The sequence below is a fragment of the Croceitalea marina genome (genome assembly GCF_042684265.1).
GTDB lineage: Bacteria > Bacteroidota > Bacteroidia > Flavobacteriales > Flavobacteriaceae > Croceitalea > Croceitalea marina.
On sequence record NZ_JBHULB010000008.1, the window covers coordinates 1 to 57,671 of the forward strand.

Sequence of the window (57,671 nt, forward strand, 5' to 3'; positions counted from 1 at the left end):
AATAAAAAAGCAGCAAAAGCATGAAGCCCTTGCTGCGCGGGATAACAAATTGATTACTCAACTTGTTTCCTAATATTTTAAAGAAAAAACTTGTTTTTTGACACAGTACCTATGAGTAGTTGCGTGGATTAGCACTTAACTTTGCAAGTACACACTAAGCTGAAAATCCGAGTGGATTTTCAGAAGTAAGCGAGAACAAGCAATTACTTACAGCCATTGTTGTGGTTTCGTTATTTTTTACTGCTAACGCTTTCTATGAGACTTCGCATTGCTACTTGCATTTTTGTAAGTTCTTCCAATGTTGCTTCTCTATTGTCAATATTTATTTTTAACATAACCAAAAATTCACTATCGGAAGAAAGTTTCTCATAACTTTTTGGAACTGCATATTTTCGGTAATCAAAGTCCTTGAAATTTTTTCGTACGTATGGCAACCACACATTTAATAAATCAACATTATCATCACTTACTTCTCTTATCATATCTTTATTTAAAATGTCGTAATATTTTATTAGAAGATTTTCCAAGTTCTTATTTTTAATATTTTCCAATCCTAAAGCTTGCAAATTCTTATAACCATTATCTGTAACTTGAATTAAATTCATAGTCATACATTTACTTAAACTTTTGTTATAGGAACTATCTAATATTTGTCCATTTTCTATGGCATTAATTATTTCCTGCTGAATTTTTAATTCGCTATTGAGTCTCGCCATAACTCTGGTCATTTGTAAACTATCATTCACTAAATTATTTTGCACTTCCAAAAAGGCTTGTTGAATAAATGAATTCTGCTTATTCTTTTCATTCCAATTATTAATCTGTAACGCAATCAAAATTCCAATAACAACAAGAATTATTTCTCCAATGGCATACTTCATATATTTTCCTGTTTTACCTTTTGAAAGTAAATCTTGTCTAATTTTTCTAAAGAATTTTATCATTGGTTAGCGGTTGGTTATAATGAAGCACAACGTAGGGCTAAACAAACTAGTTTGTTTATTTTTATTTTATAATACTTCTAATTTAGCAAAGCGCAACAACAACTTTTTAATGTCACCTCTATCAAATTGAATTTCAGCTTTCTTGTCGTTACCCACACCTTCAATCTTTAAAACCTTGCCTTTACCAAAACGGGTATGGTTTACCAAAGCACCTTCTACCAAATTGGCATCAATTACATTGGTATTGGCAGAGGGTCTTGAAATTTCTGGCTTAAGCTTTCTAAGCTTGCGCAACTGACTTTCATTAGGGCCTTTTACACTTGGTGGTGTACCATTTTGAGGTTTAACTTGTCTTAATCTACTTTTATCAACTTCACCAAAGATATCGGCATCTATCAAAGATTTGTAGCGGTAACCATCGTTTACCGGAGTTAAATTCTCTACATATTGCTCTTCAATCTCCTCTAAAAATCGGCTGGGCTCAGCATCTATAAGTTTCCCCCAACGGTAACGGTTTTGAGTATAGGTCAAGTAGGCTTGTTTCTCTGCACGGGTCAGTGCCACATAAAACAATCTTCGCTCCTCTTCTAGTTCGCTTCTAGTGTTCATGCTCATGGCAGAAGGAAACAAATCTTCTTCCATCCCAACAATATATACATAAGGGAACTCCAACCCCTTTGCCAAGTGAATCGTCATTAAGGCCACCCTATCATCATCACCAGTGTCCTTATCTAAATCAGAAGCTAAGGCTACATCTTCTAAAAATTCGGTTAAACTGCCAGTAGTGTCAGCCAATTCTTTTTGCCCTTCCACAAAGTCTTGAATACCATTGAGTAATTCCTCGATATTCTCCATTTTACCAATCCCTTCGGGAGTGCCATCTTTCTTGAATTCCAATAATAGTCCGGTCTTTTTGGCCACATGTTCTGCCAAGGTAAAGGCATCGGCACCTTCATTCATTATTTGAAAGCTCTTGATCATAGTGACAAAATCTTCTAATCTTCGGGTAGTACCACTATTGATTTTAAGATTTAGCTTTGGTAAATTCTCTATCACTTCAAATATCGAACGTCCATAGTGATTTGCGGCAACTACCAATTTATCGACCGTTGTCTGCCCTATGCCACGGGCAGGAAAATTAATAATACGCTTTAGGGCCTCTTCGTCTTTGGGGTTAATTACCAAACGTAGGTAGGCCAAAACGTCTTTTATCTCTTTGCGCTGATAGAAAGAAAGTCCACCATAGATACGATAGGGAATATCACTCTTGCGCAAAGCATCTTCAATAGCTCTAGATTGTGAGTTGGTGCGATACAGCACGGCAAATTCACCATTGCCCATTTGGTGCTGCATCTTATTCTCAAAAATCGAAGCAGCCACATAGCGGCCTTCCTCAGCATCGGTAATACTGCGATGTATTTTTATTTTATTTCCCTCATCATTTGAGGTCCAAACTACCTTTTCTAGCTGATTCTTATTATTGGAAATTATCGAATTGGCAGCATTTACGATATTCTTGGTAGAACGATAGTTTTGTTCTAAACGATACATGCCCACATCGTCGTAGTCTTTCTGAAAATTTAGAATATTACTGATGTTGGCGCCTCTGAAAGAATAGATACTTTGTGCATCATCACCTACTACACAAATGTTTTGGTAACGGTCAGAAAGTGCCTTAACGATAAGGTATTGCGAATGGTTGGTATCTTGGTACTCGTCTACCAAAATATAGCGGAACCTATCTTGATACTTCATTAAAACCTCAGGAAACCGTGTTAGCAACTCATTGGTGCGCAATAACAAATCATCAAAATCCATTGCGCCCGCTTTAAAACAACGATCCACATAGTTTTGGTAAATCTCACCAAGCCTTGGTCGTTTTGCCATCGCATCGGCTTCTACTAATTCAGGATTCTGAAAATAGGCTTTAACGGTAATCAGGCTGTTTTTATAAGAAGAGATTCTATTCTGTATCTGTTTGTATTTATAAATATCCTTATCGAGCCCCATCTCTTTAATAATCGAGGCTATTAAGCGTTGAGAATCTTGGGTATCATAAATAGTGAAATTGCTGGGATACCCCAATTTATCACCATCAAAGCGCAATAGTTTGGCAAATACGGAATGGAAGGTACCCATCCACAGATTTTTAGCTTCTGAACTACCAACGATGTCCGCTATACGCTTTTTCATCTCACGGGCCGCTTTGTTGGTAAAAGTTAAGGCCAGAATATTAAAAGAATCTACCCCTTGCGCCATTAAATGGGCAATACGGTAGGTCAGAACCCTTGTCTTACCAGAGCCGGCCCCGGCAATAACCATCAAAGGACCATCTTTATGCAAAACAGGAGCCAACTGGGCTTCGTTCAATCCTTTTAAATAAGCAATCTTTTCTTCCACAGATAAATTAAAGTCAAAAGGTGAAATTAGCCAATCTACTTGGTTTGTTGAAATGAAGCTTTAAATACTTTTGAACAGCAAATGGTATTTCTTCTATTTTTAGATATATTTAGACTTTATGAACAGAAAATACTTCCTTTTAAGTCTACTGATACTTTTCACAATTAGTATCGCAGCCCAAGAAAAAAAAGCAGGCCCAGTAATCGCGAACTACGGTAAAGTTTGGCAAATTGAAGGTCAAGATTATAAGATAGAAAGTGATACCGAATTAAAAGTGGTCTTTGATATCATGAATAGCCCCGAAGACACTTCAGCTTTAAATAGAAGCATTGAAACGGCTGCCCGATTTTTGAATATGCATGCACAAAATGGGGTGTCGAAAGAAAACATGAAAGTGGCCTTGGTAGTTCATAACAAGGCGTCAAAAGATATCATCACCAATGAAGCCTATATTGAACGGTATGGAATAAAAAACCCGAATGCAGAAATGGTGCAGCAATTGATGGACGCTGGAGTAGATTTTATATTCTGCGGACAATCATCCTTATCTAGAGATTTTCCGATAGAAGAAACAATTTCCGGCGTGCAGTTATCATTGTCGGCAATGACAGCTTTGATACAATTACAAAATGATGGCTACCGCCTTATTAAATTTTAAAACTCAAATTATGACTAAACTTAAAGTATTCGCTTTTGCATTCTTAATGGTTACTTGCGGATTGATGGCTCAAGGGCCAAACCTCTCCGAAGATTATAAAAGTATTGAGAAAAAAGTAATCGATTGGCGACATGATATTCATCAAAACCCAGAATTGGGCAATAGAGAGTTTAAAACAGCCGAAAAAATAGCAAAGCATCTAAAATCGTTAGGTATTGAAGTGCAAACTGGCGTAGCATATACCGGTGTGGTGGGGCTTTTAAAAGGTGATAAACCTGGCAAAGTTGTAGCATTAAGGGCTGATATAGACGCACTACCCGTCACCGAGCGTAACGATTTGCCATTTAAGTCTACTGTGACCTCTGAGTTTTTAGGAGAAAAAGTCGGTGTCATGCACGCTTGCGGACATGATACCCACACAGCCATTTTAATGGGTGTTGCAGAAGTACTATCAAAAAATAAAGACAAAATTAAAGGAACCGTAAAGTTTATTTTTCAGCCGGCAGAAGAAGGTCCACCACCAGGTGAAGAAGGCGGTGCATTATTAATGGTGAAAGAAGGTGTTATGGAAAACCCTAAAGTGGATGCCATTTTCGGATTGCACATAAACTCTCAGACTCCAGTAGGCATGATTCGTTACAAATCTGGCGGAACTATGGCCGCTGCACAGAGTTTTACAATTAAGGTTAAAGGAAAGCAAAGTCATGGTTCACAACCTTGGTCCGGTGTGGACCCAATCTTGATAAGTGCTAAAATTATAGACGGGTTACAGACTATTATTAGCCGTGAAACCAAACTTACCGAAGAGGCAGCTGTAATTACCGTTGGTAAAATTAAGAGTGGTGTTCGTTTTAATATTATTCCAGAAAGTGCTGAAATGATCGGTACTATCAGAACGCTTGATTATGATATGAAAGATAAATTAAACAAGCGAATGGTAGAAATGGTTGAAACCATTGCAAAAGCCTATGGCGGAACCGCCACATGTGAGATAAAAGATGCTACGGACATAACGTACAACGACCCTGCTTTAGTTACCGAAATGCTACCCACTTTACAGCGTGTTGCCGGTGGGGATAATGTAGTAATTCAAAAAGCAATCACGGGTGCCGAAGATTTCTCATACTTTCAACGTGAGGCGCCTGGTTTTTTCTTCTTTTTAGGGGGAATGACCCCTGGAAATAAAGAATCTTTTCCACATCATACTCCAGATTTCTTGATTGATGATGCCGGAATGCAATTGGGTGTAAAAGCGATGACAGAGTTAACATTAGACTACCTTAATAAGTAGTTAGGAGTTTACAAAAACGTGCTATTTGTCACCCTGAGCCTGTCGAAGGGTTGAACTTGAACTTGACTTATGTATTTGAACTTAAATAATGGATAAAAAGAATAAAGGGCTCATCTACACCATTTTCGGGATGGTATTCACGTCGCTGGGAATGTTACTTTTAACGATGAAAAAACCAGCTTGGATGTATCTAACGAGCTCTATTATTGGGGTGCTTTTGGCATTATTTGGGGTTATTAAAATAGTATTGGATAATAGGAACAAAACGTAATCGAATTTTAATTTATGGCCGGAGTTTTAACTTTTTTAGGTAACGTTCCATGGTGGTTATGGATAGTTGCGGTGATTGTGCTTGTCGCCATCCGTGATATCTTTTTTCAAAAAGCACATACTATTAGCCATAACTATCCAGTTGTAGGCCACTTACGTTATTGGTTAGAAAGTATTGGCCCTGAAATGAGACAATATTTTGTTGCAAATAATAGAGAGGAGCTCCCTTTTAACCGTATTGAACGAAGTTGGATATATGCTTCGGCGAAGCGTGAAAATAATTATGAAGGCTTCGGTACGGATAGGGATGTTTATGCGCATCAGCATATTTTTATAAAAAATGCTATGATCGGGTATAAAATCCCTGAAAATCACCCAAACATAGAAAATCCATATTTTTTACCCTGTGCAAAAGTCATTGGCGCCTTTAACAAACGGAAGAAACCTTATCGTCCTGCTTCAATAATCAATGTATCCGCAATGAGCTTTGGTTCTTTATCCGCTGCTGCGGTAGAAGCCATGAACAAAGGTGTTCTCAAGGCCGAAGCTTATCATAATACTGGTGAGGGTGGCCTTTCTCCCTATCATAAAAAGGGTGGTGATGTAGTCTTCCATTTTGGAACAGGTTATTTCGGGGTACGCTCAAAAGATGGAAATCTATCCTTGGACAAAATGAAGGTCTTGGTTGATGAAAACCCATGTATAAAGGCCATTGAAGTTAAGCTCTCGCAAGGAGCAAAACCAGGTAAGGGCGGCGTATTGCCCGGAGCCAAGATAACCAAAGAAATTGCTGAAATACGGGGGGTCGAGGTCGGTAAAGATGTATTATCGCCATCCACCCACAAAGCTTTTTCCACTATTCCTGAATTACATGCTCTTGTCGAAAAAATAGCTACTGAGACAGGACTTCCCGTTGGTATAAAGGGAGCGATAGGAAAATTGGACCAATGGATAGAACTAGCCGATTTAATGAAAAAAACCGGTAAAGGCCCTGATTTTATTACCGTCGATGGCGGTGAGGGAGGAACCGGAGCAGCACCGCCAAGTTTTGCCGATCACGTCTCTTTACCATGGGTTTATGGCTTTGCAAGCCTCTATAAAATTTTTCAAGATAGAGGACTTACCGATAGAATCGTATTTATTGGCAGTGGTAAACTCGGTTTTCCGGCCAAAGCAGCTATGGCCTTCGCAATGGGGGTAGATTGTATTAATGTCGCTAGAGAAGCTATGCTGAGTATTGGCTGTATTCAAGCCCAGGTTTGTCATACCAATAAATGCCCTGCAGGCATTGCCACACAAAGTAAATGGCGCCAGAGCGGAATAGATGTCACCCTAAAATCTGAACGTTTGGCCCAGTACTTCAAAACATTTAGAAAAGAATTTTTAGAGGTGACTCACGCTGCAGGTTATGAGCATCCTGCACAATTTACAATGACAGATATTCAAGTTAATGTTGATGATGATTATCTTAGCAGTGATTTAAAATCGGTTTATGGTTATGAAAAGACCAAGGTTGGTTTTAATAGTATGAAAGAACTTTATGAATGTACCTATCTAGGAGGAAAATCCAATTCTTAATTATGAAAAAACTAGTACCCTTAATCTTATTTTTGATTTCTACAACATTGATTCAAGCTCAAAAAAAGAAAGACTTGCTAAATAAAATTACCGAGCTTGAACAAACTATTTTGGCCCTAAACGATTCTGTATCGGTCGCAAAAAGACAAATTAATGTAAGTAATGCCAACGCTGAATTAGCGAACAGAGAAGCTGCGGAACTCAGAGATGCGAATGCAACCTTACTTCAAAATCTTACGAATTTCTCTAAAATTTCAAAACAAAATACAGAGACCGTCAATAGTGCATTGAGCAGTCTTAATGAAAAAGAACAACAACTAAGATTGATATCTGATTCTTTTGCCAAAAATGATTCAACGGCCATCGCCATATTATCACAGAGCAAACAAATTTTGGGAGCTAATGCCAAAATAGGTGCAGCCAACGGCAGTATTTCGGTTTCTAATAGTCTTTTGTCATTATTCGAGAATGATCAATCTGAGGTTTTAAGCGAAGAAGGAAAAGCAACTATTGCAAGAATAGCTCAATTAATTACAAAAAACCCAGAAAGGGAAATTACTATAGAGGCACTGAACATTACAGGCGATTTCGATGTGTCGTATACGCAGGCAGCAGCTGTAGCCAATGAGTTATGGAAAGCTAACGGCATTCCGGCAGAAAGGTTGAAAATTGCTACTAAAGACGGAAACTTCAAAGAAGGCATAACCATTAAACTATCTCCTGATTTAAAGGCATTTTACAGTTTGGCCAAAGAAAAAATGTAAGACATCTAGATATACTTTTTAGGGATTTACTCCGTTTTAAATCCAAATAAATATCAATTCAAATGACCGGAGACCAAGTTTTTCAACTCTTTGCTTATCTATTGCCCTCGTTGGTTACAGGCCTTATCGCCTTTTATTTTTTTAGACTACACACCCGTAACGAAGATGGTAGAAGACGTTTTTTACTGCATAAAGATTCACAGAAAGATACACTCCCGGTTAGATTGCAAGCTTATGAGCGCATGGCCTTGTATTTAGAGCGAATTGCTGTAAATAGCCTAGTAGTGCGAGTAGCTCCCCAAAGTCAAAACAAAAACGACTACGAAAATCTACTCATAAAGAATGTTGAAGATGAGTTTGATCATAACCTGTCACAACAAATCTACATGACTGATGAGTGCTGGAATATTATCAAAGCGGCCAAAAGTGCTACCATTCAAATAATTAGGTCTGCTGCCATGAGCGAATCGGACTCTGCCGATAAACTTCGTGAAGATATTTTAACGCAAATGTTAGAAAAACAATCTCCTTCAGCAACGGCATTGGCTTTTGTGAAAAAGGAAATTGGCGATCTGTGGTAAACTATTCCTGAACTTCAGGTTTTATAGGCATACTCTCCGCATTTTTGTTCTTAGCGTATAAGTAGCCCCGTTTCCACCAGCGAGTCATTTTCTCTTTATTAAAAATTAAAGAATTTGTGGTCAAAATAGTTGGGGTATAATACAGGTTAATAATCGCTCCTTTTTGATTGGCCACGAGTTTGCCCACTCTAATATTTTGATTTTCTATTCGATCTAAAACAAACCCTAACATATTGGTAATAAGCTCAAAAGGGTTTCTTGAGGGCATTCTGTTATAGTAATTTACCTCGGTATGTAAAACAACAACATCAACCTCGGTAGCACCTCGTAAAATTGCCTCTTCAATCGGAACAAGACTTCCTAGTCCTCCATCAGCATATTCGCAACCATTTTTGCGAACCAAACTCATAAATGGTGTGTAATTGGCAGAAATCCAAATCCAATCACAAAATTCATCATAGGTACAATCATTTATAGATTTATACTCTACCTGGTTTAGAGATAGATTGGAAACCGTAACAACAACATTTTTACTCGAAGCTTTTAATTCATCAAACTCAGCAACAGTAATACTATTCCGAATTAGCTGCCTTAAATTTTCGCTTTCTCCAAAGGTTTTTTTTCCTTTTATAAAATTCTTAAAAATATTCCAATGGTTCATGCTGATAATATCGGCACCATATTTTCGCTTGACCACAAACGGACAGTTATTGAAAATAGTTTTCTGATTTACATTGGAGTAAATCTCCTTGATTTTATTAAGCTTTCCTAGGGCGAGGTGTGAAATTAAAAGACTTCCAGTAGAGGTGCCAACAAAAATATCGTAGTCATTTTTTGCCTCTTCAATAAGAAATTGGGCCACCCCACCAGCAAAAGCACCTTTGCTGCCACCTCCAGAAATTACAAGTGCTTTCATTCCTTTAACAATTTGTTCAGTGTGCTTTGTTCCTCCGTGGATAAGGAATTTGATATACTCAAAAGTCGTTCTTTTAGTTCAATACTTTCACTTAATTCTTTAAGTAAATTTCTTGAAGACTTTTTAAATTGCCAAACGTGATGGTCAGAAGCTTTTATCAGGTTAATAAGTGTTTCGTCGCTCATCGCCTGAATTTGACTTAAGTATTGAAAGGCCAACTGCCTTACCTCAAAATGATTATCTGCAAAAGTATATCCATTCAGCTCATTATAATATACTTGCTGTTGGCCCTGATTATACTCAGGGGTTAACAATGCCAACGTAAGCCATAACAACCGTACATTTTTATTTGGCAAACCAGCAATATTTTGCGTTTTTGAAAAGTAAAGCGTTCTTTCTTCAGGAAAAGTTGCCCAAAGTTTTAGGAGTGCATTTTCTATGGTTATATAACTTTTGTCATCTAATAGCGTCTCGAACAGGTCTGCAATTTCGGTTGTTGATTGTTTCACCCCAGAGATACCGTATAAAGAACTAGCTAATGCCTGCCTTATTTTAATATCATCGCTTAAAAAGGCTCTTTTAATGATAGCGTTTGGTAAAACGCGATGATATTGTCGTATGAAATGGGCTTTAAAATTAGTGGACTCTGTCCTGTTCCAATAACTCTCATAATCCAAATCATCACTTTTAATACGTTGAAATTCGTTTTCCATCTCAAAAACCAAAGCGATACTTTCAGATTCCCTTTTAAGCTTTTCTTTCACTTCTTCCCACGGAAATACTTCATTTTCTAACCATTTAGATTTAAAATCGGACAAGTCTGTATTAGCTGCAAGTTCCATTTCAACCAAAAAATCAGATATGGTAACATTTTTAAATTGATGTTTATTTAAATAGCTAATTATTCCTTTTTGAAATGTATTTTTCCCAATCTTTTCTTTTAACATTACAAGTGCCCAAGCCCCCTTTTCATAAAAGGTCAAACTATTGGCATTTGGGTTGTTAAGGGCCTCGCCGCCTCCACTCTCGGACAAATTGTGCAGGGTTTTAGCGGTCTCGTATAGTTTCCAGTAAAAATGGTCTTCACCAAATAAATGCTGTTCGGCCAAATAGGCATAATATGTTGCAAAACCCTCGTGTAACCAATGGTGCTTGCTACTTTCTTCGGTTACTAAATTTCCAAACCATTGATGTGCCAGTTCGTGGGCATTGACATTAACATAATTCTTATCAATAAAGGCCGTTGAATCAATCATATAGGAATTAGAAAATACAGTCGCGCTCGTATTTTCCATACCAGCATAAAGAAAATCTTTAACTGGTACTTGCTTGTAGTTCTGCCAAGGATAAGCAAGGCCAATTTCATCTTCTAAAAAATCAAAAATTTCTTTGGTATAACGATAGGTAGACTCAACCCTTAAACTGTCTTTAGGTTCGTAATACAACTCTATAGGAACTCCGGATGATGATTTCAATTCTTTTTTGTCAAATTTCCCGATGGCAAAGGCAGCTAAATAGCTGCTCATGGGGTCTTGCATATCAAAATGCCAGTCTATAATACCTTCTGCCGTATTCTTTTTGGTTAGCTTTCCATTTGCGATTACAGTAAACCCTTCAGCGGTATTCAAGGTAAGGTCAAGTTCTACTTTCTCTGACATATCATCAAAACTAGGCAGCCAATGACTTGTGTATTTACCCTGGCCTTGGGTCCAGAGTTGTTCATTTCCCTCAACTCCATCATTTAGTCCGATATAATACACAGTTTGTTTGGGCTTGGCGAGGTACCGTATAAATAATTCATGATTACCTATTTTCTCTGGTGCTTTGAAGCTAAGCTGTTTGCCAGAGTTCTTGAAATCGATTTGCCTTCTATTCAATGAAACATGCAAAAATTCCATATTGATTGCGTCTATGAATATCGAATCCGTTTCTGACTTTAATTCAAAATAATAAGTGCCGCTGCCCCAAACCTCTTTAGAGTCAAAAAGAGGTGTGATTTCCATGTCAATTTTGATAAAATCAACTGGTTTCTGATTATTCTGACAGAATAAAAAAGTTGAATAAACGAAGGATAGTATAAACAATGAATACCTCATAAAAGCAAAGTAGCAAAAGTCAATCCAAATTACATATTTTAGTTCTATGAATTCCAATTTTCTACAAACACCGATAGTTTACCTTAAAGGTGTAGGGCCAAATAGGGCCGAACTCTTGCGTTCGGAATTGGGAATCGAATCTTTTCAAGACCTTTTACAGTTATATCCGAATAGATATTTAGACAAAACGCAGTACTATAAAATTGCGCAGTTGAAAGATAGCGGTGCCGATGTTCAAATACTAGGTAAAATTGTTCATTTAAAAACTATAGAACAAAAGCGCGGTAAAAGATTGGTGGCCAGTTTTGTAGATGATACTGGGCAAATGGAACTCGTTTGGTTCAGAGGGCAAAAATGGATTAAAGAAAATATTAAACTTAATGAGCCCTATGTGATTTTCGGAAGGATAAATAGATATGGTGGTACCTTTTCAATGCCACACCCAGAAATGGAACTATTAAAGGCACATCAAGCAGGGCTTAAAATAAGTATGCAACCTATTTATCCTTCTACCGAAAAACTTAGTAACTCTGGCATCACCAATCGTGTGGTGTCAAAACTGATTGAGCAGCTTTTTCTAGAAACTAAAGCAAACTTTGAAGAAACGCTCCCACAAGAATTGATAAGCGAACTTCAACTTATTTCAAAGGCCGATGCCCTGCTAAATATTCATTTTCCTAAAAGTCAAGGGTTATTGGCGAAAGCACAATTTCGTTTAAAATTTGAAGAGCTCTTTTACGTTCAATTGCAGTTATTGAATAAAAAAGCCGTTCGCAAACAAAAAATAAAAGGACTGGCTTTTGACCAAGTAGGAAACACCTTTAATGATTTTTTTCAAAACCACTTACCCTTTCAACTCACCAATGCCCAAAAGCGGGTAATTAAAGAGATAAGAAACGATTTAGGCAGTAGCGCACAAATGAACCGCTTATTGCAGGGTGATGTAGGGTCAGGCAAAACCATAGTGGCCCTAATGTGCATGCTTTTGGCAATTGACAATGGCTATCAGGCTTGTTTAATGGCTCCCACAGAAATTCTTGCCAATCAACATTTCAATGGTCTAAAAGAATTGTTAGGCGAAATGGATATTACTATTGAAATTCTAACAGGTTCCGTTAAGAAGGCCGTACGAAAAGGAATTCATGAGCGCCTAGAAAATGGAGGCTTAAATATTTTGGTAGGAACACATGCTTTGTTAGAGGATAAAGTTCAATTCAAAAATCTTGGATTGGCCGTCATTGATGAACAACATCGTTTTGGAGTAGCCCAACGTTCAAAACTGTGGAGAAAAAATCAAGTTCCTCCCCACATTCTTGTAATGACAGCCACACCGATACCAAGAACATTAGCTATGAGTTTATATGGTGATTTAGACATTTCGGTTATTGATGAGTTACCACCAGGGAGAAAGCCAATTAAAACAGTACACAGATATGATGCGAATAGATTAAAAGTTTTTCAATTTATAAAAGATGAAATTAAAAAAGGGCGTCAGGTTTACATCGTATACCCATTAATACAAGAGTCTGAAGCTTTGGACTATAAAGACTTAATGGATGGTTATGAAAGCATTGCAAGGGACTTTCCACTACCCGATTATCAGATATCCATCGTACATGGCAAAATGAAAGCTGAGGATAAAGACTATGAAATGGAACGTTTCGTAAAAGGTAAAACCCAAATTATGGTAGCTACAACTGTAATTGAGGTTGGGGTAAATGTGCCCAATGCTTCTGTTATGATTATTGAAAGTGCCGAGCGCTTTGGGCTATCGCAACTGCATCAATTACGTGGAAGGGTCGGTCGTGGAGCGGAACAAAGTTTTTGCATACTCATGACAAGCCATAAGCTCTCTAGTGATGCCAAAACCCGTTTAGAAACCATGGTACGGACCAATGATGGTTTTGAAATTGCCGAAGTTGATTTAAAACTGCGCGGTCCTGGAGATTTAATGGGAACGCAACAAAGCGGATTGTTAAACCTCAAAATTGCAGATATCGTAAAGGATAATCAAATTTTAAAATCTGCTCGTTACTATGCAATTACTCTTTTAAAAGAAGACCCTAAAATGGCTAAGCAAGAGAATTCTAGTATAAGACAAGCCTATATTAATTTAACTAAAGACAAAGCTATTTGGGGGTATATAAGCTAAAAAGCTCCACACTTCTGTAGAGCTTTTCGTTTTTTAAAAGACCGTAATCTTTATTTATTGATATCCTCACCCTTCTTAAGCCTATCCAAGGCCTGTTCTAATCTTGATTTAAAATTGGCCGGAGCAACTGTCAAAGATTTATTTATAGCTTTGATAGCATTTTTGCTGTCTCCGACAGCCGAATACGCCCTTGCAAGGCCATAATTACTTGGCCACGCACCTTTATTAGTTTTTACGTTCGCCTTTAATATGCTAAGTGCCTTAGTATTATTAATACCTATCAATTGGGTGCCAGCACCATATACTTCTCTAACATTACCCATAGCAACCGCTTTATCCAAGAAATTAGTGGCTTCTGCTGCTTTACCTTGTTTTGCCAAAATCTGAGATTTTAAGGCCAAATTAGAAAAGGTTTCTTTACTGAAAAACTTTCCGCTTATAGAAGTGTTTACCCATTCTAAGGCCTGGTCTAAGTCACCAACGTTAAATGCATAATTCGCCGCTTGATCCCAAGTAGATTGTTGAAAGCCTTTTGGATTACGTAAATCATTGGCAATACCTTTCATAACAATATCGGTTACTGGAACTTCTATTTTAAACGGTATTTCCTTTTTCACCCATTTTAAACTGGCCGTTGTACTTGTAGCATCAGCAGTGTCAAAACTAAAAGTTAGCATTTCCACAGAACTGTCTAAATCTTTTGTTTTTGTGCTAAAACGTAGCACGTCTTCCGCTTCATCATAAAAATAACTTCCCCAAGAAGTAGTATTGCTTGATAGGATTCCGGTAACATCTCCGTTTTCTTCAATGGCAAAAAACAAGGCATATTTACCGGCTTTCACATCTTTACCTTCAATTTTCGAATCATGGGTAAATTCAATTGTAGTATTGTAGTCGGCACCTGCCCGCCATGGTGCCGATTTCGATGTTCCGAAACCAAGGTCATTAAATCCATAAGGGACCAATTTGCCCCAGATTTCTCTTCCTTTTACATAGGGCCTATTATAGTGAATTGTAATGTCCGTGATCCCAACACGTTGTGATACTTCTGCTTCCGGACTACCTGCCGGTAAGGTTAACTGCGCTTTGAGGTTCGTTGAAAAGCTTAATGCTGTTAATACTACAAACACTAAGGCTTTTGAGTAGCTTTTTTTCATTAGATTTTAGTTGTTTAAATTAATAATTAGGTCTGTCGCTAAAAGTATCTATACCTAAATTCAACCAAAGTTAGAAATGTGTTAAAAAGGCCTCTTTCTCTGTTAAATTCAACAAGTTTTCACATAAAAAAGTAAGCCCTGATGCGGGCTTACCAAGGAAAATTTCAAAATTCATAAAGAACAATTCTTGTTCTTATAGTATATAGTCAGTGCTTAAAAAATTACTGACTTTAGCATCCAAAAGTTGTTCAATAGTTTCATTGTTCAACTCATTATCCTTAAAAGCCACAAATGTTCTAATAGAGAAAGAACGTAGTGCGTCGTGAACGCTTAAAGTGGCCTGCGCCGAATCTTTTCTTCCTGTAAATGGATACACATCCGGACCTCGTTGGCATGAGCTATTTAAATTCACCCTACAGACCAAATTGGCAAGCGTATCGATTAGTGGTGAAAGTGTATATACATCTTTGCCGAACAAACTTACTTGTTGCCCGTAATTTGATTCGGCCATATCGTCTAAGGGCTCTTCAATATCTTTAAAAGACAACACAGGAATTACAGGGCCAAACTGTTCCTCTTCATAAACGCGCATATCTTTGGATACGGGATATAACACGGCAGGCCAAATATAGTTATCAAAGTGCTCACCACCTTTTTTGTTCTGAATAACGGCACCTTTCGATAACGCATCATCTATTAACTCTTGAATGTAACCAGGTTTTCCCGGTTCCGGTAAAGGCGTCAATTTCACTCCTTCATCCCAAGGGTTTCCAAATTTCAATTGATCTACACGTTCTGAAAAACGTTTTAAAAATTCCTCTTTAATCTCTTCATGTACATAAACCACCTTTAAAGCAGTGCATCGTTGTCCATTGAAAGATGTAGTTCCTGCTATCACTTCATTGATGGTCAAATCTAAATCTGCATCTGGTAAAATTATTGCGGGATTCTTAGCTTCAAGACCTAGAACTAAACGTAAACGATTACTCTTTGGGTGTTGTTCTTGTAACGCATTGGCAGATTTACTATTTCCGATCAAGGCCAATACATCTACCTTGCCCGTTTTCATTATTGGTGCGGCAACCGCCCTACCCCTACCGAATAAAATATTTACCACTCCCTTTGGAAAGCAAGTCTGAAAAGCCTCCAAGAGCGGTGTAATTAACAAGACACCATGTTTTGCTGGTTTAAAGATTGTAGTATTTCCCATGATGATTGCCGGAATCAACAAGGCAAAAGTTTCATTCAACGGATAATTATAAGGGCCCAAACATAATACAATACCTAAAGGCCCTCTACGAATGTGGGCATACACATCGCCCGACTTATGGAATTTTGCGGAATCCCTATCCAATTGTTTGTAATCTTCAATAGTGTCGTAAATATACTCTACCGTTCTGTCGAACTCTTTTTCTGAGTCAGGCAAAGACTTGCCTATTTCCCACATTAAGAGTTTAACAATTTCCTCCCGCTTGGTTTCCATCTTTCGAACGAAAGATTCCATACATTCTATTCGGTCTTTGACCTTCATTGTTGGCCAGACACCCTTCCCTTGATTGTAGGTGCCCAAAGCGGCATCCAAAGCCTCAATAGCCTCTGTTTCGCCCATATCAGGGATACTGCCTAAAACAGTTGGTATGTACGTATCAGTAGAGGAGATGGTGGAAGCTACTTTAGTTGTATTTCCTCTCCATCTTTTTAATTCACCATTAATCAAATACGTATCATGATGTATTTCTGAGGTGATCTTAAATTTTTCAGGTATTTTAGCCATAAGTGTTCCCTATTAAAATGCTTCAAATTAGGTATTGAAACAAGTCAGGTTTATCATTTAAATAGTCGCCAAAAAAGCCATTTGCTTTCATTCTTGTAATAAGGGGCGAAAGGTCTTCCGGTGATTTTAATTCTATTCCGACAACTGCCGGGGCATTCTCCCTACTAGACTTTTTAGAATATTCGAAATGCGTAATATCATCGTTAGGCCCTAGAATATCGGCAACAAATTCTTTTAAGGCCCCAGGACGTTGCGGAAAACGAATAATGAAATAGTGTTTTAACTTGCTGTAAAGTAATGCCCGCTCCTTAATTTCTGCAGTTCTGGTAATATCATTGTTACTTCCACTTACAATACAGACTACATTTTTACCCCTTATTTCTTCTTTAAACGAATCAAGAGCAGCTATTGTTAATGCACCAGCTGGTTCTACAACTATTGCATCTCTATTGTATAATTCTAAGATAGTTTGACAAACCTTACCTTCATCAATAGTTTCCATATTGTAAAGATGTTCTTTACAAATGGAAAAAGTATAGGCGCCCACTTTTTGAACCGCGGCGCCATCTATAAACTTATCAATTTCATTTAGCTCAATTAATTCACCTTTTGCGATTGAAGTCTTCATTGAGGGCGCCCCAGTGGGTTCAATTCCGATAATTTTTGTCTTTGGCGACAAAGCATGAAATGTACCACATAGGCCAGAAGCCAATCCACCTCCACCCACGGCTACAAAAACATAATCAATATGGACCTCTGACTGCTCTAAGAGTTCAAGACCGACTGTTGCCTGACCTTCAATAGTTTTAGGGTCATCAAAAGGATGCACAAACGTTTTTTCTTCTGATTTGCATGCCGCTATGGCCGCCTTATAAGAATCATCAAAAGTATCTCCTTCTAAGACTATAGTTACCCAATCACCACCGAACATCTCGGTTTGATCCACCTTTTGCCTAGGGGTGACGACTGGCATATAAATTGTTCCTTTTACACCTAAATGGTTACAAGCGAAGGCAACGCCCTGGGCATGATTTCCAGCACTTGCACAAACAACGCCATTCTCTAATTCTTCTTTTGAAAGCGAACTTATCTTATTAAATGCTCCTCTAATCTTATAGCTGCGAACCCGATGTAAATCCTCCCTTTTTAGAAAAATATTGGCATCAAACTCCTTGGAATAACGAATACTATGCTGCAAAGGGGTCTGGTTCGCAACCTGACGAATTGTTTTAGCTGCCTCATAGATATCGGCAATTTTAGGAAAATATGTAGTTACAGTGTCTTTCATTAAAAACGAACAAAAAGATGTTTTGATCTGACCTTCTAAACAATAGGTTTCATCGCGGTCATAGACGCTCTTAGTCTTGCACCTACAATTTCTACGGGGTGCTCTCTCAAGGCCTTATTTATAGCAATTAGTCTAGCATTGTCAACGCCTGTATTCTTTGCATTACCAAATGGTTTACCGATAACCGCTGTATCAATTCCTTTCATAAAATCAGCCAATAATGGTTTGCATGCGTGGTCAAATAAGTAACAACCATATTCAGCTGTGTCCGATATAACACGATTCATTTCAAATAATTTTTTCCTTGCAATCGTATTGGCAATTAGCGGTGTTTCATGCAGCGATTCATAGTATGCCGATTCTGCAATGATACCAGACTCGGTCATAGCTTCAAAAGCCAACTCAACTCCTGCCCTTACCATAGCCACCATTAAAACGCCGTTATCATAAAACTCTTGCTCACTAATTTCATCATTACCAGCAGGGGTCTTTTCAAAAGCGGTTTCTCCAGTAGCAGCACGCCAGGTCAGTAGATTTTTGTCGTCATTGGCCCAATCTTCCATCATGGTTTTAGAAAAGTGCCCGGTCATGATATCATCCATGTGTTTTTGAAAAAGAGGACGCATGATATCCTTCAGTTCCTCCGATAATTCAAAGGCTTTTATTTTAGCAGGATTTGACAAACGATCCATCATGTTTGTAATTCCGCCATACTTCATCCCTTCGGTAATCGTTTCCCATCCATATTGAATTAGTTTAGACGCATACCCTGGATCAATACCTTTTTCAATCATTTTATCAAAACATAAAATAGAACCTGTCTGTAATAAACCACAAAGAATCGTTTGTTCTCCCATTAGGTCAGATTTTACTTCAGCAACAAAGGAGGACATCAAAACCCCTGCTCTATCGCCACCTGTACCTACAGCATAAGCCTTGGCCTGGGCCAAACCTTTACCCTCTGGGTCATTGTTTGGATGTACCGCAATTAAGGTAGGCACACCAAAACCTCTTTTATATTCTTCTCTCACCTCAGAACCTGGGCATTTGGGTGCAACCATAATTACCGTTAAGTCTTCGCGGATATTCATCCCCTCTTCCACAATATTAAATCCATGTGAATAGGATAACGTAGCTCCTTTTTTCATTAATGGCATTACAGCACTTACAACGGCCGTATGTTGCTTGTCTGGTGTAAGGTTGATTACAACGTCTGCATTAGGAATTAAATCTTCATAAGTGCCAACTGCGAAACCGTTTTCTGTAGCATTAACGTACGATTGCCTCTTTTCTGCAATAGCCGATTCACGAAGGGTATATGAAATATCTAAACCGGAATCTCTCATATTTAGTCCCTGATTTAAACCTTGTGCCCCACAACCCACAATTACTATTTTCTTTCCTTTTAAGGCCGAAACACCATCTGAGAACTCCCAAGAATCCATAAATCTGCATTGTCCTAGTTGTTTTAATTTATCCCGTAACGATAGCGTGTTAAAGTAATTTGCCATTTTGTATTCTCTTTTATTTAAATTATTGTTTGGTTTAATGATGTTGAAACTCTTGAAGCAATGCCGAAATTTGCATTTCATCTTTTGATACCGATATACGGCCCGAACGCACAAACTGCATAATGCCGTAAGGAGCTAGTTGTTCGTACATTTCATCTATTTCGAACCTACGGCCAGTTTTTGCCAGTACAAAAAAGTCTCGCGCCACGGTAACAATTTGTGAATTATTGTCTTTAATTATGTTTTGAATTTGACGTTCATCAAAAAGCAGATCAGAAGCAATTTTGAATAGTGCCGACTCTTGATAAATAGTCTCATCATCTGTATGATAAAATGCTCTAATAACTTCTATTTGTTTTTCGATTTGGCCAACGATTTTCCGTGTCCAATTCTCCGTGGTGTGAACCACTATGGTAAATTTAGAAACATTATTAATTTCTGATTTTGAGACATTTAGACTCTCTATATTAATGTGTCTTTTTAAAAATATTCCTGATATTCTATTTAAAAGGCCTACGTTATTTTCAGAGTATACGGATATCGTAAACCACTGATTTTCTATATTATTATCCATATTAGTTTACTTTAAACGGATTTCAGAGACGGCAGCTCCCGAAGGAATCATTGGAAAAACATTATCCTCTTTTTCTACTTTTACCTCTAAAAAATACGGTTTGTCAGAAGCAATCATTTCTTGAACCGCTGATTTTAAATCTTTACGCTCACTTACACGTTTTGCCTCGATATGATATCCTTCGGCAATTTTGACAAAATCAGGATTAACCATTACGGTCGAGGCATATCTCTTCTCAAAAAATAGCTCTTGCCATTGCCGAACCATGCCTAAATGGTCGTTATTCAATACCACTATTTTTACAGGAATATTATGTTGAAAAATGACCCCTAATTCTTGTATAGTCATTTGATATCCGCCATCACCAATTATAGCCACAACTTCGCGGTCCATTGCACCTTGTTTTGCACCAATTGCAGCCGGTAAGGCAAAACCCATTGTACCCAAACCACCTGAAGTAATGTTGCTTTTACTTTCTCTAAACTTTGCATACCTACAACCAATCATTTGATGCTGACCCACATCTGTGACAATTACTGCCTTCTGTTGAGAAGCGATATTAATTTCTTCGATGACCTCGCCCATAGTCAACCCTTCCTTAGTGGGGTGTATATCGTTTTTAATTACCGTATCGAACTCAATTTTATATTTTTCCTTAAAGCGATTGTGCCAAGATTCGTGCTTATTGACATTAATTAATGGAAGTAAGAGCGCTAAAGTTTCTTTTGAATCTCCTAAGACCGCAACATCAGCATGCACATTTTTGCTGATCTCGGCAGGGTCAATTTCAAAGTGAATTACTTTGGCCTGAGTTGCGTAATCATCAAGTCTTCCCGTGACTCTATCATCAAAGCGCATACCTATTGCAATTAAAACGTCACACTCGTTGGTAAGAATATTGGGTCCATAATTTCCATGCATACCGACCATACCAACATTTAAAGGATGATCCGTATCTAGCGCAGAGGCACCCATAATGGTCCACGCGGCAGGTATGCCTGCTTTTTCAACGAATGCTTTCAATTCTTCTTCTGCCTTACCTAAAATCACACCTTGTCCCCAAACAATAAATGGCTTTTGAGCAGAATTTATAAGTGTAGCTGCAGCTTCCAGGGCTTTTTTATCAGGTTTAGGAACGGCATTGTAACTTCGTACCCCCGTACATTTTTTATACGAGAACATCAGTTCTTCAAACTGGGCATTCTTTGTAATATCAATTAAGACTGGACCCGGTCGACCTGATTTTGCAATATAAAAAGCTTTGGCTATTATTTCAGGGATTTCTGACGCCTTGGTTATCTGATAATTCCATTTTGTGACTGGAGTAGAAATCCCAATAATGTCGGTTTCTTGAAATGCATCAGAGCCTAGTAAGTGTCTTGGCACTTGGCCAGTAATACAAACCATTGGCGTAGAATCTATCTGCGCATCTGCCAGACCGGTCACTAAATTTGTTGCGCCTGGGCCAGAGGTGGCCATGGCAACACCTACCCTGCCTGAAACCCTTGCGTAACCCTGTGCAGCATGTGTAGCCCCCTGTTCATGTCGTGTTAGAATATGGGTGAGTTTATCTTGAAACTTATATAACTCATCATATACAGGCATAATAGCACCTCCTGGGTAACCATATAACAAATCAACACCTTCGGCCAAAAGGCAATGTATAATCGCTTCTGCACCCGATATCTTCAAGGTCTTGCCTTTACGAGTTTCGGTTTTCATTTCTTTAAGTGTCTCCATGCTTTTTAACTATAATGAGTAAATCTTTAAAATTCATCCGTCACGCAACCTTCAGAAGCTGAGGATACTGTTCGCGCATATTTATAGAGGCTTCCACGTTTTACCTTCAATGGAGGTTTTTTCCAGTTTGCCTTACGTTCTGCAATTTCCTCCAGACTTAAGTCTACATGTATTTGATTTTTTTCTGCATCTATTGTTATAATATCTCCATCTTTTAACAAACCAATCAAACCACCATCTTGGGCTTCTGGACAAACATGACCGACAACAAAACCGTGTGTTCCACCGGAAAACCTTCCATCTGTTATTAGCGCGACATCTTTCCCCAAACCGGCCCCCATAATTGCAGAAGTAGGCTTAAGCATTTCTGGCATTCCTGGTCCTCCCATCGGTCCTTCGTATCTAATAACTACGACATTTCCTTTTTTAACTTCCCCTTTTCCAATGCCGGCATTAGCTAAAAATTCATCATCATATACTTTGGCAGGCCCTGAAAAATATAGCCCTTCCTTTCCCGTAATCTTCGCAACAGCCCCTTTTTCGGCAAGGTTCCCATATAAAATTCTTAAATGCCCAGTTTCTTTAATTGGGGCATCTAAAGGTTTAATTACTTTTTGCCCTTCCAATAAACTAGGAACCTCTGCTAAATTCTCTGCCACAGTTTTACCAGTAACTGTAAGACAATCACCATGCAACATCCCATTTTCAAGCATAAACTTCATTACAGCCGGCACCCCACCTATACGATGCACATCTTCCATTAAAAATTTACCGCTAGGCTTTAAATCAGCCAAAAATGGCGTTGTATCACTAATCTTCTGAAAATCATCTAAAGTGAAAACTATATCAGCAGCCTTTGCAATGGCCAAAAAATGAAGTACCGCGTTCGTCGAACCTCCTAGGAGCGTTAGTAATCTTACGGCATTTTCTAGCGACTTTCGGCTAATAATATCACTTGGCTTAATATCCTTTTCCAAAAGATGCCTGACTGCTTTTCCTGAATTTATAGCGTCATTTTGTTTTGGCTTTCCAATAGCTGGATTGGAAGAGTTAAATGGCATAGCCATACCTAAAGCTTCTATTGCAGAAGCCATTGTATTTGCGGTATACATGCCGCCACAGGCACCAGCCCCAGGGCAGGCATTTTGAATCACTCCTTTGTAATCAGTTTCATTCATCGTTCCTGCAACCTTTTCACCCCAGGCTTCAAAAGCAGAAACCACATCTAGTTTTTTATCTTTAAAACATCCGGAAGCTATGGTTCCCCCATATACAAGAACCGACGGTCTATTCAATCGAATCATCGCCATCAATGCGCCGGGCATATTCTTATCACACCCTACAACAGTGACCAAACCATCATAATTCATGGCTTGTACTACCGTTTCCATAGAATCGGCAATAATATCCCTTGAAGGCAGTGAGTAACGCATTCCATAAGTGCCCATAGATATTCCATCACTCACCCCAATGGTATTAAAAACCAATCCCACAGAACCACTTTCGTTAACACCCTTCTTTACCTCTTGCGCCAAATCATTTAAGTGCATATTACAGGGGTTACCCTCGTAACCTGTACTTCCGATGCCAATTAAAGGTTTCTTAAGGTCCTCTTCCGATAATCCTATGGCATACAACATTGCCTGAGCAGCCGGTTGTGTCGGGTCTTGCGTTACGTTTTTACTGTGTTTGTTTAATTCCATTAAAAGTTTCTTTCAAAATGTTCAAAAGTGTTGAAAATACTTTAGTATTCAAAAATAATTGTTTCAAATACCTCAACATTTTAACAGTAAGATATCGTCTAAAGTCATTTAAAAAATAATTTGCTTAATAACTTGTTTTTCAGTCATTTAAATCTATTTAAAATACCACATTCATTTATTTTATTAAGCGCATAAAAAAAGCCTGTATCGGTTAGATACAGGCTTTTTACATATAACAAAGTCCGTATCACCCCATCTCTGGGATAATAATGACCACATTTAAAAGTGTGTTTTTTGTTATCATACTTCAAGGGTACGTAAAAAATTGCTAAAACACAATCACTTGTAATTAATATATTTATGCTCTATGGAAAAAACAGTTTCTGAAGCCATCAATTACAGACGTTCGATTCGCATTTTTAAAGAAGATATCGAATTGGATACTGAAAAAGTAAGGACTTGTATACATAATGCAACTTTAGCTCCAACCAGTAGTAACCTCCAATTATGGGAGTTTTACCATATCGTTGACAATATAATACTTAAAAAAATGGTGCCTGCCTGTTTGGGTCAAAACGCCGCAAAGTATTCTAAACAGATGGTTGTGGTCGTTACCAGAAAAGATTTATGGCGAAAAAGGGCAAAAGCAAATGCAACCTTTATAAAGAGTTCATTAAACAACAAGCCTAAGATAGAATATACCAAACGGGAAAAATTTGCCTTGGCCTATTATACGAAACTAATTCCTGCGGTTTATACCGACTTTTTGGGAATACTGGGATGGGTAAAATATACTGTCTTTCAAGTGGCAGGACTCTTAAAACCCACATACCGGCAAGTAAGAAATTCAGACATGCGGATTGTAGCTCATAAAAGTGCTGGATTAGCAGCTCAAAATTTTATGATAAGTATGGCTTCAATTGGCTATGATACTTGCCCTATGGAGGGCAGTGACACCTTGCGAGTTAAAAAACTATTAGGATTGCCAATAGGTGCAGAAATCAATATGGTCATCGGATGCGGCATACGAGATGAAAAAGGAATTTATGGTGAACGCTTTCGCATACCTTTTGAAGAGGTCTATTTTAAAGTCTAAACCATTTTAAAAATTAGCTTGTCAGTCGATTTTTTCTGGGCAAGTACACATATCGCCTCTTCACTTAATTGTAATATTCGTGGATATCCCCCTGTTGTTTGACCATCTTTCATTAAAATAATAAGCTTACCTGCCGGGGTTAATTGTATTGTCCCTGGCTGCGTAGCAGAAGTCAAGATTGTTGTAGAATGTCCTTCGATTGTCTCATTTAATTGATAGGCCATTCGATTATTCTCTTTTGAAATTGAAAATTCTTTTGAAAATATAGCGGTTAATTGACCATCATTTAATAAATCATACTCTGGAGCCTTAAAAACTTCTAAATAGTTAAAATCCAAATAAGTATCCATTTTCAATTCAGAAATTTTTGGTTCAAAAGAAATACATTCTTCAAAATTTATTTCTTGAAATTCAGAAATACATTTGGTATCCGTTAATGGGTAATATTGTGACATACTGCCTAGTATAGAAGGTGCTTTAAACCCATCTTTTACAGCCAAATAACTTCTGAATCCTTTCTCTAACCTTCCATAGGACAAAATATCACCTTTAACGACCTTGTATACCTTGTAGTTATCTATTGGTTCATTATTCAGTGTAGGAGAAAGCAAGGCACCTGCCAATGCAATATAGGTATCGTTTTCAAACAAAAGTGTTGGGCCTGTCATGGTAATTTCAAGAACCGAGGCACAAGCTTTATTCTCTAATAAAGCGTTAAGCCTAGAGGCCGAAATCATATCCATAGCACCCGAAACCGGCACTCCTTTATCACGATATCCAAACCTACCACAGTCTTGCACAGTAGTGAAAAAACCAGGTTTTAATACTTTAAGCATCCAACAAAATTTTCTCTGGTTTATAAATACCCACTTCGCCTTCAATTTTATGCAGTTCATATTCGGCACGGGTGATTGATTCAAATTTTATCTTGTCTCCAACACTTACAAAACATGGTTTTTCTGCATTTGCATTAAAAATTGGGATTGGGCAATTACCAATAATATTCCACCCCCCTGGGGATTCTTGTGGATAAATGCCCGTTTGTTTACCTGCCAAACCTACAGCACCTTTAGCTACCTTTAATCTTGGGGTTTCTTTTCTTTTGGTCTCTATATGCTTCGGAAGTCCTCCCAAATACATAAACCCCGGTAAAAAGCCTATGCCAAATACCCTATACTCGTTTGAAGAATGTATTTCTATTAGTTCAGAACTTGTCATTTTTAAGTTGAAAGCCACTTCCTCTAGGTCAATCCCAAATTCAGCGTCATAACAAACCGGTAGTTTCCAGAGCGTTCTTTGTGTTATTAAAGTAGCCTTATTTGTTTTGTAAAGTTGAAGTAGTTCTTTTTTTAGCTTCTCAAACTCAAAATCACCATTGTTTGAGATTATAGCAATAGAGTTATACGCAGGAACAAGTTCTATATTATCATTTAACTCTTCTTCTAAAATTGACTTAAAACGAATGATATCATCAAGAATAGCTTCTTCCACTTCATTTGGCCATTCTATGAGAATACCTTTTCTGCCAAACTCTTTTAATGTAATCGGATAACTCTTCACTTGCCTATTTCAATACTTTTCTTCGGTAATTCATTGGAAAGATACGTTAATATTTCAATAGCTTCCGGAGTATCTCCATGAACACAAAATGTATCCGCTTTTATTCTTTTGAAACTCCCGGATATCGTTTTAACGCTCTTATCCTCAATTAATCTCAAAATATGATTCAAAACGCTCTTAGGACTTGTTATTAAGGCATTTTTTTCTTTTCGTGAGACCAGTGTTAAGTCATCATTGTAGTTTCTATCACAAAACGCTTCATACTTTATTTTGAAACCTTGACTTAGAGCTTCTTTTGCAACAACAGAGTTATAGGGCACATATAAAAATGTGTTGTTTTTAAAACCTTTTATAGCCTCTAAAAAAGTAAGCGCCAATGGCAAATCTGTCATTAACTCATTATATAAAGCTCCGTGCGGCTTTATATGATTCATTTTTGCCTGCTCTGATTCGGCCACTTTAAGAAATGTATAAATCTGTTTTCGGATACTTATTTTAAGGCCTTCATCAGCTATATCAATGACTTTTCTACCAAAATTTTCTTTGTCAGGATAACTTGGGTGCGCACCCACCTTAACCCTATACTTTTTTGCTAACTTAACAATTTCACTTATCGTCTTTTCGTTACCTGCATGCCCACCACAGGCTATATTACATGAAGATATTAATGGCAATAAAATCGGTTCATTGCCTATCCCCTCGCCAACATCGCAATTGATATCTATAATTTTATGATTCATTTAAAACAGGTCGAATACTTTAAAAATGCTTTTTGCCCCAAGAAAAATTGAAAGAACAATTATTGTAAACCCAATGATATTATGGATAAAGCTATTGCGATACTTTCCCATCACTTCATTTTTATTTACTATCCATACCAACAAAATAGCTATCACAGGAAGTAAAGCGCCATTAGCAATTTGTGCAAACTGTATGATTTCTATTGGCCTTATTTTTAAGGAAAGACTCAATACCCCCACTCCTAAAATTAAAATCCAGACCAAACGAAATTTCCAATCTTTTAAGTCCGCATTCCATCCAAAACAATTGTTGGCTACATAGGCTGCTGCAAGTGGCGCTGTTATTGCGGAGGTAATACCAGCAGCAAAAAGCCCAACACCCATAAAATACCTTGCAGCATTACCAAATAAAGGCTCTAAACCTTTTGCTAGGTCCAAAGCACCAACTATTTCTTTAGATGGTATAGCCGCAGCGGCAATAATTATTGTCATCGAGATAAACCCTCCTGTGGCAATCGATACTATGGTATCCCATCTTACACTTCTTAAATCGTCTTTAGATTTCCATTTTTCGTTCACCAAAGAGGCATGTAAAAATAAATTATAGGGAACCACCGTAGTTCCGACTAGCGCAATAATTGTTAAAAGGCCTTCCTCAGGAAAGGTAGGAAGAAATAAACCCTTTAAAATCAGGGAAACATCTGGCTGGGTGATTATCGCAGTAACGATAAAAGAAAGGCTCATTAAAAAAATTAATCCCACAAAAACTTTTTCTAGAACCTTATAACTACCCATCCACAGCAGGGCAAAGGCCAAAAAACCAACAATAAAAGGATAGTATACCGAGTACTTATTACCGAATAAGGCGGTCATACCCAATGTTGCACCACCAATGTTACCGGCCTCATAGGCTGTATTACCAATTAGAATAGCCCCTATAATAATCATTAAAACTGCTATTCTGATCCATTTTGACTTTAGTTGCTCCCTTATTACTAGTGCAAGTCCTTTTTGGCTTACAACTCCTAGGCGAGCGGCCATTTCTTGCAAAGCCATCGTTGCCAAAATAGATAGAAACATTGCCCAGAGTAGCGCATAGCCAAAACCAACACCAGCAATCGAGCATGCCGTAATTGTGCCCGGACCAATAAAAGCTGCAGCGATTAAAACTCCTGGACCGATTTTCTTAAACATTATAAAGGTTGGTATTGAAATTAAATTCAAGATAGCAGAAAAAGAATCATATTCAACTAGAGTTTCACCACAATTTTAACATTTCTGTTTACCGTTTATCTAAAAAATAACCGTTCGTCTAAAAGTTGTGTGTCATACATCGATTTAAAATAATAAAGTGAAAAAGATAAGGTTATACTAATCCCAAATCTTAATATTAATACCAAACGACCTACTTAACATGACCTGTAAAGATTGTGACAAAAACATCGGCTATGACGAGCACAAAAACTCCATGGATTCTCTAGGAGTAGAATTATGTTCAAGACATACAAAGCTCATTAAAAGAGTTATTTTAGACAACGGAACCCCAATTGAGGCAATTCAATTGTTCTATGCCTTAAAAGAGGCCGGAGTAAATCCGATGTTAGAATGGTGGGATGGCAAAAAATCTGTTGATATCGCCATTTCAAGGGTAAAATTAAATATTGAAATAGATACTGATTATGAAATGATTACCCATGATCAGGCTATTAACGATTTAGAACAGGCAATGCACTCTTTTAAAAACGGATTTACAACTATTCGTATACCACATGTTGTGATTAAATACTATTTGTTAGATACCGTGAAAAACATTCAAGGAATCATTGAAGGATTGCGAGCCAACATCAAGATGGTGGGTTAAAGAAAGACTTCCAGAGTTAATAAAATCCCAAGATTTCGAACTTATTTTATCATAAGTTATATGTTATCTGCAAATTGAATTAGTTTTTCTAAATCATTTACCTTCTTGAATTTCAATTTTTCTTGTTTTATGAAGTTTTTTACTTTATCTATGTTTTTTTCAGCAAATAAATTTAAGATACTTTTTTTATTGATCTCAATTTTACTAATTGAATTCGCATCTTTCCCATGGAGGTAATATATGGTATTAGTAATACTTCCTTTTTTATCCATTTCCAAAGTGGTTTTGGCTTTTTCAGGCATTCTTAAGTTTCTTCCGTATTTCACGTAAATGTTATTTGATTCTATTTGTCCAATTAAATGAAGATAGCCTGTTTGGCGTTTATCGAAATCATCATTATATCTAGTATAGACAAAATGCTTATTATCATATACCACGTCTATCCCTAATTCTTTTTTCAAAAAAGTGACATTTGCAGAATTTATTGATTCTTTCATTTCAAAAAAATCATTTAAAGCATCATAGCGTAAGTATTTTTTCTCTTCTTTCTCAGTCAACTTATCCTGAATAGTTGACAACTTAAAGGTATCATGATAGTATTTGGAACCACTAAACTCCTCTATTTTTGCTTCAATACCTTGGTGCTTATAATATTCCCTGTTTGTCGGCAGACCTTGACCCTGCACTTTTAAAAACAAAAACATTATCATTATTAAATTGTAAAAAAATATTTTTCTCATGATTATTTCTATATCATACTAAAGTTAAACATTTCATCTATCATTATCCCAACCACCCTTCTCTATCCAGACTACGATATTGAATAGCTTCACTGATATGATTTCCATTCAGATTTTCATCACCAGCTAAATCAGCTATCGTACGCGCCACTTTTAAAATACGATCATAAGCCCTAGCAGAAAGATTTAGGCGTTCCATAGCATTTTTTAAAAGATCTTTTGAGGTTTCATCCAACTTACAATGCTCGCGGATCTGTTTCGTATTCATTTGTGCATTGTAATGCACATTTTCAAGTTTAGCAAACCGTACAGTTTGAACTTCCCGAGCTGCGGTAACCCGTTTTCTTATTTCAACACTACCCTCCCCTTTTCGCTCTTCGGATAATTTATCGAACGGAACCGGAGTTACTTCAATATGAATATCTATTCTATCCAATAAAGGCCCAGATATTTTGCTAAGGTAGCGCTGCATTTCAGCTGGCGAAGATGTAACCGGTGCGTCTGGGTCATTAAAATACCCCCCTGGACTTGGGTTCATACTAGCTACCAACATAAAACTGCTGGGGTAGGTTACAGTAAATCGAGCCCTTGAAATGGTCACTTCCCTATCCTCCAAAGGCTGGCGCATTACTTCTAATACACCCCTTTTAAATTCAGGTAATTCGTCTAAGAACAAAACGCCATTGTGTGAAAGCGATATTTCGCCAGGTTGCGGATAAGCCCCACCACCCACAAGCGCAACATCTGAAATCGTATGGTGCGGGGAACGAAATGGGCGCTGACTCATTAAGCCCATATTCTTGATCTTACCAACGACACTATGAATTTTGGTGGTTTCCAAAGCTTCATGTAAAGTCATCGGGGGAAGAATTGATGGAAGCCTTTTAGCCAGCATCGTTTTTCCGGCTCCAGGAGGTCCAATTAAAATAATATTATGACCTCCAGCGGCCGCAATCTCCATACAGCGTTTTATACTTTCTTGACCTTTTACATCAGAAAAGTCAAAATCAGGAAAATCTAAGCTTTTATAGAACTCTGCCCTAGTATCAATAATGGTCTGCTCTAATGGTTTTTGTGTATCAAAAAAGTCAATTACTTCTTTTATATTCTCAACTCCATACACCTCTAAATCACTTACTATAGCTGCCTCTTTTGCATTTTGTAAAGGAAGGATAAAACCCTTGTAACCTTCTTCTTGCGCCTTAATCGCGATAGGTAATGCCCCTTTTATAGGTTGTAAGCTTCCATCTAATGAAAGTTCTCCCATGATAAGGTACTTTTCTATATCTTCTGATTGAATCTGATTTGAAGCAGCTAAAATTCCTAAAGCAAGCGTTAAATCGTAAGCTGATCCCTCCTTTCTCAAATCGGCAGGAGCCATGTTAATGGTGATTTTTTTACCAGGAATCTTATAGCCATTATTCTGCAAAGCAGCAGCTATTCTATAATTACTTTCTTTAATCGCATTATCCGGTAGACCAACAAGATGATAGCCTATTCCTTTATCCACATTAACTTCAACTGTAATTGTAGTCGCTTCAACGCCGAATACGGCGCTTCCAAAAACTTTAATGAGCATAGCTTATTTTTGACTAGGTCTAAAAATAAGCAATGAAGTTGAAGTTTTCGAAATCTCTTCCTTATTCATCATCATTTTTCTAAACTCGCCCTTAACAAACATTTCTGCCTGGTCTTTATAATGTTTACTGAAGGGGTTACCTGACTGCCCTGTGGGTAAAATACTTATACTATTCTCTATATCCGAGAAATCTATGATGCGCCTTGTCGATGGTCCAGAACTAACTTTATAAAAACCAGTACTATCATAGGGAAAAGCCATATTATTAATTACTTCCCTTGTTCCATGAATTGGAAATGGACCTACATTAAAATATTTGCGTAAAGCGGCTACCTGCCCTATCGGATGACCATGCTCAATGGTATGTACCCTATCCCATGTCCATTTAGAGGGGTCTGGTCCAAAATCATTTTCTAGTGATTGCCAAGCTTCTGCAAATGATTTCAGCGCAATATCACCTCGAGTTTCAATTCTATCTTTTGTGTTAATATTATCCCACCAAATACCTTCTTTGTTGCGTGTACCATTAGCTATATGCCGCTTTAATATATGGGTTCCTAAAAATTGTTTAAATTTTTCTTCACCCAACTCATCTTCAAAAGTGTTTTTAAGCGCATAATACAAGCACCTGTGGTATATGGTAGCACTAACACTTTCCAATGGATAATTCCCCTTCCAATTTTTAAGTGCGTCAAGTTGTATCAATTGTTCTTCTGAAAAACTTGAGACATCAACAAATTTTCCAAATTCCGTTACAATTTCTGGATTAACTGAAGAAGTAACGTCTAATATCATTTTACTTACTGCTTCTTTGTCCCAATCATCCTTTTCATCTAAAAGTGTAACTATACGTTTCGCTCTATTTTCTGGCAAGTAGTATCCTGGATAGAGCATTCCTGCAATTGAATCGGGCTGGTTGTTAGCAGAGTATACATAGTTCCAAGGTGGATTTATCGCCTGTGGGTTTTCTGAAAAATCTAAAAAACGTAGCGGTTCTTGTTTGCCTGAAGTACCATCAAGAATAAATTTTGTCGAAACGCTATCTGGCATCTGATATAACTTCGCGGTAGCCCACCAAGCTACATTACCCTTAGCGTCGCCATACATTACATTTAGTCCTGGTGCATGGATCTTTGGTAAGGCTTTAGAAAATTCATCGATATTTTTGGCATGGCTTATTCCATAAAGCGCATCCATAACCTCATTCTCTATCTTAGTATAAACCCATGACATGGCAACAGGCCGTTCCCCATTTATTTGATTTGCAATATTATTCAATACAGGCCCGTGTCTTGTATTCTTATATTCGAAAACAACATCTGACTCATCTTTTACTTTTATTGTTTTTGAAACGTACTCGTATGAATTCCAGCCAGATTCGGTTTTATATTGCGTACTGTCCTCCGGATTGGTTTCTTCATAATAAAAATCAATATCATCATTTTCAAACATGGTGAGTCCATAAGCTAAATTTCTATCATGTCCTAAAAGTGGAAAGGGAATACCCGCCATATGATACCCATATTTTTCATAAGTAGGAGTACTTAGATGTGCCTCGTACCAAACCGAAGGTTGAGCAAAACCAATATGGGGGTCGTTTGCTAGAATCACTTTGCCGTTTTTCGTTTTATCCGGCGCTAAAACCCAGCTATTACTGCCTACAAACTGCGGAATAGGTAGTTTTTCCAATGCTTCTGTAACGCTTGCTGTTATGGTACTAGGGATGCTATCAGCTATTTTTTTATTGTAGTTTTTAATCCAAACAAAATCTTTGTTAGAGTTAGTTATCAAATCATTACTATACTCCTCGCCTAATTGATTTCGAATATCGGTCAACAAAGGGTCTGTCTTATGTGCCATAGCAAAACTAAAAGCCATATAACCCACTGCATTGTAAATATCTTCTAACGAAAAAGGAGTTTTATCTATACCTGTTAGGTAAAACTCAATGGGTGTCGGCCCGTCAGTTATAAATGCATTTATACCGTCTAAATAAGCTTCGGACAATATGACCATTTCACTATTCTTATCCAAAGCGGCCACTGTCTTGTTGGTATGTTCATCAATGCCAAGGGAGAGAAAGAATTGGTCAGTAGTGACCAGGTCTTTCCCAAACACTTCTGACAACCCCCCTTTACCTACTCTGCGAAGGAGTTCCATTTGCCACAGTCGATCTTGGGCATGCACATAGCCTAATGACCTAAAGGCGTCTTCTTCGGTCTCGGCAAATATATGAGGTATGCCGTACGTGTCGTAATGCACATTTACCTGAGCCGATAGCATATTTAATTCTTTTATGCCCTCATAATCAGGCTTTAAAGAATTTATAAAGAAGAGGGATCCAATACCAAATAGTACCAACAAAGTCAGTAGTACCAACAGTACTTTCTTTATTATTCTCATGGAAAAGTTAAGTTAGTTGTGCCATAAAGTTAAGTGATTTATTATTATGAATTAACTATTAGAGTTAAGTGATTTATTATTATGAATTAACTATTAGAGTTAAGGTGTTTTTTAACGTTTTAAAGCAAAGTGCCCCTTAAAGACTTTCTCAGTTTCATTTTCTATGTAGTTTACTTTAAACCAATAATCATCTGACGGGAGTGATGACCCCTGATAATATCCATCCCAGCCTCTACCTTCTAAATTTACTTCGGTTAATAATTGACCATAACGATTGTAAATAGTTAGTTTTACTATTGTCCCACATTGAGACCCTAAAATCTTCCAAGTATCATTTACCCCATCTCCATTGGGAGTGAAAAATCTTTGATAATCTAATAAACATAATTCTACAACTTCTTCTGAACAGCCATAAATATCGCGAATCGTTACAAAATGATATCCTGAAATATTCGTTGTAAAGTCACCATTATTTTGAAAAAGACCACCATCCAAACTAAATTCATATTCACTAATGCCTACCGCAAAAGCCTTAATACTAAAAACATCAGCAAATGATCCCGGTTCAACATTAACCAAAAAAGAAGAAGGGCCTGCAGAGCTTTTGACGTCCTTAGAAGTACGAGTCACACATCCATTAGTCAAACTTTCAACGATGACACTGTAGGTACCAGGTTTGTCTATAAAAATATATGGTTCGGTAACCTCTAAAGCTAAGCCGTTTAAAGTCCATTTAAAACTATATAAGTTGGGGTCTAGTAGAGTGTATAGGGTATTGTCTTGATTTGGTAGTAGCGTTCCGTTTTTGTCCAAGCAAAGTACCTCTAGGCCCTCAATTGATAGTGGAACTGACAACTTTACTATGTCAAAGTCAGTAACTGTATAACAACTTCCATTGAGTACTCTTACGTAAATCTTTTCTCTTTCTTCATTAGTACTATAGTCTGTTGGGTTCTCAATAACATTAGTATTGTTTTCAGCATCAATCATAGTATTATAATAGCCTGCTACATTGAAAGAAGGGTCAATTGAATTTATGAACTCTTCAACACTACTGAAATCAAAGGATGTTGAATTATTTTCTTCGTCAAAACATTCTCTTAGGTCTAACAAATTATTAATTACTGGAGGACTGTATATTGTAATCAGAAAACTATTTTCTGAACTACATCCTGGTACCAGATTGTTAACCCCATATACATAGAGTCTAGTAGAAGTTGTAATTACATCACCTTCATTTAAACTATTTCCACTTCCGTCAGGGGCATCAAAATAACTACCTCTTAGAAGCGGGGGCAAAATGTAACTCTCACATGCTTTTACATCTAAAGGTGCATCTACGGAAGAATCTCCAATATTGATTGTAGCAAAACTTGTGCTAACATCGCATACTGTATACCTAAATACGCTTGTGGTGGCATTTAACGTTGGAATAAAGGTACCCAGTGCTGCATTAAATAAACCACCAGTGCCTGATTCCCTAATCCAAAAACCACCTAAAGTCTCACCAACAAGTACATCATAAAGATTTATTGCTGAGCTATCGTTGTTACAAATAAAAAGAGTGTTACTAATTGCAGGGTCTTCAGGTATCATAGTTGCCACTCTAATATTATCTATTGCCATATACTCATAAAAATGAGTCGTCATACCATCATTATCAAAAGTGAACATTAGTATTTCTTCTGTATTATTAGCTGTAAAAGTCATGCTAACATAGCTCCAAACTTGATTCCCTATTCCTAAATAGGGCAGCCTAGGAGATAGTTGAAATTCAGTTCCAAATTGTACTTGCCATCTTGCAGTATCACCGAAAGCTGTTTCTGTATTTCTAAAAGATACTCCTGCATTGGCCTGTTCAAAAGAAATAGTATACTCTTGGCCGATTACCAAATCGCTTAATTCAGTAAAAAAGGATTCAGGGCCTCTTTCAAAAGTCCCGGCTCCTGCGAATATTCCACCTTGATTTGACTCCGGAATACCAGCGGCTCCAAAAGAATTCACTGGTCTTGGAAAGTTCCAGGAATCTACGGTTCCATTTCCATTGTTCCATCCGCCTCCAGTTACATTGCCATTAAATAACGTATCAATAACAGCAATATTAGAAAGAGACTCAAACGTACCGTCAGCACCTCCTAAGGACACGTCACATTGTCCAAAAAGCCCCTGGAAAGTCATGTGTAAAACAAACGAAACACTTAATTTGCTGTATCTATAAAAACCTAGCATAGAGGAATATACGAAAAAGCATGGTTTTTTATCTAAAACAAGTTTTTATCGCTTGAAACCTGCTGAAATACCAATAAAAGTTATATTATTCATTAAAATTGTAAATGCCTATTTTCAACCAAGACTCATAAGTTTCAATATCAGTGTATTGGATTGCAGAATTTAAAACTTCTAAATCTGGAGAAAGTAAAACGTAATATGGTTGTGATGCGGCGTTGAAATTAATCGTCTGAAAAGTGCCCCACTTCTGCCCTACAGTTTCTATAGCTTTTATTCGGCCCGGTGTATATTGAAAATCAAACTGTTGTTCTTTTGCAAGCTCCTTCCTATCATCTACGTATAAAGAAATCAATACAAAATCTTCTTTCAATAAAGTATATATTCTAGAATCACTCCAAACATTTTCTTCCATCTTGCGACAGTTAACGCAGGCCCAGCCTGTAAAATCTAGGAGTATTGGCTTTTCGTTAGCTTTTGCGTAAGCCAGGCCCTCCTCAAAATCCTTAAAACAGTCCAATCCTAAAGGACAGTCGGATTCCGTTTCATTTATACTATAAAAATCTGGGGGAGGAAAACCACTCAATAGTTTTAAACTGGCCATATTGAAAAGACCCAGTATTAAAAATAGCGCAAATGCAGCACTTAACAATCCTGTCAGCTTTCTTCCTATTTTTAATTTTTGTTTTGGTCCATCATGAGGGAAACGAAAAACCCCAAAAAGGTATAGTGTTAGTAAAACAAATAGTACAATCCATATTCCCAAGAAAATCTCTCTCTTGAAAATTCCCCAATTACCTACTAAATCGGCGTTCGATAAGAACTTAAAGGCCAGTGCCAATTCTAAAAAGCCAAGAACCACTTTTACAGTTGTCATCCATCCACCAGATTTGGGCAGCGAATTCAACCATGCCGGAAATAAAGCAAAAAGGGCAAATGGCAATGCCAAAGCCAAACCGAAGCCAGTCATACCAAAAGAAAGATTTGTAGCAACGCTTCCTTGTGCAAGAGCTGTGCTTCCTAAAAGACCTCCTAGAATAGGCCCTGTGCACGAAAATGAAACTATGGCCAAGGTCAAGGCCATAAAAAAGATTCCGAAAATACCACCAACCTTAGTAGAAGCGGCGTCCATTTTATTTGCCCAAGAACTGGGTAAAGTAAGTTCATAATACCCGAAAAACGAAAAGGCAAAAAACACAAAAATTATAAAGAAAAATATGTTAAGCCAAATGTTGGTTGCTATAGTGTTTAGTATTTGAGAATCTACGGAATCAAATAAATGAAAGGGTAAGCTCAGCAGAAAATAAATCAATACAATGAAGAAACCGTACAATACGGCATTTGTTATTCCTTTTGACTTGTTTTTAGACTGTTTGGTAAAATAAGAAACCGTTAAGGGTATAAGTGGGAAAACACATGGTGTCAACAGTGCTATTAATCCGCCTAAAAAGCCGAGTCCAAAAACCATCCAAACCCCAGACTCGGATGAGGAACCATTTTCATTGCCGGAATTTAAAATCTCCTTATTCTTTAAATCAAGTTTTAGAGCATTCGTCATTGCTAAGCTACGTGCATCAAGCTTCTGTTCGCTGGCAATAAATGTATTTCCATCTAAAGAAATTTCAAATACCTCTTGTTGTAACAGACACACGGTTTTGCAAATCTGATAATTAAGAGTTATCGAAATTTGCTTTAAATCGGGTTTAAGGAGTCGTATTCTTTGCTTAAAAAGCGCTTTCTCTTTAAAAAATGTTTCTTCGACATCAAATACCTCAGTATATTTTTTATAGGTCTTGCCTTCTACCGTTGTTCCAATAAGTTCATAATCAACACCAGCACCTATAAAATCAAACTCACTTGGCATTGAACCTCCTTCGGCAGTATAAAGCGAGTAGATATACCATTCTTTATAAATATCCGCTGAAAATATGAGCTCATATTCCGTGTCTGATATTTTCTTTACCTCATGGTTCCAAATCGAAGGAGTATCATCCGATTGTGCAAAAGCTAAACCAGAAATAAACAGTACTATAAAAACACTTAATCTTTTTAACTGTGCCATGTAATTTTTACTATTCGTTTTGTTTTGGGCGTGACTTTGAATCTTTCATCGGCTCTTCTGCCAATCACCCAAACGATGTTTTCATTAGAACTTAATAGCCATTGCTCATTTTTGGCCAAGAGATTTACTTTTTCGTCTTTAAAGTACTTCGACAACTTCTTTTTGCCATTCATACCTAAAGGATAAAAATAGTCGCCATTTTTCCACTTCCTTAACAATAACGGTAATTTTAACTTTTCCATATCGGCATACAGAATATTCTTGCCCGTTTCGGAAAGACTTGAAACTTCTTCAATTTCTAGTTTTAACGGGATCTCAGTTGAATTCGCGAAAGACGGAATCAAGTAACTTTTCAGGTCTTCATTTCTAATTGGAGTCAAAAAAAGATGCTTTCTATCTTTTAGTAATCGAAAGTCTTCCGATACGATTTCTTTTCCGCTACTAGCTTGCAAAAGGTGCTGTACATCTTTCCATGCGGTAAATCCAAATTCATTGAACAATAAATGCAAGTATGCCCTTAATGGCCTTAATTTATTCAATTTTTCGATGTGGACCTTGATTTTATCATCCTCCTTTAAAAACAAATCCTTTTGCAATTTTACCTTGACATCATCTAGAATTGAAGACGAATCTAGAAGCTTATCTTGGGTGCTTAAAAAATTGTTTAAAAAATTAGTATTTGTTTCTTTTAACTCTGGCACAATCTTATGCCTGATTTGATTTCTTAAATATTTGGTGCTGGCATTACTGCTATCTTCCCTCCATTTAATCTCATTTGAAGATGCATATTGCACTATTTCAGATTGCGAAAAGGGCAGCAAAGGCCGAATTATTTTTTCATTTTGATGGGGAATACCCGTTAAACCATCTATGCCTGTTCCGCGAGATAAGTTTATTAAAAAAGTCTCCAAGGCGTCATCAGCGTGATGGGCCGTTATTACATACTCATAGCCCTCAGTTTTCAATAGGTCTTGAAACCATTCATAACGCAGGTTTCTTGCCACCATTTGAACGGAGCCACCTCTTTGTTGCATTTCGTATTCGGTATCAAAGCTTTTAGAATAAAAAGGGACCATAAGCTGAACGGCCAGCTTCTCTACAAACTCCATATCTTGATTACTTTCATCTCCTCTTAAGTTAAAGTTGCAATGCACCAATGCAAAATCGAAATTCAATTCACGCAATAAGTAAGAGAGCACTACACTATCCAATCCACCGCTGCACGCCAATAGTAATTTGGTTTCTTTTAAAAAAGGAAAAGTAAGCTCGATATGTGATTTAAAGTTTGCTAACACAATTCAAAATTAAGCATATCAATTGCTTTCAAGTACCTTTCGCATGGCCTTAGCCTTAAGCAAGCATTCTTGATATTCTTTTTCAGGTTCTGATTTTGCCGTAATCGCACTTCCAACAGAGTAAGAAACGTAACGCTTGGCACTGTTATAAAGAATACTTCTAATAACAACATTAAAGTCAAAGTTACCATCAGGAGTAAAATACCCAACTGCACCGCTATATAGTCCTCTTTTGGTTTCTTCTAACCTTTCAATAATTTCTAAGGCCGCAATTTTAGGCGCTCCGGTCATACTCCCCATAGGAAACGTAGTTTTTATGAGCTCTACTGGGTTTACATGCTCATCTAAAACAGCAGTAATCGTTGAAATCATTTGATGAACCTGTTTAAAAGAATACACTTTGCACAGCTCGGCTACTTTAACTGTCCCTTTTTTAGCCAATATTGACAAATCATTTCGGACCAAATCTGTAATCATAATATTCTCAGAACGCTCTTTGGGGTCTTTTTCCAAATTTATCTTAAGCATATTATCTTTCGTGCTATCATCACAACGCGCAGCGGTACCTTTTATAGGTTGAGATATTACTTTACTACCTATCTTCTTTATATATCGCTCAGGTGATGCAGATAGCAGGTAGTTGTTATTAAACCTCAAAAAACTCGCAAAGGGCGGGGCAGAAATGTCATTTAACCTTAAAAAAGTAGCTGTTGGTTCAATTGCTGTATCCTCTGCATAAAACTCTTGACAAAAATTAGCTTCATAGATATCGCCAAGTTGAATATGTTTCAAAAACATATTGGCTTTTTTATGATAAGCATCTTTATGGATACGCATTCTAATTTTAATATTGGTTTTTCCATCATCTTCCTTTTCTGGAATGAAATTGAGAATCGTATTAAAATCCCTTTCTATCTGGTCTGAAATACTTTCTACATAAAGAAATTGAACAGTATTATCCTTTAAGAGGATAAGCCTTTTAGGCTGAAAAAAATAAAGTTGGGGAAAAGATAGTCCATCATAATTATTTGATTCTAAGCTCTCTAACTCATTTTTTAAATCATAAGACAGGTAGCCGAACAACCAATCTTTCTTCTCTTCTTGCGCAAGCTTGAGTTTGTTAAACGAATTTGAATTAGAACTTAATACATAGTTTGCATCAACTGCTAATAATGCATCAAAAGAACTATACTCGTCTTCGTGTGAATTGCTGTCAAGAAAAACAACTTCTTCATATGTTTTAGACCAAAAAAGAAGGTTTTTCTTGAATTTTGCAGTATCTGTAACCGAAAAAGTATGCGTTTTACGCAAATGGAAGTCGTTTTAAAGTGAGGCTAAAAAGTTTTGTATTGCCGAAGTGTGCATTGCAGCTAATTCTGAATCTAATATTCCTTTTTCTTCATCAAAATTCTCAGAAAAACTAGGTAACGAATAAGTTACTATAATTTCTGCTCCAAATCTTGGTAACATTTGATTGATAACTTCCAAAGCGTATTTTGCTCCGCCTTTGCCGGGAGAGGTCGCCATAAGTAGCACCTTAGTGCCGTTCAAAAAATTTCTATCTACACGAGATAACCAATCTAACACGTTCTTAAAAAAGGCCGAGGGATTACTATTATGCTCATTTACTGAAAGTATCACACCATCTGCTTTTTCAATATCTCCCTTAAGTTCTACTAGTGAATTCGAATATCCATGTTTTTTCTCATAATCTGAACTATACATGGGAAAAGGTAGCTTTGCCATGTTCACTTTCTGAATTTGGTGCTCTTCGATTAATGAAACAGTATATTTTACAAGCTTATAGTTGATGGATGTTGAAGAATTGCTGCCAGCAAATGCCAAAATCTTAGCCATAAATACAAATCTATTGTTATTCAGCTAAAATACCGCAAAAACAGTTCTTTTGGTCTTATTTTGGTTAATTTTGCAACGCAAAACATCCGAAATAGCTGTTTTGCAAGTATATAGGATGTCAATCGTAAAGATGAAAGCAAACTCAAATAGACTTTTTTTTATCGATGCCATGAGAGCTTGGGCCATTTTAATGATGCTCCAAGGCCATTTTATTGATGGACTTTTAGATACCTTGTTTAGAGATCCTAATAATCTATTCTATACAACATGGCGCTATTTTAGAGGCATTACTGCACCCGTTTTCTTTACGGTATCCGGATTCATCTTCACCTATCTCTTGATTAGAGCCAAAGGTGATGGTTTGCAGAACCCAAGAATTAAAAAGGGCTTAAAAAGAGGACTACAGCTCATATGCATCGGTTATTTACTAAGATTAAATCTTTTTGGGCTCTTCGTTGGGGAGGTTTACGATGCATTTTATTTAGTAGACGTATTGCATTGTATTGGGCTATCGCTAATAGCGATTATTGGCATCTACCTCTTGTCATCCAAGAAAAACGCTTATTTATTTCCCGCTATTTTGTTTGGCATCACCTTGATATTGTTCTTGTTCGAACCTATTTACAAACGATGGACATTCGCTTTCTTACCAGATGCAATCGCTAATTATTTTACTAAGTCAAATGGTTCCGTGTTTACCATAATACCTTGGTTAGGTTATACGACATTGGGTGGGTTTATATCCATTTTATTCTTAAAGTTCAAAGAAGTAAAGCGTTTTTACCCAAAAGCTATTTCAATAGCCGCTGTTTTAGGTCTGCTTTTGATTTTTACTTCTTCAGATGCATTTGTTTTTCTTTTTGAGCAAACAGGAATCGAGCTATTCAAACGTATTGAACTAAACAATTATCTATTTATTCGTCTCGGAGATGTATTCATAGTATTCGCTATTTTCATGATTTTTAGAGGTATGATGACGAATAAAACCATACTAAAAGTTGGCGCGAACACCCTGAGCATTTATGTAATACATTTTGTTATTCTATATGGAAGCTTTACGGGCCTTGGACTGTATCGCTTCTTGCATCACTCCCTAGATCCTTTTACAGTAGTATTTGGAGCAGTTGCCTTTATGCTTGCCTGTACATTTCTTGCTCTAAAATATGCAAAACATGAAACAGAAATAAAGTATCAATTAGGTTTTATGACCAATTCGCTCAAAAGAGAAACGTCTTCTCTTTTAACAGCTGCTTATTCCAGTTCGAAAAATTTATTATTCAAACTTCGTAGTCTTCTTTCAAGAACTAGAGGTTAATCATAATCAATAAAACTACACGTGTAAAGCGCGATTATCGGTTGCCGCCAGAGCTGCTTCTTTTACCGCTTCTGCGTAGGTAGGGTGCGCGTGGCTCATTCTAGCGATATCCTCCGCTGAAGCCCTAAACTCCATTGCGGTAACCGCTTCGGTTATTAAATCTGCGCAACGTGCCCCGATCATGTGAACACCTAAAACCTCGTCGGTTTTGGCATCTGCCAATATTTTTACAAAACCATCAATATCCATGCTGGCTCTAGCCCTACCTAAGGCGCGCATAGGAAACTGACCAGATTTATAAGCGATCCCTGCTTCTTTCAGTTCCTCTTCAGTTTTACCAACCGCAGCAACTTCTGGCCAAGTGTACACCACGCCAGGTATAAGATTATAATTGATATGTGGTTTTTGGCCGGCCAAAACCTCGGCGACCAAAGTTCCTTCTTCTTCAGCCTTATGGGCAAGCATTGCACCCCGAACGACATCACCAATTGCATATATATTAGGCACGTTGGTCTGAAGATGCTCGTTTACCGCTATTCTTCCTCTTTCGTCTAAATTGACTCCAGCAGCTTTGGCATTCAATCCATCAGTGTATGGACGTCTCCCGACCGAAACCAAACAGTAATCAGCCTTAAATTCAACCTCTTGGCCCTTTTTGTCATCAACTTTGATTATAACTTCATCTCCTTTACGTTCAACAGATTTCACCTTATGCGAAAGATTGAATTTCACCTTTTGCTTTTTCATCACTTTCATAAGTTCTTTTGAAAGTGCGGCATCCATTCCTGGTATAATTCTGTCCATATATTCAACAACGGTAACATCTGCGCCAAGTCGCTTATAAACTTGACCAAGCTCTAAACCGATAACCCCTCCGCCAATAACCACCATATGTTTAGGAATCTCTTTTAACGATAAAGCTTCGGTAGATGTAATAATTCGCTCCTTGTCAATTTTAATAAAAGGCAATGTCGAAGGTTTAGAACCAGTTGCAATAATGGTGTTTTTAGCTTCTATAGTTTCCTTCTTGCCATCTGACTTTGCTATTTCAATATGAGTAGCGTCTTTAAAACTACCTAATCCTTGAAAAACATCAATCTTGTTTTTGCTCATTAAAAACTCAATTCCCTTAGTAGTTTGGTCAACAACCGCCTGCTTACGACCAATCATTTTCTCAAGGTTGATTTTTACCTCTCCGGGAATTTCAATACCATGCTCTTCAAAATGTTTTACCGCATCTTCATAATGGTGCGATGAATCCAGCAAGGCCTTTGAAGGAATACAACCTACGTTAAGGCAGGTACCGCCAAGGGTAGCATATTTTTCTATAATTGCAGTTTTCATACCCAATTGGGCACATCTAATTGCTGCTACATAACCTCCAGGTCCAGAACCGATAACGGCCACATCATACTGACTCATATTTTTATGGTGTAAAAATGAATTTCAAATTTGATTAACATAAACGGACCACAAAAATACGAATGTTTTTTTCGTTAAGAAGTGATTACGAAACAGGGGCCAAAGGAAACTTTAAAGCACTATAATTTCCTAACCATAATCCCAGAATCAATGACGAATTTACGCCTAGCTCAAAAAGGAAAGCACCCGTTAGGTAAGAGCAATTTGCCATTATCGACATTTTTGCCAGAACCCCTAAAGATAAAAGAATATGGGGCAAATGTGTTTTTCGAACTACGATAAGTGAGGTAATAAACCCTGCCGTAACAGCAGCTGTAAACATAGTAAAGCTGCCAAATACCAGCTCTAGACCTGTTGAAGAACAAAGACTAAGGTTCTTGAATAGAATATCTTTGGTAATTGTTGTAAACAACAACAACGAAAAACCACCAAAAACGGTAGCCAATGCGCACAACAAGCGCTTGTTTTTTGAAGACATGAGATGATTTGTTTTTTGATTGATTCTCAAATTAAAAACTTCAACTCATGATTTCACTAGCTTTAACAGCAATTTAGGTTAAATATTAGATAAATATTGCAGTAGACTTCTTAACCGGATTGATTACAAAAGAACTCTGCGTACTACCAATTTGGTCAATCACCGTTAATTTGTTTATCATAAACTCGCGATATGCAACCATATCTGAAACATGTATTGTAAGTATATAATCATAATCACCACTTACATGGTTACATTCTGAAACTTCCTCTAACTCTTGTACTTGACGCTCAAACCTAAGAATATTGTCTTTCGTGTGTTGTGATAACTTTACATGACATAATACCGTAAAACTTCTATTTATTTTTTTAGTGTCGACAAGCGCCACATATTTGGTAATAACAGCTTCACGTTCTAGTTTTCTTATGCGCTCGTAAACCGCTGTCGTAGACAAGTTTAAAGCTAGAGCATATTGCTTGGTGGTCTTTTTGCTATCCTCTTGCAATAAGGTCAATAGCTTTTTATCTATACTATCTAAATCCATTCCGAATTCTTTTCTTTTTTCAACTCCTAAAAATACTATTTTTAGATTTAAATTCTATAAAAATTAAGTTTAAATGATTTATTTTCTATATAATGACATTATTATTGATTTATTTTCTAATTACAAATACTTTAGTGGTTTAAATTTAGAATTATGAATCGCAAGGGAGCAGAAAAAATTCAGGACTTACAGTATTTTGGCGAATTTGGTGGAGTTAATCCATCAATATCGGACTCGTCTACTTATACTTTTTTATCGGCAAAAACAATGTTCGATACTTTTGAAGGCAATACCGAAGGCTGTTACCTATATAGTCGTCACTCCTCCCCTTCCAATCTTTACTTAGGCGAGGCATTGGCTGCACTTGAAGGAACTGAATCCGCCAATGTTTATGCCAGTGGTATGGGAGCGATAAGCGCCGTGATTATGCAACTTTGTGATGCTGGTGACCATATTGTAAGCAGCAGAACCATCTATGGTGGAACATATGCTTTCATGAAGAACTTTTTAAAGAAGTTCGACCTTAGTACTTCTTTTGTTGACATTACCGACTTAGAAATTGTAGAAAACAGTATTACGCCAAAAACCAAAATGATTTATTGCGAAGCGGTCAGTAATCCGCTTTTAGAAGTAGCCAATATCGCAGCACTTTCTAGGCTGGCCAAAAAGAACAATATCCCCTTGGTGGTCGATAACACCTTTTCTCCGCTTAGTATTTCTGCGGCACAACTCGGAGCTAATGTAGTCATTCATAGTTTGACCAAATTTATTAATGGAACAAGTGATTGTGTAGCCGGGGCGGTATGTGCATCTACAGAATTCTGCCTTCAACTAAAAGACGTCAACGATGGTGCAGGTATGTTATTTGGTAGCACTCTTGATAGTTTAAGAGCGGCATCAATATTAAAAAATATGCGCACCTTACATATTCGTATGAAAAAACATAGCCAGAATACTATGTTTTTGGCAAAACAATTTGAAAGCGAAGGTTTACGTGTTGTATATCCCGGTTTGCCTTCCCACTCGGGGCATACTACTTTCACAAACCAGATGAATAGTGAATATGGCTATGGGGGGCTAATGACCATAGATGTTGGAAGCTTGGATATGGCAAACGCACTGATGGAACTAATGCAAAGGGAAAACTTAGGCTACCTCGCCGTGAGTCTTGGTTTTTATAAAACGCTATTTAGTGCCCCGGGCAGTTCTACTTCATCAGAAATACCTCAAGAAGAACAAGAAGAAATGGGTCTGACGGACGGATTAATACGTTTTTCCATAGGATTGGATAACGATATTCAAGCTACTTATAAGACTATGAAAAATTGTATGGTAAAATTGGGTATCTTAAAAGAAGAAGCACTATTGGCATAAAAATGGTTTGCAGGTAAGACACTAAAATTGTAATATTACCTGATTACCAAACCAAAAAGAATGACTGAAAAGCAGAAGAAAGCTAAGTATCGTGAAGATGAAAAAATCATAGAAAATAAGGAACTGAATATTTGGGAAGCCTTGCTACCGGTATTTATTCTTGTAGCAATGTTGGCCTATAATGTCTATGTTTTTGGAGATGATGCGCTGAGCGGTTCCAATCAATTCATTCTTCTATTAGGTGGTGCCGTTGCAGCTATTATTGGATTTTTCAATAAAGTCTCCCACAAACAAATGCTGGCTGAAGTCGCAGAAAATGTAAAATCCACCACAGGGGCATTACTTATTCTTTTAATGGTCGGGGCACTTTCCGGCACATGGCTTGTAAGCGGTATTATACCAGCGATGATTTATTATGGGTTACAAATTTTGAATCCTACTATTTTTCTGGCAGCATGTGTTATTATTTGTGCAATTATATCGGTCGCGACCGGTAGCTCATGGACCACGGCTGCTACAGTCGGTATCGCCTTGATCGGTATAGGTGAAGCATTGGGCATCTCTCTTGGTATGACAGCCGGAGCTGTGCTCTCGGGAGCCTATTTTGGCGATAAATTATCTCCACTCAGCGACACGACCAACCTAGCTCCTGCTATGGCAGGTGGAGAGTTATTCTCACATATTAAATACATGGCTTGGACAACTGTGCCGACAATTACGGTAACCCTAATAGTTTTTATTATTCTTGGGTTTACTATTGATACTTCAGGTGTTGCAGATACAGATGCCATTTTAGGCACCATAGATGCAACATTCAATATAAATGGATGGTTATTTATCGTGCCTTTGGCCGTAATCTTTATGATTGTGAAGAAAGCCCCTCCCCTTTTGGCACTGCTTATAGGAACCTTACTGGGCGGTGTTTTTGCCCTTATTTTTCAACCTGAAATTATAACAACAATTGGCGGTGGAGATTCTTTAAATTTTGAGTCCAGTTATAAAGGAATTCTAAACGCAATAACGGTTGACACGGCTATAGCGACCACCGACCCAGCACTTAATGACTTATTCTCTTCCGGAGGAATGGCCGGAATGTTAGGTACCATATGGTTAATCGTATGTGCCATGGTTTTTGGTGGTATCATGGATGGAATTGGCGCTTTAGAACGCATAACAAAATCTTTATTGGCCATGGCCAAAACAACATTTGGCCTTTTCGCAAGTACTGTTGGTAGCTGTCTGGCACTAAATGTAACTGCATCTGACCAATATTTAGCAATCGTTGTTCCTGGAAAAATGTTTTCGAAAGCATTTGCCGAAAGAGGTTTGGCCCCTGAAAACTTGAGCAGGACCCTTGAAGATTCCGGAACGGTAACTTCAGTACTTGTGCCATGGAATACCTGCGGGGCTTATCATAGTGGTGTATTGGGTGTTGGTGTGGGCGAATATTTTCTTTATGCTATCTTCAATTGGCTGAGTCCATTTATGACCTTACTTTTTGCCGCGTTCAAAATCAAAATAAAGCAGTTACAAAGTACAAACTAATAATTTAGCCTATTGCCTTTGTTGCTTATGGTAAAGTAGTTTCTTAACTTCGAACCTTAATTTAAAAACAATTTAATGGCATCAATTTCATTAGGAGGTACACCGGTTAAAACCATTGGTGAACTCCCATCAAAAAATACATCTGCTCCAGACTTCTCACTTACAAAAGTTGACCTTTCAGAGGCAACCTTGAACGATTACAAAGGCAAAAAAGTAGTCATGAATATTTTTCCGAGTGTTGATACCGGTACTTGTGCCAAATCCGTACGTCAATTCAACGAAGAAGCCGCAGAGCTAGAAAATACCAGTGTTTTATGTATTTCTAGAGACCTTCCGTTTGCACAGCAACGTTTTTGTGGTGCTGAAGGTATTGAGAATGTTGAGATGCTTTCCGATTTTAGAACTGGGGCTTTCGGAAAGGATTATGGTCTTGAGTTCGGTGACGGTGCTTTTAGCGGGCTGCATTCCAGATGCATCGTAGTTTTAGATGCCAACGGCACAATAGTGCATACAGAACAGGTTCAAGAGACGGCCGATGAGCCAAATTACAAAGCTGCACTTGAAGCATTGATGGATGCCTAAGGAATCATTCTTTGTCAATAGAATCAAAAGTATAGGATTCGCTTTAAAAGGCATGTTTCTTCTTTTACGCACCGAGGCAAGCATTAAAGTACAATTTGTTATTGCTCTAATTACAGCAGCGGCGGGCTTCTATTTTGAAATTTCCATAACAGAATGGATTTTGCAATGCCTTGCTATTGGGTTAGTTATGGGTATCGAAGGTATGAATACCGCTGTAGAAAAACTTTCTGATTTTGTACAACCTGAGCATGATGAAAAAATTGGTTTTATAAAAGATGTTTCCGCAGGCGCCGTGATGATTGTGTCCATACTAGCTTCAGTAATTGGTCTTTTAATATATATTCCTAAAATCTTCTAGGGAAACAACTATTTCAATGCTTGGCATCGTAAATTTGTAAATTAGCCCTCATTAACTCCATTTAATGGCCAAAAAACGAAGAAAATCTAAAGCTGCCGTAACTCAAAAGAAATCCTCTTTTAAGCTTTCAAAAAAAAACAAAGTTATTCTTGGTTGTTTTTTGATCGTGCTTAGTATAGCCCTTTTCTTTTCTTTTATATCATACTATTTTACCTGGCAAGCTGATCAAAGTTTACTGACGGAGTTTAAGGACAGAAATGCAGAAGCAGCTAACTTGCTAAATAAATTTGGAGCGGCCATTAGCCATTTTTTCATGTATCAAGGTTTTGGCCTTGCCTCTTTTGTTTTCCCTATTTTACTTGCCATCACAGGCTTGTATTTATTTTTGGGCTTAGAATCTAAAAACTTGTTAAGCAAGTGGATTTGGGGACTTTTAGGTGTTATTTGGGTTTCTATAGCCTTAGGTTTTTTTGCAATCAGTCAACCTCTTTTAGGGGGATTGATCGGGTATGAAATGAATGATTTTCTACAAGATTATATTGGGAAGATCGGTGTTCTTTTAGTTCTCATTTTCACCTTGATCACCATTTTGGTCCGTCTCTTTAATTTTTCACCGGAAGCAATCGGCAATTACTTCAGAGCCAAAAGAGCTGAAATTAAAAAGGATGTATCTTCTGAAGTATTTGAAGAAAAACCTATTGAGTTGAAGCTAGAGGAAGAACCTGAAATTAAAATCGATACATATACCCATAAAAAAGACATTCCACCTTTACGAAATGAGGCAGGCCTTGATGTTAATTTATCTGAGGAAGAGCCAAAAATAGACTTAGAAGTTAGCAAGATTGCGGAAGAAAAAGAAGAAAAAGACATAAAGGCGGATCAACTGGTTAAAGATTTTGGGGAATTCGATCCTAAACTTGAATTGGGCAAATACAAATTTCCTACCCTAGATTTATTAGACCAACATGGTGTTACTGGCGGAATCACTATTAATCAAGAAGAGCTTGAAGAGAATAAGAACAAGATTGTAAATACACTAAAGAACTACAAGATCGGTATTGCTCAGATTAAAGCTACCATAGGTCCTACCGTAACACTCTACGAAATTGTTCCAGAAGCTGGAATACGTATTTCAAAAATAAAAAACCTTGAAGATGATATTGCGCTTTCATTAGCTGCATTGGGCATTCGTATTATAGCTCCAATCCCAGGAAAAGGTACTATTGGTATTGAGGTGCCTAATAAAAATTCTACTATAGTTTCGATGCGTTCCGTGATTGCTTCAAAGAAATTTCAGAATGCCGAAATGCAACTTCCTATCGCTTTCGGTAAAACCATAAGCAATGAGACTTTTGTGGTTGATTTGGCTAAAATGCCCCACCTTCTCATGGCAGGTGCCACTGGACAAGGAAAATCGGTTGGTTTGAATGCGGTCATCACCTCTTTGCTATACAAAAAACATCCTGCAGAAATTAAGTTTGTACTCGTCGACCCTAAAAAGGTAGAGCTTACGCTTTTTAATAAAATCGAGAGGCACTTTTTAGCCAAACTACCTGATTCTGAAGAAGCTATAATCACAGACAACACAAAGGTCATCAATACATTAAACTCGCTTTGTATTGAAATGGATAATAGGTACGAGTTGCTTAAACTGGCCATGGTGCGCAATATAAAAGAATATAATACCAAGTTTAAGGCAAGAAAGTTAAATCCTAATGACGGGCATAAATTCTTGCCCTATATTGTATTGGTGGTTGACGAATTTGCCGATCTGATCATGACTGCGGGGAAAGAAGTTGAAGCCCCTATTGCCCGATTAGCGCAACTTGCTCGAGCCATCGGTATCCATCTCATCATCGCGACACAACGTCCTTCAGTAAATGTTATCACAGGTATTATTAAAGCCAATTTCCCGGCTAGGATTGCCTTTAGGGTTACTTCTAAGATAGATTCTCGAACCATTTTAGACGCCCAAGGTGCAGACCAATTGATTGGGCGAGGTGATATGCTGTACACCCAAGGTAATGATGTGACCCGTATACAATGTGCTTTTGTGGACACTCCGGAAGTTGAAAAAATAACAGAATATATTGGTTCGCAAAGAGCATATCCAAGTGCTCATGAACTGCCTGAATATGTTGGTGAAGACTCTGGCACGAGTATTGATTATGATATTTCGGATAGAGATAAATTGTTTAGAGAAGCGGCGGAAGTTGTGGTAATTGCGCAACAAGGCTCAGCATCTTTAATCCAAAGAAAACTTAAATTAGGTTATAATAGAGCCGGAAGAATTATAGATCAGTTAGAAGCAGCAGGTATTGTCGGCCCATTTGAAGGGAGCAAAGCACGCCAAGTATTGGTGACCGACATGCTAGCATTAGATCAATTATTACAAAATGAGACAAACTAATATCATGATTAAAAGAACACTAACACTACTTTCAATAGTCACTTTAACTTTTTCCTCTTTTGGGCAAAACTCAGAAAAGGCAAAAACTTTATTAGATGAGGTATATACTAATGTTACTTCATATGACAACATTTATATTGATTTTAACTATTCACTAGAAAATACGGAAGCGAACATTAAACAAGAAACAAAGGGTAATGTAACTTTAATGGGTGATAAATACTTGGCAGACCTTTTTGGCGCTAAACAGCTGTTCGATGGCAGCAAAGTATATACGGTAGTTCCAGAAAATGAAGAAGTTACTATAGAAAGCCCCAGTGAAGAAGAAAATACGGTCACCCCTTCTAAAATGCTTACTTTTTATAAAACGGGACACAATTACCAGTGGGATATCTTGCAAAATGTAAAAGGAAGAAAAATTCAATTTATTAAACTGATTCCTATTGACACCAATACTGAAATCAAATCTATTTTATTAGGTATTGATGCAGGAACAAAACACATTTATAAACTTATAGAAACCGGAAAGAACGGCACCAAAACAACGATTACCGTTAATTCTTTCAAAACCAATCAGCCCTTGTCAAAAAGCTTGTTTACTTTTGATGAGGCCAAGTATGAGAGTGAAGGTTATTATATTATAAGAAACTAGGTTGTCTTTCAGCTTCAGGTGTTTTATAAAACTTCAACAGGCCTATAATTTAGGTTTAACCAACAGATGAGACGAGTGTGTTGCCAATAATCGATCGATATATTTTATCGAGATTTCTTTATAATTTTTTCAGTTCGTTTGTGATACTGATGATCATCTTCATATTTCAAACCGTATGGTTATTTATTGATGACCTCGCCGGAAAAGATTTGGATATTTGGATAATAGGTAAGTTTCTTTTCTATTTAATGCCCAACCTCACCGAAAAAGTGCTACCATTAACCGTACTGCTCTCTTCGATACTAACCTTCGGAAGTTTCGCCGAAAACTATGAGTTCGCTGCCATGAAAGCTTCGGGCATATCGTTGCAAAAAGCGATGCGAAGCCTCATAGTATTTATGGTTTTACTTGGTGGCTTCACATTTTTCTTTGCAAATACCGTAATTCCAGCTTCAGAACAAAAGATATTCAATATGCGCCGTAATATCGCTAAGGTCAAGCCTGCAGCCGTTATTGTAGAAGGTGTTTTTAGTGATATTGAAGGCACGGATATGAATATCAAAGTAGAAAAGAAGTCGGGTGATAACGATCAATTTTTAGAAAATGTAGTCATACACCAAAAGTCTAAAACCAAAATCAACACTACAGTAATTAAGGCCAAAACAGGAGAGTTGATCAGTAGTGAAGAATCAGATGTAATTCAATTGGTTTTAAACGATGGACATTACTACCAAGAGGTTGAAAGTAAAAACGCTAAGGACAAGAGAAAGCATCCTTTTAATAGATCAGAGTTTGAAGTCTACATTAAAAATATTGATATTTCAGCCTTAAGCAATAAAAATCTTGAGGAAGAGTCTGATATCACTACGGACAAGATGAAGAATATTGCGCGCTTAAGTAAAGACATTGATTCTTTGAAAATTAATAACCTAAAACAGGTGAATGCCTTTTCAAAAAGTATTTCTTCGAGAATTGGGGCCTTCCCAATAAAACAAAAAGACTCTACAGCAGAAAAAGCACTTGTAGATTATACCAAGACTCCAGGTAACAAAACTAAAAAGTTAGATTCCATAGAAAGTACTGATGACCTAATCGCTGCAATACCTGAATGGCAACGTTCACAACTGTTCAGTAATGCCAAAAATACAGTTACGAACATCATTAATACCATAAAAGGTAAAAAGCTTGAGCTAAATAAGCGTTATGAGGTCTATAACCGCCATATTTTATCATTACACAAAAAGTTTGCCTTGGCTTTTTCATGTATTATTCTCTTTTTTGTTGGTGCTCCGCTTGGGGCTATCATTCGAAAAGGTGGATTAGGTCTACCTATGGTTATCGCTATAATTTTATTTTTAACCTACTACTTTATCGGTGTTTTTGCCGATAACTATGCGAAAAAGGGAGAAATGCATCCTGCTCTGGGCGCGTGGCTTTCAACTCTTATTATGCTACCTTTAAGTATCTTTTTAACCAAAAGAGCTACCGCCGATAGGGGATTAATGAGCATTGGTGGTATTTTAGATATATTTAAAGGGATATTCAAAAGGAAACAAGAAAAAGAGACATGACCGAAACCATAACTCATACAATTCAATTGAACACCATTGAAGAAGCTATTACTGATATTCAACAGGGTAAGGTAATCATCGTAGTAGATGATGAAAACCGAGAAAATGAAGGGGATTTTTTAGCTGCTGCAGAATTAATTACGCCAGAGACTATAAATTTTATGGCAACTCATGGTAGAGGTTTAATATGTGCTCCATTAACCGAAGGGCGCTGCAAAAACCTCGGGCTTCGTAAAATGGTTACACATAACACCGACCCTTTGGAAACTGCATTTACTGTTTCTGTAGATTTAAGAGGAAATGGAGTAAGCACCGGTATTTCTGCTTCAGATCGCGCAAAAACCGTTATTGCTTTAACCGAAGTCGATACGAAACCTCACGATTTAGCAAGACCAGGTCATATTTTTCCCTTAATAGCAAAAGAAGGCGGTGTATTACGTCGTACAGGACACACAGAGGCGGCAATAGATTTTGCAAGATTGGCTGGGTTAAAACCCGCTGGGGTAATTGTTGAGATAATGAATGAGGATGGTAGTATGGCAAGACTACCCCAGCTTATGGAAGTTGCCAAAAAATTTGATCTTAAGATAGTTTCTATCGAAGATTTAGTGGCATATAGAATGGAGCATGATAGCCTAATTGAACGAAAAGAGGCTTTTGATATTACTACTAGGTTTGGGCAGTTTCGCTTGAGAGCGTACAAACAAACAACAAATGATCAAATACACGTGGCACTTGTAAGAGGTACATGGAAAAGTGGTGAACCTATATTAACAAGAATTAACTCTACTCTGGTAAACAATGATATTCTGGGGACTTTGACCAAAAACCCAGATAAAACATTAAAAATGATGTTTGATAGGTTAAATATTGAAGAAAAAAGCGCTATGGTATTCATAAACCAAGGAAATCAATCAAACAATTTATTAAACAGATTAACAGAATTTAAAGCTCTACAAGAAGGTGGGATAACTAAAGCTCCAAAAATTGAAATGGACACTAAGGATTTTGGTATTGGAGCACAAATTCTTCATGATTTAAATATTTCTAAAATAAGGCTACTAACGAATTCTGAGCAAACCAAGCGTGTTGGTATTGTTGGCTATGGCTTGGAGATAGTGGAATACGTAAAATATTAAAGTAGTTCTTGCAAAATAGAAGCCATTTTCTGTGCTCTTTTTTCCGCTTCTTCTTCCGTCCAACTTAATTTTATCAAGCAAGAAATAGTTCTACCGACCCAATGGTCAGAGCGTGAAAAGTCAGTTTTCGAGTAATCAGGAAGTCCTTGTCCAACTTCAAGAGGAAGCTTACCTAAAGATTCTAAATTGGTTAGATGTTGCCATTTGCGATAATAATGCCAATTATTATCAAACCAATAAAAACAGGCATCGATTCCATTTTCATCTAAAATTTTATGCGCTTTTCGAGTGATTTCTTGCGTGGGAAGAAAAAAGTTCAAAAAAGAATAATTCTCCACTCCCCCTTCTGGAACCCTCCTAAATGTTACCTGCGGAACTTTTGTCAGGGCTTTTCGAAGAATGGTATAATGTTTCTTTTGAATTTCAATAAACTCGTCCAGTCTAGTTATTTGGGCGCACCCAACTGCCGCATTCAATTCTGAAATCCGAAAATTGTACCCTAAAAATGGATGCTGCTCCGCTCCCCTATCATTACCAATATGGTCATGACCGTGATCTGAATATTTATGGGCGTTCTCATAATATGTTTTGTTATTGGTAATCATAGCACCACCTTCACCGCAAGTAATGGTCTTTACATAATCAAAAGAAAAACAACCCAAATCCCCAATACTGCCTAAAGACTTACCATTATAACTACCGCCTATTGCTTGGCAGGCATCTTCTAAGAGCAGTAACTTATGTTTTTGACAAATAGCTTGTAATGCACCTAAATCTGCCATAGAACCGCACATATGTACGGGCATTACCACTTTAGTTTTGTCAGTGATTGCTTGTTCTACGGCCCAAGGGTCTAAAGTGAGCGTATCATCCACATCAACCAATACCGGAATAGCTCCAATCGCCAAAATAGACTCAAAACTAGCTACAAAAGTAAACGTAGGCATAATAACCTCATCTCCTGCTCCAATGCCAGCACTTGCCAAGGCGACCGTTAGGGCCGCGGTACCACTACTCAATAAATGAACATGGCCTACACCCATGCGATTAGCAAGAGTAGCCTCCAATTCTTTGGCCTTCCATTGTCCGTTTCGCATACCATCAAAGCCATACCGCATCAATACTCCGGTATCAAGTACTTTTTCTACTTCTGCTTTCTCTTTATCTCCAAATAATTCAAATCCGGGCATAATTAATGGTTTATGGTTTATGGTTTATGGTTTATGGTTTATGGTTTATGGTTTATGGTTTATGGTTTATGGTTTATGGTTTATGGTTTATGGTTTATGGAAACTAGAAAAATTTATTTGTTTGTGGCATAAAACTTCTTTCAACTGACTGCTAACTACTAATTTAGGTAAAGAACCATAGTTTGATTGCCATGATTGTAACCATAATCACTAAAAAGGTTTTAATAAAACCATCTCCTTTTTTTACGGAAAAGCGGCTCGCGACCCATGCACCACTTCCGTTTCCAATTGCCAATATAAAGCCAACAAACCAAATAACTTTATCATTTAAAACGAAAACAACCAACGCGGACAGCATATAGGTAAATACAACCACTACTTTTGTGGCATTGGCGCGAACAAGTGTCATTCTATTGACGAAATTTAAAAATAAGAGCATTAGAAAACCTAAACCAGCGTTAATGAAACCACCGTAAATACCAAAAAAGAAAAAAACTACAATCCCTAACCATAAATGCTTGCCGGTCAGTCTTTCTTCTAAATCGGTAGCTTTAATTTTCGGTTTAAAAATAATAATTAACACAACGGAAAGCATTACGATAGCCAGTATTCTGTTAAAAGCTTCACCATCTACATCTACGGCTATTCTAGCACCAATAATTGCACCAAAAAGCGCCGATATGCCCAGATACATATTGAACGGAAATGTACTGACCCCTTTACTCTTAAAACCCGCTGTAGCCATAGCGGTTTGGACTACTATCGCTACGCGATTGGTACCATTAGCCACAGCCGGTGGCAAGCCAAGAAAGATAAGCACCGGTAGCGAAAGTAAAGAACCACCGCCCGCAACAGTATTAATAAAGCCAACTGCAAAACCTACAACAATTAAAAGCAGGTAATGGTACCATTCTTCCATTCTGTAAAAATACTACAGTAAATTCTATTGATGCAGCAATTAGGAATGTGAAAAGTATAAACAAATAGTAAACTACATCGCTAGTTAGCTATTTATCTTTGAGTCTATTCTTAAAATGAATGACGTAAGTGGCGTTAAAACCAAAATTTAAGTTGGGATTACGAAAATTAAAATTATTCCTAGTATTTAAAATGAAAGCATCTTCAACTATAGATTGTGCGTTTGTAAGCATAAACTGTAACATAATATCACCCAGTTCCCAATTAACACCAATGGCAAAAGGATTAAAGGTTTCGATTGATTCTACAGGATTTAAGGTATGGTAATACTCAGAGGCAAGACTAAAGTGACTTCCAAGCCTATAACGAGCGCCAAAACCAATTGAAAAGAAATTATTTGGATCATTTTCAAATTCCGATTCCCCTCTATGTATATATGTGGGGGAAATTTGGAAAGAAAAATCTTTTGATACTTTTTTTGAAAGTAAAATCTGGGAAGTGAAGGCAGTTCTATCTGAAAAGTTTCTTCCTAAATCCGGATTAGCAAATGCACTGCTATCATATCTGAAATTTTGGAATACCGTAAGTGAAAAAGGATACCCTTTGCCATTTTTATCGCGTTGCATGACACGATATTTGAAATGACCATCAAACAGGCCGTCAAAAGTAGTTCCGCCCATACCAAAGGTCAGCCTATCGGAAATTCCATATTCCAATGCCAATCTCGAACTCATTCTGTCAGCAATAAAACTTTGCGATCTATCAGATGGCAAGTTCCAAAAACGATTGAACGCCGAAACTTCAAGAATTCCCTTTCCCCTAACTTCGGTCGAATGACCAATCGCTATTCTTGTAATCTTAAAAGTCGGTGGAACGAAACTAGAACCGTTTTGCTGCTCTTCTTCTAGAATACCCAACAAATCTTGTGCACATAAACTTTGAGCAGTTGTAAATGCTATTGCAAATACAAGAATAATTCTAATCGTCATAAGGCCTGTATTCAAATCTAAAATTTATCGTAATGCTTTTGGCAATATTACCTGCCAATAAAGGTGGAATATTGATATCATAATCTTTGACATCGGTATTGAACTCACCAGATATCACATAGCCACTGACATTATTTTCTATTCTGGTCTTTATTTCTAATTCTTTGGGCACCCCATGCATAGTGAAAATTCCTTTGATAATTCTAGTCTGTTCGCCTTTAATAGCACTATCGAAACCAATTATCTCACCCTCAAAAGTAGCCTTGGGATAAATATCCGATTCAATATAACTTTCGTTAAAATGTTCTCTCATCAAGGCTTTCTCAAAAATAAAGGCATTCATGAGCATGCTCACGGCGACTTTACCC

48 protein-coding genes (1 of these 48 running past the window's edge) are annotated in these 57,671 nt (G+C 37.3%); 18 read left to right on the plus strand and 30 right to left on the minus strand.

The window, feature by feature from the left end; genetic code table 11:
- Positions 1-230: 230 nt before the first annotated feature.
- Both ACFSQJ_RS06990 and ACFSQJ_RS06995 read right to left on the minus strand, forming a co-directional pair.
- Positions 231-944 carry a DUF6090 family protein gene (locus ACFSQJ_RS06990; protein WP_377766251.1) on the minus strand — a complete coding sequence of 238 codons (714 nt, stop codon included), beginning with the start codon at positions 942-944 and terminating at the stop codon, positions 231-233.
- Positions 945-1,010: 66 nt separating this feature from the next.
- Complete coding sequence (locus tag ACFSQJ_RS06995) at positions 1,011-3,344, minus strand: ATP-dependent helicase (RefSeq protein ID WP_377766252.1); 2,334 nt, start codon at positions 3,342-3,344, stop codon at positions 1,011-1,013.
- Between the two features lie 118 nt (positions 3,345-3,462).
- On the opposite strand from ACFSQJ_RS06995, the gene ACFSQJ_RS07000 reads away from it, so the two are divergent.
- The 6 genes from ACFSQJ_RS07000 to ACFSQJ_RS07025 all read left to right on the plus strand — a co-directional run bounded on the left by ACFSQJ_RS07000 (position 3,463) and on the right by ACFSQJ_RS07025 (position 8,486).
- Positions 3,463-4,002: a DsrE family protein gene (locus ACFSQJ_RS07000; protein ID WP_377766253.1), complete on the plus strand. Its 540-nt coding sequence runs from the start codon at positions 3,463-3,465 to the stop codon at positions 4,000-4,002.
- Between the two features lie 46 nt (positions 4,003-4,048).
- Positions 4,049-5,293 (plus strand): amidohydrolase, encoded by a 1,245-nt coding sequence (locus ACFSQJ_RS07005; protein WP_377766611.1) that lies wholly within the window; start codon positions 4,049-4,051, stop codon positions 5,291-5,293.
- A gap of 88 nt (positions 5,294-5,381) precedes the next feature.
- Positions 5,382-5,564: a hypothetical protein gene (locus tag ACFSQJ_RS07010; RefSeq protein WP_377766254.1), complete on the plus strand. Its 183-nt coding sequence runs from the start codon at positions 5,382-5,384 to the stop codon at positions 5,562-5,564.
- A gap of 14 nt (positions 5,565-5,578) precedes the next feature.
- A complete protein-coding gene (locus tag ACFSQJ_RS07015) occupies positions 5,579-7,141 on the plus strand; it encodes an FMN-binding glutamate synthase family protein (RefSeq protein ID WP_377766255.1) in 1,563 nt (520 codons plus the stop codon).
- Between the two features lie 2 nt (positions 7,142-7,143).
- Entirely contained in the window at positions 7,144-7,905 is a 762-nt protein-coding gene (locus ACFSQJ_RS07020) for an OmpA family protein (protein WP_377766256.1), read from the plus strand.
- A gap of 62 nt (positions 7,906-7,967) precedes the next feature.
- A complete protein-coding gene (locus tag ACFSQJ_RS07025) occupies positions 7,968-8,486 on the plus strand; it encodes a DUF7935 family protein (protein ID WP_377766257.1) in 519 nt (172 codons plus the stop codon).
- 1 nt (position 8,487) lies between these two features.
- Here ACFSQJ_RS07025 and ACFSQJ_RS07030 read toward each other — a convergent pair whose 3' ends face one another.
- Positions 8,488-9,402 (minus strand): patatin-like phospholipase family protein, encoded by a 915-nt coding sequence (locus tag ACFSQJ_RS07030; RefSeq protein WP_377766258.1) that lies wholly within the window; start codon positions 9,400-9,402, stop codon positions 8,488-8,490.
- Positions 9,399-11,405 carry a M1 family metallopeptidase gene (locus ACFSQJ_RS07035; RefSeq protein WP_377766259.1) on the minus strand — a complete coding sequence of 669 codons (2,007 nt, stop codon included), beginning with the start codon at positions 11,403-11,405 and terminating at the stop codon, positions 9,399-9,401. The genes ACFSQJ_RS07030 and ACFSQJ_RS07035 overlap by 4 nt, the downstream gene beginning before the upstream one ends.
- Before the next feature lie 139 nt (positions 11,406-11,544).
- Between ACFSQJ_RS07035 and recG the strand changes: the two genes are divergently transcribed.
- Complete coding sequence (gene recG, locus ACFSQJ_RS07040; protein WP_377766260.1) at positions 11,545-13,650, plus strand: ATP-dependent DNA helicase RecG; 2,106 nt, start codon at positions 11,545-11,547, stop codon at positions 13,648-13,650.
- A 50-nt stretch (positions 13,651-13,700) separates the two neighbouring features.
- Here recG and ACFSQJ_RS07045 read toward each other — a convergent pair whose 3' ends face one another.
- From ACFSQJ_RS07045 to ilvD, 7 genes are all read right to left on the minus strand, one after another.
- Entirely contained in the window at positions 13,701-14,807 is a 1,107-nt protein-coding gene (locus ACFSQJ_RS07045) for a DUF2911 domain-containing protein (protein ID WP_377766261.1), read from the minus strand.
- Between the two features lie 193 nt (positions 14,808-15,000).
- Entirely contained in the window at positions 15,001-16,581 is a 1,581-nt protein-coding gene (locus ACFSQJ_RS07050; protein WP_377766262.1) for an NADP-dependent glyceraldehyde-3-phosphate dehydrogenase, read from the minus strand.
- Positions 16,582-16,603: 22 nt separating this feature from the next.
- Positions 16,604-17,869: a threonine ammonia-lyase IlvA gene (ilvA, locus tag ACFSQJ_RS07055; protein WP_377766263.1), complete on the minus strand. Its 1,266-nt coding sequence runs from the start codon at positions 17,867-17,869 to the stop codon at positions 16,604-16,606.
- Between the two features lie 35 nt (positions 17,870-17,904).
- A complete protein-coding gene (gene ilvC, locus ACFSQJ_RS07060) occupies positions 17,905-19,380 on the minus strand; it encodes a ketol-acid reductoisomerase (RefSeq protein WP_377766264.1) in 1,476 nt (491 codons plus the stop codon).
- Between the two features lie 34 nt (positions 19,381-19,414).
- Positions 19,415-19,942 (minus strand): acetolactate synthase small subunit, encoded by a 528-nt coding sequence (gene ilvN, locus ACFSQJ_RS07065; protein ID WP_377766612.1) that lies wholly within the window; start codon positions 19,940-19,942, stop codon positions 19,415-19,417.
- Positions 19,943-19,960: 18 nt separating this feature from the next.
- Complete coding sequence (gene ilvB, locus ACFSQJ_RS07070; RefSeq protein WP_377766265.1) at positions 19,961-21,694, minus strand: biosynthetic-type acetolactate synthase large subunit; 1,734 nt, start codon at positions 21,692-21,694, stop codon at positions 19,961-19,963.
- A gap of 26 nt (positions 21,695-21,720) precedes the next feature.
- Positions 21,721-23,397, minus strand: coding sequence for a dihydroxy-acid dehydratase (gene ilvD / locus ACFSQJ_RS07075; protein WP_377766266.1), 1,677 nt, complete (start codon positions 23,395-23,397; stop codon positions 21,721-21,723).
- A 367-nt stretch (positions 23,398-23,764) separates the two neighbouring features.
- On the opposite strand from ilvD, the gene ACFSQJ_RS07080 reads away from it, so the two are divergent.
- Positions 23,765-24,493, plus strand: coding sequence for a nitroreductase family protein (locus tag ACFSQJ_RS07080; protein WP_377766267.1), 729 nt, complete (start codon positions 23,765-23,767; stop codon positions 24,491-24,493).
- On the opposite strand, the gene ACFSQJ_RS07085 is transcribed toward ACFSQJ_RS07080, so the two are convergent.
- From ACFSQJ_RS07085 to ACFSQJ_RS07100, 4 genes are read right to left on the minus strand one after another with little or no spacing between them, the layout of a single operon-like run.
- Positions 24,490-25,329, minus strand: a complete 840-nt coding sequence (locus ACFSQJ_RS07085) for a 5-oxoprolinase subunit C family protein (RefSeq protein WP_377766268.1) — start codon at positions 25,327-25,329, stop codon at positions 24,490-24,492. The genes ACFSQJ_RS07080 and ACFSQJ_RS07085 overlap by 4 nt on opposite strands.
- Positions 25,322-26,053, minus strand: a complete 732-nt coding sequence (gene pxpB / locus ACFSQJ_RS07090; protein WP_377766269.1) for a 5-oxoprolinase subunit PxpB — start codon at positions 26,051-26,053, stop codon at positions 25,322-25,324. The genes ACFSQJ_RS07085 and pxpB overlap by 8 nt, the downstream gene beginning before the upstream one ends.
- Positions 26,050-26,793 (minus strand): 5-oxoprolinase subunit PxpA, encoded by a 744-nt coding sequence (gene pxpA, locus ACFSQJ_RS07095; RefSeq protein ID WP_377766270.1) that lies wholly within the window; start codon positions 26,791-26,793, stop codon positions 26,050-26,052. The genes pxpB and pxpA overlap by 4 nt, the downstream gene beginning before the upstream one ends.
- Positions 26,794-27,987 (minus strand): Nramp family divalent metal transporter, encoded by a 1,194-nt coding sequence (locus ACFSQJ_RS07100; RefSeq protein WP_377766271.1) that lies wholly within the window; start codon positions 27,985-27,987, stop codon positions 26,794-26,796.
- Between the two features lie 220 nt (positions 27,988-28,207).
- On the opposite strand from ACFSQJ_RS07100, the gene ACFSQJ_RS07105 reads away from it, so the two are divergent.
- The gene (locus ACFSQJ_RS07105) at positions 28,208-28,654 is read left to right on the plus strand and encodes a hypothetical protein (RefSeq protein ID WP_377766272.1); all 447 of its coding nucleotides are present in this window, start codon (positions 28,208-28,210) and stop codon (positions 28,652-28,654) included.
- Between the two features lie 56 nt (positions 28,655-28,710).
- Here ACFSQJ_RS07105 and ACFSQJ_RS07110 read toward each other — a convergent pair whose 3' ends face one another.
- The 8 genes from ACFSQJ_RS07110 to ACFSQJ_RS07145 form a co-directional block, all read right to left on the minus strand.
- The gene (locus tag ACFSQJ_RS07110; protein WP_377766273.1) at positions 28,711-29,394 is read right to left on the minus strand and encodes a hypothetical protein; all 684 of its coding nucleotides are present in this window, start codon (positions 29,392-29,394) and stop codon (positions 28,711-28,713) included.
- A 43-nt stretch (positions 29,395-29,437) separates the two neighbouring features.
- On the minus strand, positions 29,438-30,973 hold the full coding sequence (locus tag ACFSQJ_RS07115) for a YifB family Mg chelatase-like AAA ATPase (RefSeq protein WP_377766274.1): 1,536 nt from the start codon (positions 30,971-30,973) through the stop codon (positions 29,438-29,440).
- 3 nt (positions 30,974-30,976) lie between these two features.
- On the minus strand, positions 30,977-33,376 hold the full coding sequence (locus ACFSQJ_RS07120; RefSeq protein ID WP_377766275.1) for a penicillin acylase family protein: 2,400 nt from the start codon (positions 33,374-33,376) through the stop codon (positions 30,977-30,979).
- A 111-nt stretch (positions 33,377-33,487) separates the two neighbouring features.
- The gene (locus tag ACFSQJ_RS07125; protein ID WP_377766276.1) at positions 33,488-35,554 is read right to left on the minus strand and encodes a T9SS type B sorting domain-containing protein; all 2,067 of its coding nucleotides are present in this window, start codon (positions 35,552-35,554) and stop codon (positions 33,488-33,490) included.
- A 136-nt stretch (positions 35,555-35,690) separates the two neighbouring features.
- Complete coding sequence (locus ACFSQJ_RS07130) at positions 35,691-37,664, minus strand: protein-disulfide reductase DsbD family protein (RefSeq protein WP_377766277.1); 1,974 nt, start codon at positions 37,662-37,664, stop codon at positions 35,691-35,693.
- Positions 37,652-38,959 (minus strand): tRNA lysidine(34) synthetase TilS, encoded by a 1,308-nt coding sequence (gene tilS, locus ACFSQJ_RS07135; RefSeq protein WP_377766278.1) that lies wholly within the window; start codon positions 38,957-38,959, stop codon positions 37,652-37,654. The genes ACFSQJ_RS07130 and tilS overlap by 13 nt, the downstream gene beginning before the upstream one ends.
- A gap of 18 nt (positions 38,960-38,977) precedes the next feature.
- Positions 38,978-40,270 carry an anthranilate synthase component I family protein gene (locus ACFSQJ_RS07140; protein ID WP_377766279.1) on the minus strand — a complete coding sequence of 431 codons (1,293 nt, stop codon included), beginning with the start codon at positions 40,268-40,270 and terminating at the stop codon, positions 38,978-38,980.
- Positions 40,271-40,282: 12 nt separating this feature from the next.
- On the minus strand, positions 40,283-40,816 hold the full coding sequence (locus ACFSQJ_RS07145; protein ID WP_377766280.1) for an NADPH-dependent FMN reductase: 534 nt from the start codon (positions 40,814-40,816) through the stop codon (positions 40,283-40,285).
- 130 nt (positions 40,817-40,946) lie between these two features.
- Between ACFSQJ_RS07145 and ACFSQJ_RS07150 the strand changes: the two genes are divergently transcribed.
- Entirely contained in the window at positions 40,947-42,131 is a 1,185-nt protein-coding gene (locus ACFSQJ_RS07150; RefSeq protein WP_377766281.1) for an acyltransferase family protein, read from the plus strand.
- Positions 42,132-42,146: 15 nt separating this feature from the next.
- Here the strand turns inward: ACFSQJ_RS07150 and lpdA are convergent, their stop codons facing one another.
- The 3 genes from lpdA to ACFSQJ_RS07165 form a co-directional block, all read right to left on the minus strand.
- Positions 42,147-43,553 (minus strand): dihydrolipoyl dehydrogenase, encoded by a 1,407-nt coding sequence (lpdA, locus tag ACFSQJ_RS07155; protein WP_377766282.1) that lies wholly within the window; start codon positions 43,551-43,553, stop codon positions 42,147-42,149.
- An 85-nt stretch (positions 43,554-43,638) separates the two neighbouring features.
- The gene (locus tag ACFSQJ_RS07160) at positions 43,639-44,031 is read right to left on the minus strand and encodes a hypothetical protein (RefSeq protein WP_377766283.1); all 393 of its coding nucleotides are present in this window, start codon (positions 44,029-44,031) and stop codon (positions 43,639-43,641) included.
- A gap of 85 nt (positions 44,032-44,116) precedes the next feature.
- The gene (locus tag ACFSQJ_RS07165; RefSeq protein ID WP_377766284.1) at positions 44,117-44,575 is read right to left on the minus strand and encodes an Lrp/AsnC family transcriptional regulator; all 459 of its coding nucleotides are present in this window, start codon (positions 44,573-44,575) and stop codon (positions 44,117-44,119) included.
- 153 nt (positions 44,576-44,728) lie between these two features.
- Between ACFSQJ_RS07165 and ACFSQJ_RS07170 the strand changes: the two genes are divergently transcribed.
- From ACFSQJ_RS07170 to ribB, 8 genes are all read left to right on the plus strand, one after another.
- On the plus strand, positions 44,729-45,949 hold the full coding sequence (locus ACFSQJ_RS07170) for an aminotransferase class I/II-fold pyridoxal phosphate-dependent enzyme (protein ID WP_377766285.1): 1,221 nt from the start codon (positions 44,729-44,731) through the stop codon (positions 45,947-45,949).
- A gap of 60 nt (positions 45,950-46,009) precedes the next feature.
- Positions 46,010-47,494, plus strand: coding sequence for a Na+/H+ antiporter NhaC (gene nhaC / locus ACFSQJ_RS07175; protein ID WP_377766286.1), 1,485 nt, complete (start codon positions 46,010-46,012; stop codon positions 47,492-47,494).
- A 75-nt stretch (positions 47,495-47,569) separates the two neighbouring features.
- A complete protein-coding gene (gene tpx, locus ACFSQJ_RS07180) occupies positions 47,570-48,076 on the plus strand; it encodes a thiol peroxidase (protein WP_377766287.1) in 507 nt (168 codons plus the stop codon).
- Positions 48,069-48,434 (plus strand): diacylglycerol kinase family protein, encoded by a 366-nt coding sequence (locus tag ACFSQJ_RS07185; RefSeq protein ID WP_377766288.1) that lies wholly within the window; start codon positions 48,069-48,071, stop codon positions 48,432-48,434. The genes tpx and ACFSQJ_RS07185 overlap by 8 nt, the downstream gene beginning before the upstream one ends.
- Positions 48,435-48,498: 64 nt before the next feature.
- Positions 48,499-50,844: a DNA translocase FtsK gene (locus ACFSQJ_RS07190; RefSeq protein ID WP_377766289.1), complete on the plus strand. Its 2,346-nt coding sequence runs from the start codon at positions 48,499-48,501 to the stop codon at positions 50,842-50,844.
- A 4-nt stretch (positions 50,845-50,848) separates the two neighbouring features.
- On the plus strand, positions 50,849-51,496 hold the full coding sequence (locus tag ACFSQJ_RS07195; RefSeq protein ID WP_377766290.1) for a LolA family protein: 648 nt from the start codon (positions 50,849-50,851) through the stop codon (positions 51,494-51,496).
- A 149-nt stretch (positions 51,497-51,645) separates the two neighbouring features.
- Positions 51,646-53,067 (plus strand): LptF/LptG family permease, encoded by a 1,422-nt coding sequence (locus ACFSQJ_RS07200; protein ID WP_377766291.1) that lies wholly within the window; start codon positions 51,646-51,648, stop codon positions 53,065-53,067.
- Positions 53,064-54,206 (plus strand): 3,4-dihydroxy-2-butanone-4-phosphate synthase, encoded by a 1,143-nt coding sequence (gene ribB, locus ACFSQJ_RS07205; RefSeq protein ID WP_377766292.1) that lies wholly within the window; start codon positions 53,064-53,066, stop codon positions 54,204-54,206. The genes ACFSQJ_RS07200 and ribB overlap by 4 nt, the downstream gene beginning before the upstream one ends.
- On the opposite strand, the gene ACFSQJ_RS07210 is transcribed toward ribB, so the two are convergent.
- From ACFSQJ_RS07210 to ACFSQJ_RS07225, 4 genes are all read right to left on the minus strand, one after another.
- Positions 54,203-55,396, minus strand: coding sequence for a DegT/DnrJ/EryC1/StrS family aminotransferase (locus ACFSQJ_RS07210; protein WP_377766293.1), 1,194 nt, complete (start codon positions 55,394-55,396; stop codon positions 54,203-54,205). The genes ribB and ACFSQJ_RS07210 overlap by 4 nt on opposite strands.
- Positions 55,397-55,559: 163 nt before the next feature.
- On the minus strand, positions 55,560-56,315 hold the full coding sequence (locus ACFSQJ_RS07215) for a sulfite exporter TauE/SafE family protein (protein WP_377766294.1): 756 nt from the start codon (positions 56,313-56,315) through the stop codon (positions 55,560-55,562).
- Positions 56,316-56,403: 88 nt separating this feature from the next.
- Complete coding sequence (locus ACFSQJ_RS07220; protein WP_377766295.1) at positions 56,404-57,303, minus strand: DUF5777 family beta-barrel protein; 900 nt, start codon at positions 57,301-57,303, stop codon at positions 56,404-56,406.
- Positions 57,293-57,671 carry the 3' portion of a YceI family protein gene (locus ACFSQJ_RS07225; RefSeq protein WP_377766296.1) on the minus strand. The gene runs 170 nt beyond the window's last position, so only the last 379 of its 549 coding nucleotides appear in the window; its start codon lies beyond the right edge, outside the window — the gene reads right to left on this strand; the stop codon is at positions 57,293-57,295. Before ACFSQJ_RS07225 ends, ACFSQJ_RS07220 begins: the two co-directional genes overlap by 11 nt.

Coding starts and splice junctions, on each gene's coding strand:
- ACFSQJ_RS06990 (WP_377766251.1), bottom strand. CDS start 944: ATGATAAAATTCTTTAGAAAAATTAGACAAGATTTACTTTCAAAAGGT.
- ACFSQJ_RS07000 (WP_377766253.1), top strand. CDS start 3,463: ATGAACAGAAAATACTTCCTTTTAAGTCTACTGATACTTTTCACAATT.
- ACFSQJ_RS07005 (WP_377766611.1), top strand. CDS start 4,049: ATGGTTACTTGCGGATTGATGGCTCAAGGGCCAAACCTCTCCGAAGAT.
- ACFSQJ_RS07010 (WP_377766254.1), top strand. CDS start 5,382: ATGGATAAAAAGAATAAAGGGCTCATCTACACCATTTTCGGGATGGTA.
- ACFSQJ_RS07015 (WP_377766255.1), top strand. CDS start 5,579: ATGGCCGGAGTTTTAACTTTTTTAGGTAACGTTCCATGGTGGTTATGG.
- ACFSQJ_RS07020 (WP_377766256.1), top strand. CDS start 7,144: ATGAAAAAACTAGTACCCTTAATCTTATTTTTGATTTCTACAACATTG.
- ACFSQJ_RS07025 (WP_377766257.1), top strand. CDS start 7,968: ATGACCGGAGACCAAGTTTTTCAACTCTTTGCTTATCTATTGCCCTCG.
- ACFSQJ_RS07030 (WP_377766258.1), bottom strand. CDS start 9,402: ATGAAAGCACTTGTAATTTCTGGAGGTGGCAGCAAAGGTGCTTTTGCT.
- ACFSQJ_RS07035 (WP_377766259.1), bottom strand. CDS start 11,405: ATGGAAATCACACCTCTTTTTGACTCTAAAGAGGTTTGGGGCAGCGGC.
- recG (WP_377766260.1), top strand. CDS start 11,545: ATGAATTCCAATTTTCTACAAACACCGATAGTTTACCTTAAAGGTGTA.
- ACFSQJ_RS07045 (WP_377766261.1), bottom strand. CDS start 14,807: ATGAAAAAAAGCTACTCAAAAGCCTTAGTGTTTGTAGTATTAACAGCA.
- ACFSQJ_RS07050 (WP_377766262.1), bottom strand. CDS start 16,581: ATGGCTAAAATACCTGAAAAATTTAAGATCACCTCAGAAATACATCAT.
- ilvA (WP_377766263.1), bottom strand. CDS start 17,869: ATGAAAGACACTGTAACTACATATTTTCCTAAAATTGCCGATATCTAT.
- ilvC (WP_377766264.1), bottom strand. CDS start 19,380: ATGGCAAATTACTTTAACACGCTATCGTTACGGGATAAATTAAAACAA.
- ilvB (WP_377766265.1), bottom strand. CDS start 21,694: ATGGAGACACTTAAAGAAATGAAAACCGAAACTCGTAAAGGCAAGACC.
- ilvD (WP_377766266.1), bottom strand. CDS start 23,397: ATGGAATTAAACAAACACAGTAAAAACGTAACGCAAGACCCGACACAA.
- ACFSQJ_RS07080 (WP_377766267.1), top strand. CDS start 23,765: ATGGAAAAAACAGTTTCTGAAGCCATCAATTACAGACGTTCGATTCGC.
- ACFSQJ_RS07085 (WP_377766268.1), bottom strand. CDS start 25,329: ATGCTTAAAGTATTAAAACCTGGTTTTTTCACTACTGTGCAAGACTGT.
- pxpA (WP_377766270.1), bottom strand. CDS start 26,793: ATGAATCATAAAATTATAGATATCAATTGCGATGTTGGCGAGGGGATA.
- ACFSQJ_RS07100 (WP_377766271.1), bottom strand. CDS start 27,987: ATGTTTAAGAAAATCGGTCCAGGAGTTTTAATCGCTGCAGCTTTTATT.
- ACFSQJ_RS07105 (WP_377766272.1), top strand. CDS start 28,208: ATGACCTGTAAAGATTGTGACAAAAACATCGGCTATGACGAGCACAAA.
- ACFSQJ_RS07110 (WP_377766273.1), bottom strand. CDS start 29,394: ATGAGAAAAATATTTTTTTACAATTTAATAATGATAATGTTTTTGTTT.
- ACFSQJ_RS07115 (WP_377766274.1), bottom strand. CDS start 30,973: ATGCTCATTAAAGTTTTTGGAAGCGCCGTATTCGGCGTTGAAGCGACT.
- ACFSQJ_RS07120 (WP_377766275.1), bottom strand. CDS start 33,376: ATGAGAATAATAAAGAAAGTACTGTTGGTACTACTGACTTTGTTGGTA.
- ACFSQJ_RS07125 (WP_377766276.1), bottom strand. CDS start 35,554: ATGACTTTCCAGGGGCTTTTTGGACAATGTGACGTGTCCTTAGGAGGT.
- ACFSQJ_RS07130 (WP_377766277.1), bottom strand. CDS start 37,664: ATGGCACAGTTAAAAAGATTAAGTGTTTTTATAGTACTGTTTATTTCT.
- ACFSQJ_RS07145 (WP_377766280.1), bottom strand. CDS start 40,816: ATGGCTAAGATTTTGGCATTTGCTGGCAGCAATTCTTCAACATCCATC.
- ACFSQJ_RS07150 (WP_377766281.1), top strand. CDS start 40,947: ATGAAAGCAAACTCAAATAGACTTTTTTTTATCGATGCCATGAGAGCT.
- lpdA (WP_377766282.1), bottom strand. CDS start 43,553: ATGAGTCAGTATGATGTGGCCGTTATCGGTTCTGGACCTGGAGGTTAT.
- ACFSQJ_RS07160 (WP_377766283.1), bottom strand. CDS start 44,031: ATGTCTTCAAAAAACAAGCGCTTGTTGTGCGCATTGGCTACCGTTTTT.
- ACFSQJ_RS07165 (WP_377766284.1), bottom strand. CDS start 44,575: ATGGATTTAGATAGTATAGATAAAAAGCTATTGACCTTATTGCAAGAG.
- ACFSQJ_RS07170 (WP_377766285.1), top strand. CDS start 44,729: ATGAATCGCAAGGGAGCAGAAAAAATTCAGGACTTACAGTATTTTGGC.
- nhaC (WP_377766286.1), top strand. CDS start 46,010: ATGACTGAAAAGCAGAAGAAAGCTAAGTATCGTGAAGATGAAAAAATC.
- tpx (WP_377766287.1), top strand. CDS start 47,570: ATGGCATCAATTTCATTAGGAGGTACACCGGTTAAAACCATTGGTGAA.
- ACFSQJ_RS07185 (WP_377766288.1), top strand. CDS start 48,069: ATGCCTAAGGAATCATTCTTTGTCAATAGAATCAAAAGTATAGGATTC.
- ACFSQJ_RS07190 (WP_377766289.1), top strand. CDS start 48,499: ATGGCCAAAAAACGAAGAAAATCTAAAGCTGCCGTAACTCAAAAGAAA.
- ACFSQJ_RS07195 (WP_377766290.1), top strand. CDS start 50,849: ATGATTAAAAGAACACTAACACTACTTTCAATAGTCACTTTAACTTTT.
- ACFSQJ_RS07200 (WP_377766291.1), top strand. CDS start 51,646: ATGATCATCTTCATATTTCAAACCGTATGGTTATTTATTGATGACCTC.
- ribB (WP_377766292.1), top strand. CDS start 53,064: ATGACCGAAACCATAACTCATACAATTCAATTGAACACCATTGAAGAA.
- ACFSQJ_RS07210 (WP_377766293.1), bottom strand. CDS start 55,396: ATGCCCGGATTTGAATTATTTGGAGATAAAGAGAAAGCAGAAGTAGAA.
- ACFSQJ_RS07215 (WP_377766294.1), bottom strand. CDS start 56,315: ATGGAAGAATGGTACCATTACCTGCTTTTAATTGTTGTAGGTTTTGCA.
- ACFSQJ_RS07220 (WP_377766295.1), bottom strand. CDS start 57,303: ATGACGATTAGAATTATTCTTGTATTTGCAATAGCATTTACAACTGCT.